This window comes from Mycobacteroides immunogenum (assembly GCF_001605725.1).
Lineage (GTDB): Bacteria > Actinomycetota > Actinomycetes > Mycobacteriales > Mycobacteriaceae > Mycobacterium > Mycobacterium immunogenum.
Genome location: NZ_CP011530.1, coordinates 2225059 through 2282729, shown reverse-complemented (window position 1 = coordinate 2282729; position 57671 = coordinate 2225059). Strand labels below are relative to the sequence as shown.

Sequence of the window (57671 nt, the reverse complement as noted above, 5' to 3'; positions counted from 1 at the left end):
ATCGGGGTAAGGATCGTGGACGTCACAGCGCTGTCCCCCCTGTCTCGTTCTGCACGTTCCGCTGTACATCCCGCGCCAGTCGCAGCCCAGCCAGCGTGGGATCGCCCGGGAGCGCCGCGGCGACCGCGTCCGGCCGCTCATCGGCGAACCCGGCCAAGATCCGGGCGGTCTCCTTGAAGGTGCACGGTGGTGCACCGCGCCGGGGCTCGGGTACCCGGCCACCACGCAAACCGTCGACCAGATCTACTGCCCCAGCCGGGGTTTGGTTGTCGAAGAACTCCCAGTTGACCATCAGGACAGGCGCGTAGTCACAGCCGGCATTGCACTCGACGTGTTCGAGGGTGACCTTGCCGTCTTCGGTGGTACCGCCGGGCCGGACACCAAGCTCGTCTGACAAGCGCGCCAGGATCGCGTCACCGCCGAGTACCGCACACAGCGTGTTGGTGCAGACGCCGACCAGGTAGTCGCCGGTGGGCTCGCGCCGGTACATCGAGTAGAAGCTCGCCACCGCGGTAACCTCCGCGGATGTCAATCCCACTTGTCCGGCACAGAATTCGATACCCGCCCTGGTCACATAGCCGTCTTCGGACTGCACCAGGTGCAGCAGCGGCAGCAACGCCGACCGGCGACTCGGATAACGGTCGAGGATCTCTTTGGCATCGATGGCCAGCCGCGAAACTACCTCCGCTGGATAGCTTTTCCGCCCAGTGAAGCTGCCCTCGTCCTCGGGCGGACGATGACCGAGCTCGACGAATATCTCCGTCACCTGTCCACCCCTCCCATTACCGGATCGATGCTCGCCACCGCGGCGATCAGATCGGCCACCATCCCGCCCTCGCACATCGCTGAGACTGACTGCAGGTTGGTGAACGAGGGATCGCGGAAATGAACCCGATAGGGCCGGGTTCCGCCGTCGCTCACCATATGAACACCCAGCTCGCCGCGGGGGGATTCGATCGCGGTGTACACCTGCCCGGCAGGCACCCGAATACCCTCGGTCACCAGTTTGAAGTGGTGAATCAGTCCCTCCATGGACGTGCCCATGATCTTGGCGATGTGCTTGGGCGAGTTGCCCAAACCGTCCGGACCCGAGGCCAGGTCGGCCGGCCAGGCGATCTTTTTGTCGTCCACCATGACCGGACCGGGACGCAACCGATCCAAGCATTGTTGAGCGATCTTGATGGACTCGTGCATCTCCTTGACCCGGATGAGATACCGGCCGTAGGAGTCGCAGTCCTGATGCGTGATGACATCGAAATCGTAGGAGTCATATCCACAATACGGTTGTGCGCGCCGCAGATCGTGGGCCAGACCGGTAGCGCGCAGAACCGGGCCGGTGATCCCCAGCGCCATGCACCCGGTCAGATCCAGATATCCGATGCCCTGGGTGCGTGCCTTCCAGATGTAGTTCTCGTTCAACAGGTTTTCCATGTCGCGCAACCTGCCGGGCAGGATCTTGAGTAGGTCCCGCAGTTCTTGTTCGGCGCCGTCGGGCAGGTCCTGCGCGAGTCCACCGGGCCGCACGTAGGCGTGGTTCATCCGCAGACCGGTGATGGCCTCGAAGACCTTCAGGATCATTTCGCGTTCGCGGAAACCGAGGAACATGGCGGTCATCGCCCCCAGCTCCATGCCGCCGGTGGCCAGCGCTACCAGATGCGAGGAGATGCGATTGAGCTCCATCATCAGAACCCGGATCACGGTGGCGCGTTCCGGAATTTCTTCAGTGACGCCGAGCAATCGCTCAACGCCAAGGCAATACGCGGTCTCGTTGAAGAACGGAGACAAATAGTCCATCCGGGTAACGAAAGTGACGCCCTGCGTCCAGGTGCGGTACTCCAGATTCTTCTCGATACCGGTGTGTAGATAGCCGATACCGCAGCGCACATCGGTGACCGTCTCACCCTCGATCTCCAGGATCAGTCGCAGCACACCGTGCGTGGACGGATGTTGCGGACCCATGTTGACGACGATTCGCTCATCGGTAGCTTGCGCTGCGGCGGCGACAATCTCGTCCCAATCCTGGCCACCCGCCATCAGAACGGTCTGAGGATGTGCTGGCTGCGTTGTCACTAGCTGTAAGACCTCCGCTGATCGGGCGGCGCGATGGTTGCGCCGTGATACTCGACCGGTACCCCACCAAGCGGGTAGTCCTTGCGTTGCGGATGCCCTTCCCAGTCGTCGGGCATCTCTATCCGAGTCAGCGCCGGATGATCATCGAAGATGATGCCGAAGAAGTCATAGGTCTCACGTTCATGCCAATCCGTGGTCGGATACACGGCATTCAGTGACGGTATGTGTGGATTACTCTCCGGCACAGCTACTTCGAGCATGATCCGGCGGTTCCAGGTAATGGACATGAGTGGGTACACGGCATGCAACTCCCGCGCGGCGTCATCGGGATAGTGCACACCGCTGACGCCCAGGCTGAGCTCGAAACGCAGCTGCGGATCGTCCCGCAGGGACTGCGCCACCTGGACCAGGTGCTCGGCCCGCACGTGAATGGTCAGTTGATCACGGTAGACGACCACCCCCTCGATGGCGTCCTCGTAGGTGACGTGTTCCTGCTCCGCGAGAACCGTTTCCAGCCGGTCGATGACCTGATCGAAGTATCCGCCGTACGGTCGGTTTGTACTCGTCGGCAACGAAATTGGCTGAACGAGCCCACCGTAGCCCGACGTGTCACCACTACCCCGGACCCCGAAAAGCCCGTGCCGCACCCCGATGACTTCACTGCGCTGCCGCTCATCACCGGTCATCGCAGCAACCCCTTCAATTCGATGGTGGGAGTGGCCGCAAGCGCCGCTGCCTCGGTCTCCCGGATGACTTCCTCACGGTTGGCCCCGAGCGGCATGTGCGCGATCTTCTCGTGCAGTTTCAAGATCGCGTGCAACAGCATCTCCGGCCTCGGCGGGCAACCGGGAAGGTAAATATCCACGGGGACAACGTGATCAACACCCTGCACGATGGCGTAGTTATTGAACATGCCGCCCGATGACGCACAGACTCCCATGGCCAACACCCATTTCGGCTCGGCCATCTGGTCATAGATCTGCCGCAGCACCGGAGCCATTTTTTGGCTGACCCGGCCCGCCACGATCATCAGGTCAGCTTGTCGGGGTGTCGCCGAAAAACGTTCCATGCCAAAGCGGGCGATATCGAATCGGGGACCGGCCGTAGACATCATCTCGATGGCGCAGCAGGCCAGCCCAAAGGTGGCGGGCCACAACGAACCTTTGCGCACATATCCCGCCAGCGTCTCCACGGTGCTCAGCAGGAATCCGCTAGGCAGTTTTTCCTCAAGACCCATGGCTTCTCCCGACAGGTGTGCTTATTCGTGATGTTGCAAGGACTTCCAGCTGCCCCACCAATCGCACGGGGCTAATCCCAGCTCAGGCCACCGCGCCTCCATTCGTACGCGTACGCCACCGACACATTGACGATGAACAGGGCCATTGCGAGCAGTCCGAACACTCCGAGGGCGTCGAAATGCACCGCCCACGGATACAGGAAGACGATCTCGATATCGAAGATGATGAACAACATCGCGGTGAGGTAGTACTTCACGGGCACCCGGTGTCCACCCGCGGCAGCACCGTGATGATCGCGCCCCATCGAGTGCTGGGTGGCCTCGATGCCACACTCATACGCCTCGAGCTTGGCCCGGTTGTATCGGCGCGGACCGACAAACGACGAAATCCCAACGGAGAAAACGGCAAAAGCCACCGCAATGGCGCCGAGTACCAAGATCGGTACATATGCATCCATGGCAGAACAGCCTCCCGAATAGATCCATCGGGTCCCTGTGCTGGATCGGCAACATTGCCGTGTCAGTGCTGTTTGTGGTCGAGGGCTGCCGACCAGTACAGATGTGACCTAACAAACACACTATCGGTTGGCGCCTGATCCATGCCACCGTTTGACGGTGTTTTGCACAATTATGTACCGAGCCGAAAGGTCCGTGAAAGCTGAAGTCAGCGGAATGTTGCGGCAGTGTCAGCGGCGGGTTGCGGCCGCCGAGCCGAGCAGATCGATCACCGTCGCGGTCAACCTCATCGGGTCGATCGGCCGCGGCACCACCGCCTCCGCGCGTGACCAGCTCGCCAGCCAGTTGTCCTGCGGCCGGCCGGTCAGAACCACGATCGGCGGCGGCGCGCCGACCTCGTCCTTGACCTGCTTGGCCACCCCCATGCCACCGAAGGGTGTCGCCTCGCCGTCAAGGATCGCCAGATCGATACCGCCGGCCGCGAGGCGTTCGATGACCATGGGGCCGGTGGCCACCTCGACGAACTCCAGCGGCGGCAGGGCGGAATCCGGCCGCGTGCCGATTCCCTGAATTACCTTGCGCCGGACCGTGATGTCATCGCTGTAGACGAGGACGTGCAGCGCCATACGGCCATGCTAGGCCATGGCGGGACTACGCGCGGAAGAACCGGACCTCGGAGGCAAGGATGGCCTTCGCACCGATGGCGGCCAGTGCGTCCATGGTGGTGTTGACACCCTTGCGTGGCGCCAGGGCACGCACCGCGACCCACGCCTCGTCGGCCAACGGAGCCAGCGTCGGGGATTCCAGACCCGGCGTCACCTTGAGCGCCTCGTCCAGCACCTCGCGCGGGCAGTCGTAGTCGAGCATCAGATACTGCTGGCCGAACACCACACCCTGGATGCGCGTGGTCAGTTGCGTACGCGCAGTTTCCGTTGCCGGATCGGCGTTCTCCCGCTCGATCAACACTGCCTCCGAATCGCACAGCGACTCACCGAAGGCAACGAGGCCGTGCTGGCGCAGAGTGCGGCCGGTGCCGACGATATCGGCGATCACATCGGCCACACCGAGCTGGATGGAAATCTCGACGGCACCGTCCAGGCGGATGACCTCGGCCTCGATCCCCTTGCTGGCCAGGTCCTTTCGAACCAAGTTGGGATAGGCGGTGGCGATTCTCTTACCTGCGATGTCGTAGATCGTCCAGTCGCGCCCGGCGGGTGCGGCGTACCGGAAGGTCGACCCGCCGAATCCCAATGCGAGCCGCTCGACGACGGGCGCGTCCGAATCCATCATCAAATCGCGGCCGGTGATACCGAGATCAAGCTCGCCCGAGCCGACATAGATCGCGATGTCCTTGGGCCTCAAGAAGAAGAACTCGACGTCATTCTGCGGGTCGAGCACGGTCAGATCCTTGGCGTCCCCACGCCGCCGATACCCGGCCTCCGAGAGAATCTCCGACGCGGCCTCGCTGAGGGCCCCTTTATTGGGGACAGCGACGCGCAGCGCCCCGTTCACACTGGTCATGTCAGAGCTTCCGGTAGACGTCGTCAAGAGTCAGGCCGCGGGCGATCAACAGCACCTGCGCCCAATAGAGCAGCTGGCTTACCTCTTCGGCAAGCGATTCGTCGCTCTCGTGTTCGGCGGCCAGCCACACCTCGCCCGCTTCTTCGAGCAGCTTCTTGCCCAGGGTGTGCACCCCCGCGTCGAGGGCAGCCACGGTCCCACTGCCCTCGGGCCGGGTCTTGGCGCGGTCACTGAGCTCGGCGAACAACTCGTCGAAGGTCTTCACGGGTGGCGATTCTGTCATGGCCTGGTACGGCGAGTCATATGGGTTTGCACGTGGTAGCCGTCAGTACATCCGCGTGGGCGCCCCGCAGGTCGGCCACAGACAGGCCCGACAACGTGCTGGCGTGCCGGCGGCGATCGCCCGCAGGCACCTCGACGTGGTTGGGCACGACCAGTACCGCGCACCCGGCCGCCTCGGCAGCGGCGGCGCCGGTCACCGAATCCTCGATGGCCAGGCAATCGCGCGGCTCGACCCCCAGCAGCGCGGCAGCGCGCAGATACGGGTCGGGTGCGGGCTTGCCCTCAGGCACCTCGTCGCCACAGACCGACTCGGTAAACCAGTGCGTACCAATGGTCTTGAGCGCCTGGTTGGTCAGCGACCTGATGGTGTTGGTGACCAGTGCCATGGGCACCTGCTCGGCGGAAAGTTGCGCAAGCATCTCCTGGGCGCCATCACACCAGATCAGGCCAGTCTCGAAGAGCTGGCCGGTGTATTCGTGCAGCCAATCGTTCTCACTGGCCATCCGCTCGGGGTCGGGATCCAGCTCCAGCGCGGTGAAGATCATCCGCATGGTGGCATCGGCGGCACCGCCGACCAGCGCGGTACGCAGCTCGGGCGTCATCTCACCGCCGAGCTTGCGGCACAGCTCCCCCATCGAGATGTCCCAGAGCTTTTCCGATTCGATGAGGGTGCCGTCCATATCCCACAGCACCGCTCGCATGCCACCAATTCTGTCAGAAGTCGCCTGCCGCCCATGACACTGGTGCTCAGTCCTCAGGGTTGTAACCAAGGTTCGGGCCGAGCCAACGCTCCGCTTCCTGCAGCGTCCAGCCCTTGCGCTTGGCGTAGTCGGCCACCTGGTCCTGGGCCAGCCTGCCGACCACGAAGTACTGCGACTGCGGGTGCGAGAAGTACCAGCCGCTGACCGCGGCACCGGGCCACATCGCCATGGATTCGGTCAGCTCGATGCCGGTCCGCCTCGTCACGTCCATCAGGTCGAACAGCGTGACCTTCTCGGTGTGCTCCGGGCAGGCCGGGTAACCGGGTGCCGGACGGATTCCCCGGTACTTCTCGCCGATGAGTGCCTCGTTGTCGAGCTGCTCGTCGGGCTGGAAACCCCAGAACTCCTTGCGCACCCGCTGGTGCATCCGTTCAGCGAAGGCCTCGGCCAGCCGGTCGGCGACCGATTCCAGCAGGATCGCGCTGTAGTCGTCCAGGTCCGCCTTGAACTCCATGATCTTGTCCTGGCTGCCGAGCCCCGAAGTGACGGCGAAGGCGCCGACATAGTCGGCCAGGCCGGTGTGCTTGGGCGCGATGTAGTCGCCCAGCGACCGGTTGGGAATGCCGTCACGGTGCTCGCCCTGCTGGCGCAGATTATGCAGCGTGGTCAGCACCTCGGTGCGGGTGTCGTCGGTGTAGACCTCGATGTCGTCACCGACCGCGTTGGCCGCGAAGAAACCGATCACCCCGTTGGCGGTCAGCCACTTCTCCTTGATCAGGGTGTCGAGCATCTGCTGGGCATCGTCGTACAGCTTGCGCGCGGCCTCACCGGTGGCCGGGTTGTTCAGGATGTCGGGGAACCGGCCCTTCATCTCCCAGGCGTTGAAGAACGGCTGCCAGTCGATGTACTCCCGCAACTCGGCGAGGTCGTAGTCCAGAAACTCCCGCACGCCGAGGCCCTGTGCGGGCACGGGCGGCGTGTACCCGTCCCACTCGATCGGCGTCCGGTTGGCACGCGCCTTCTCCAGCGTCAGCGTCGGCCGCTCGTTCTTCTGCGCGTGCCGTTCGCGAAGCGAGGCATAGTCCTTCTCGGTGGCCTCCAGCAGTCCCGGCCGCTGCTTGTCGTCGAGGAGTGCGGCGGCGACGGGTACGGAACGCGAGGCATCTTTGACCCAGACCACCGGGCCCTTACGACGCGGTGAGATCTTCACCGCGGTGTGTGCGCGCGAGGTGGTCGCCCCACCGATGAGCAGCGGGATCTCCAGGCCCTCGCGTTCCATCTCGACGGCGAAGTTGGCCATCTCGTCCAGCGATGGGGTGATCAGGCCGGACAGCCCGATGATGTCGGCGTCGTGCTCCTTCGCCGCGTCCAGAATCTTCTGAGCGGGCACCATCACGCCGAGGTCGATCACCTCGAAGTTGTTGCATTGCAAGACAACTCCGACGATGTTCTTGCCAATGTCGTGGACGTCACCCTTGACGGTCGCCATGATGATGGTGCCGTTGGTGTCCTTGGACGCCCGCCCATCTTGGCTGGCGCCGGACTCTTCCTTTTCCTTCTCGATGAACGGCAGCAGGTACGCCACAGCCTTCTTCATCACCCGGGCCGACTTCACCACCTGGGGTAGAAACATCTTTCCCGAGCCGAAGAGATCACCGACGACGTTCATGCCGTCCATCAGCGGACCCTCGATCACCTCGATCGGGCGCCCACCCGCTTCGGCGATCTCGGCACGCAGCTCCTCGGTGTCGTCGTCGACATGGGCATCGATTCCCTTGACCAGTGCGTGCGTAATCCGTTCGCGCACAGGAAGACTACGCCACTGCGCCGCGACCGGATCCGCTTCTTCGCCGCCCTTGCTGTTGAACCGTTCAGCGATCTCCAGCAACCGTTCGGCCGCGTCCGGGCGCCGGTTCAGCACGACGTCCTCGATGCGGTCCCGCAGCTCGGCATCGATCGAGTCGTAGGGCACCAGTGCGCCCGCGTTGACGATGCCCATGTCCAGGCCGGCCTTGATGGCGTGGAACAGGAATACCGCGTGGATGGCCTCGCGCACGGGGTTGTTGCCGCGGAACGAGAACGACACGTTCGAGATACCGCCGGAGATGTGCACCCCGGGCAGGTTCTCCTTGATCCAGGCGCAGGCCTCGATGAAGTCGATCCCGTACGTCGCGTGCTCCTCGATACCGGTCGCCAGCGCGAAGCAGTTCGGATCGAAGATGATGTCCTCGGCCGGAAAACTGACCTCTTCGGTCAGGATCCGGTAGGCGCGTCCGCAGATCTCCTTACGCCGCTCCAGGTTGTCGGCCTGGCCTGTTTCGTCGAAAGCCATCACCACGACGGCAGCACCGTATTTGCGGCACAGCCGCGCTTCGCGGATGAACTTCTCCTCGCCCTCCTTCATGGAGATCGAGTTGACGATCGGCTTGCCCTGCACGTTCTTCAGGCCCGCCTCGATGACCTCCCACTTGGAGGAGTCGATCATCACCGGGACGCGGCTGATATCGGGTTCAGCCGCGATCAGCTTGGTGAACCGGTCCATCGCGGCGACACCGTCGATCATGCCCTCGTCCATGTTGATGTCGATGACCTGCGCGCCGACCTCGACCTGTTGCAGCGCGACCGAAAGCGCGGTGTCGTAATCCTCGGCCTTGATCAGGTTGCGGAACCGGGCCGAACCGGTGATGTTGGTGCGCTCACCGATGTTCACGAACAGCGAATCGTCGGTGATGTTGAGCGGCTCCAGACCCGACAGCCGGGTCGCCACGGGGATGCCCGGCACTTCCCTGGGATTCACGCCTTCGACTACCTTGGCGATCTCCGCGATATGCGCGGGTGCGGTCCCACAGCACCCACCGACCAGGTTGACCAGGCCCGCCTCGGCGAACTCTGCAAGATATCCGGCCTGATGCTCGGGAGTCTCGTCGTATTCGCCGAAGGCGTTGGGCAGACCCGCGTTCGGATAGCAGGAGACGAAGGTGTCGGCAATGCGCGCCATCTCGGCAATGTAGGGGCGCATTTCCGGGGCGCCCAGAGCACAGTTCAGGCCCACCGCGATGGGCTTGGCATGCCGGATGGCATTCCAGAATGCCTCGGTGACCTGGCCGGACAATGTCCGCCCGGACGCGTCGGTGATGGTGCCCGAAATGATGATCGGCCAGCGGCGCCCACGCTGCTCGAACAGCGTCTCCACGGCGAACACCGCCGCCTTGGCGTTCAGCGAGTCGAAGATGGTCTCCACAAGGATGATGTCGGCACCACCGTCGACCAGTCCGTTGGCTGCCTCGAGATAGGCGGCGACCAGCTGGTCGTAGGAGACGTTGCGGGCTCCGGGATCGTTGACGTCCGGCGAAATCGAGGCGGTACGGGTCGTGGGTCCCAGCGCCCCGGCGACATAACGGGGCTTCGCGGGGGTGCTGTAGTCATCGGCAGCCATCCGTGCCAGCGCGGCACCGGCGTAGTTCAGCTCGTAGCTCAGCTCTTCCATGCCGTAGTCGGAGAGCGACACCGCGTTCGCGTTGAAGGTGTTGGTCTCGAGGATGTCCGCGCCTGCCTCGAGGTACTCACGGTGGATGCCCTCGATGATGTGCGGCTGCGTCAGGGTCAGCAGATCGTTGTTGCCGACAAGATCGCTCGGCCAGTCGGCGAACCGCTCGCCGCGGTACCCGGCCTCATCAGGCCTATCCCGCTGGATCGCGGTACCCATCGCGCCGTCGATCACCAGGATGCGCTGTTTGAGAGCAGCCGTCAGCGCGTCCGTGCAGTCGGGTCGGATATTGGGCTGCAGATTGGTCACGCGCATCCTTCCAGAGCGGAAGGCGTCCTTAACTCTGCCGAGCGTGGCGGTCACGGGCTGTGATCCCCGAGCCGTTGCAACGCCTCTCGACCAGATCGAGTCTACGTCGTCGCTCAACAATCGTGCGAACGCCTAGTTTGTCCTCCGGGTTGTCATCCCGGTTTTCATGAGCGGCGGTGATACCAACACTGTGATCCGGCTATCCCATCCATTCTCCGCCAGCCGCGGCTCGTCCCCGTCACGCAGGGCTTACGCTGACACCGTGACCCTGTCGGATAACGCCCAGAACGGCCTACCCGTACTGCGCGACCCGATTGTGGTTGCCGCCTTCGAGGGCTGGAATGACGCCGGCGATGCCGCCAGCGCGGCGCTGGAGCACCTGGACACCACCTGGCAGGCCACCCCGTTGATGACCATCGACGACGAGGATTACTACGACTACCAGGTCAATCGCCCGATCGTACGGCTGGTCAAGGGAGTCACCCGCGAGCTGGAGTGGCCCGGCATGCACATCTCGTACTGCTCACCTCCGGGCTCGCAGCGCGATGTGGTCCTGATGCACGGCGCCGAGCCGAACATGCGCTGGCGGACCTTCTGCAACCGTCTACTCGCCATCGCGGACCGTCTCAACGTGTCCACCGTGGTGATCCTGGGCGCGCTGCTGGCCGACACCCCGCACACGCGGCCGGTGCCCGTGAGCGGTACCGCCTACTCCCCTGACGCGGCCAAGTTCTTCGGCCTGGAAGAGACCCGATATGAGGGGCCCACCGGTATCGCCGGAGTGTTCCAGGACGCCTGCGTGAACGCCGGCATACCGGCCGTCGCGTTCTGGGCCGCGGTACCGCATTACGTATCGCAACCCCCCAATCCGAAGGCCACCGTCGCGCTGCTGCAGCGCGTCGAGGACGTGCTCGACGTGGAGGTCCCCCTGGGGGATCTGCCCGAGCAGGCCGAGGAATGGGAGCAGGCGGTCACCGAGATGACCACCGAGGACGAAGAGATTGCCGAGTACGTGCAGTCGCTCGAGGAGCGCGGCGACGCCGAGGTGGATACCACCGAGATTCTCAGCAAGATCGACGGCGACGCTCTTGCCGCCGAGTTCGAGCGGTACCTGCGCCGCCGCGGCCCACGCTTCGGGGGCTAGCGCGCACGGGCACCGCACCCAGGCCCGAATGAACCAGATGCCGCATAGGATCTTGATTCGTGGCGCTGCTGGCGAGCTCTGTGGAACTGCATTCGTTCGTGTCGATCAGCCACGTGATTCTCGACTACCTGGGCACTCTGGCGTTCGCGATGTCCGCAGCGCTGGTGGCGGTCGAGAAGAAGTTCGACATCGTCGGGCTTGCCGTGCTGGCGCTAGTGACCGCGATCGGTGGCGGCGTACTCCGGGACGTGATCATCGGACAACACCCGCCTGCGGCATTCACCGGCTTCTCTCATATCGGGATCGCCCTTGCGGCAGCGGGATTGGTCTTTCTCTGGCAGCCTCCCGCCAAGCTCACCGGTTGGCCACTGCAAGTCACCGACGCCCTGGGGCTGGCCGTATTCTGCGTGACCGGCACGGCCATCGCGGCCCATAGCGGACTGACCGCGCCATCGGCCGCGCTGCTCGGGGCGATGACCGCCATCGGCGGCGGCGTCATCCGCGACCTGCTCTCGGGAGAAACGCCGATACTGCTGCGGCCGGACAGTGAGCTCTATGCCATACCCGCCATGTTCGGGGCCAGCATCACCGCCTTCTTGATTCACTTCAACATCTATTCCGACCTCACCGGAATGGCTGCCGCACTAGGCGCATTCGGCCTGCGCATGCTCGCGCTGCATTTTCATTGGCACGCGCCACAGGCGCGTAGGCGCGCATAGAAAAACGCACCCAGGAAACGAGGAACAAGATGCCGGACATCATCCTGACCGCCGCCACCGTGATCACCATGGACGAGGACCGGCCCCGGGCCGAGGCCGTCGCGGTCTCGGAGGGACACATCGTGGCGGTCGGCTCACTGGCCGAGTGCACGGCAGCGCTGCCCGGCGCCGCGGTGATCGACACGGGTGCCGGCGCACTTCTACCCGGTTTTGTTGAGCCGCACGGGCATCCGTTCATGAGTGGTGTCATCACCGAGGCACCCGTCCGCTCGATCGCCCCCTGGAACGCGCCCAGCTGGGATGATGTCACCGCGGCGTTCCGCGCCGCGGTGACGGCGACAGATCCATCAGAACCCTTGATATTCAGCGGTTTCGACGCACTCCTGCATGAGCACCCCGCACCCGACGCCGATGAAATAGATCAACTCTTCGGCGACCGCGTCGCGGCCATCACCGACAACTCCGGGCATGGAATCTACTTCGGTACGGCGCTGATGAAGTTGCACGGCTGGGACAGCGCGCCACCCGCCGACCCGGCGGGCGGGCACTACCAGCGCCACCCCGACGGCACCCTCAACGGGCGCGGGTTCGAGGTTCCCGCGCTCACCGAGGTGCTCGCCCCGTTGATCGCCGGCATGGGGAACCCCCTGCACGCGGCCGCGCTGTTCTTCGCCGCGATGGCCCGCGCGGGCTACACCTCCACCTCGGACATGTCCTACGACCCACAGCTCAAGCCCGCGTATGAGGCACTCGCCGCGGCCCCGTCCTGTCCGCTGCGGGTCAGTCTGTGGGAGATGTCGACCACAGAAACCTATACCGAGCCAGAGGTATTCATCGCCGACGAGGACATGCTTCGCAAGGCCGGGGTGAAACTGTGGACCGACGGCGCGGTCTGGGTCGGCACGGGCGCGACATCCTTTCCCTACGTCGACTCGGAGGCGACCCGGCGGGCCGCCATCGACCCCGCGACGGCAGGCGGTGCACGTTCGTTGAACTACTCCCGCGCACAGCTCGATGCCATTCTCGACAACGCCGTGCCCGCCGGATGGCAGATGGCCTTCCACTCCAACGGTGATCTGGCCATTGATGTGGCCCTGGACGCGTACGAGTCGGCGCTGAGCCGCCACGGCCTCGTCGGCACCGATCATCGCTGGCGACTCGAACATGTAGGCGGGGCGACCCGGGCTCAGCTCGATCGCGCTGCCGCACTGGGGGTGCACGTCTCGATGTCGCCTTTCCAGTACTACTTCTGGGGAGACCTGTTGGACGGTCAGATCTTCGATCACGAACACGGCAGCCAGTGGCAGCCGTTCGCCGATGCGGTCGCCTCGGGGGCGTGCGTGTCCCTGCACAACGACGGGTCCGTGTCTCCGCCGTCGCCGCTGACAAACATTCAGACAGTGACGGCCCGGCGCACCCGGGCCGGCCATGTGCACGGCCCCGAACAAGCCATCACTCTCCACGAGGCGTTACGCGCCCAGACCATCAATGCCGCGCGCACGCTGCGACGCGAGCACCGTGTCGGTTCCATCGCCACGGGCAAGCTAGCCGACTTCGTGGAACTGTCGAAAGATCCGTACGACGTCGAACCGGCGCGCCTCATCGAAGAAATCAGCGTCTGCGGAACCTGGATCGGCGGGCGGCGCGTGGACCTCGACGTGTTCCTCAACGCCAGCGGCGACCACAGCACCGCCCCGGTCGCGCCGGTAAAACACTGCTGCTAAGACGAGCGCCTAGAGGTATTCGAGTTTGCCCGCCAGCCAGTGACCGTCAACCAACTGCATGGTCATCTTCATACGAGATTTGTCGATTCGTGGATCAGGGCGGGCTTTGTTGGAAATCGACTGGTCCACCATGAGCAGCACGACCACCTTCTGCTCGGATTCACCGATGGTGTCAGATTGCACTGCCGAGGCGACCACCTTGCCCACCGCAGTCGCCTGGTTGTCAATCAGCAACTGCCGCAATTGCACCGAGCTTTTTCCGAACTCGTCTTTGAACTCTCCGGTACTGCTCGCCAGAATTTTCGCGAAACTCTCGTCGATGTTTCCCGAATCTATCGACGTCATCGTGACGGCCGTCGCCTCAGCAGCCTCACGCGCCTGGTCGCGATATTCGCCAACACGCCGATCACGATCGAACTCGGCACGTTCTCGTCCGACCGTGTCGCGCTGCGCGGCCAGAATGGGACCGTCGTGAGCCAGTTTCCATCCGAGGAATCCGCAGGCACACAAGGCAATCACTGCTACGCCGATCATCACACTGGCGAAGACAATGCGCAGTTGCGCACCGTGCGGTGCCGGATAGCCGGTCATATCAGCTCGACATCGCTTGCGAGCCAACGCCCATCGACCTTCTCCATGGTGATCTTCACCCGCGATCTCTCGAGGCGTGGGTCCGGTGTCGCGACATTACTCACGCTCTGATCCACAAAGAACAACACCACGACCTTGTCGGCCGATTCGGATTGAACGGCGGAGCCCACCACTTGGCCCTCAACCCTCGATTTATTGGTGGCCAAGACCTCGGTCAGCTGAGCGCTTGATTTCTCATAGGCGGCCTTGAAGCGACCGGTGGATTTCTCGAGTACCTCGGACCGCTGTCTATCGAGATCTCGGTAGTCCACGTTCGTGAAGGCGAGAATGAAGCCGGTGGACGCGTCTTGCGCTTGTCTGCCGGACTCGTGCACCTCCCGATCCCGAAGCAGTTTGGTGCGCCATTGGCCCGACACGTCGGGCGCGGCCCGCCGATCCTCGGTCAACCTCCACCCCAGCAGTCCGCAACCAGCCAGTGCGAACGCTGTCACCACCGTGGCCACGATGATCGTGATCGTTGCCCACCGGCCCGGCCTGCGCGCCGGCGGTGGGTACTGCGGATACGGCGGGTACTGCGGATACGGAACGGGCTCTTGCGGCCACTGCGGAATCATCAGACCCCCCGACTGAAGTTATCGCGCGCTAGGAAAGCCGCTGCACCGCCAACTCGTTCAGCGAAAGGTAGCAGTTCACGGCCATCGTCAGGTCGGCTTCGGCGAGCAGCGATTGGATGACATGTTTGACGCCATTGGTTCCGTCCAGCGCGAGCCCATACACGTACGGACGGGCGATCCCCACCAGACTGGCGCCGAGTGCCACGGCCCGCAAGATATCGATGCCGTCGCGCACCCCGGAATCGAACGTCACGGGAACCGAACCGGCCGCCTCGACGGCAGCGGCGAGCCCGTCGATAGCCGGAACTCCCCCATTCGCCTGCCGCCCGCCATGATTGGAGTAGGCGATGGCATCGACGCCACGGTCTACCGCTTGTCGGACATCGTCGACGTCGCAGATCCCCTTGAGGATGATTGGAAGGGTGGTTATCGACCGGTAGTGGTCGATATCCGCCCAGGTAAGCCCCGGATGGCTGAACAACGAAGCCCACACCAGACCCGCGTGCATGGGCGTCAGTTCACCGGCCGAACGCACTCCCGCGATCTCGAGAAATCGGGGATCGGAGGTGTAATTCGCCAGACAGTGCCCATGCAGCATCGGCAGATATCCGTGCTTGAGGTCGCGCGGACGCCAGCCGAGCGTGCCGGTGTCGAGTGTTACGGCCAGGGCGTCGTATCCCGCCGCCTCGGCTCGCCGAATGAAGCTGTCGGTCAGCGCAGAATCCGATGACGGATACAGCTGGAATATCCCGTACGAATCGCCACGCTCGGCAGCAACATCTTCCAGGGTGGCCGCCGAGAGCGTCGAATACATGGCCGGCATATCGAGCTCCCGCGCGGCGGCCGCCGTCAGCAGATCACCACGGTCACGCACCGCACCCAGCACTCCCACCGGGCAGATAAAGGCAGGGCTGCTGAACTCGCGTCCCAGAAACGACGTCGACATGTCGCGAGTCGTACGGTCCCGCAGCATGCGGGGCACCAGCCCGTAACGGCGCAGCGCCGTGACATTGGAGTCCTGCGTGTGCTCGTCGCCGGCTCCGCCACGCACGTAGCCGAAGATCCCCTCGCCCAGCATCTGTTCGGCACGGCTCTCCAGTTCGGCGAAGCTGAACGGAAGGGTCGAGACCTTTCCGAGCGCACCCGCCGCATAGAACTGGAGCTGGAAATCGCCGAAGTTCATCGAGCACCCCTCACCGGTCAGATTTTCGCTGGACATTCAGCGTACTGGGCGCACGCTCGCCGGCTGCCGACCGATCAGCTGGTTCCGGCCAGGATCTCCTCGTCGGTCATCGCCGCGATCTCCAAATAGTGTCCCGCGACGACCTCAAGGCGATCCGGCGTGCCGTTTTCCGCTTCTCGTCTCAGCAGACGATCGGCCAGTCCCGCGATCGTGCGAGTCGCGAAGAAGTCTCCGACCAGCGCGTGATCCACCGACAGCCAGTCACGCACTCGTGCGATCACCGCTGTGGCCAACACCGAGTCTCCACCTTGAGCAAAGAAATCATCATGCACGCCAAGAGTTTTCACACCCAGCACACCTGCTGCCAGATCCACGAGTGCGGCGTCCAGGTCGTGTCGTGGCCCCGAGTCGGTGCTCGCGGTGCTCACCTTCTCCAGCACTGCGGTGACCGCGCGTCGATCCATCTTCCCGTTCGAAGTCAGCGGCATCTGCTCCAGCAGCTCGACGCGAGCTGGAATCATGTACACCGGAAGCAGATCGGCCAGCAGCGCCGGGTAGTCGGCGGCGGGATCCGGCGTACCCGACACCGCGGCAACAAGACTCGGCGCATCACCACCGACGATGGTCGCAACCGCATGGCGCACACCGGGAACGAGACGCAGTGCGCTCTCCACCTCGCCCAGTTCCACCCGGTATCCCCGGATCTTCACCTGATGATCCGCACGGCCCAAGAATTCGACGGTTCCGTCGGGCCAATACCTGGCCAGATCACCTGTGCGATACCACCGCAGTCCGTCGTGTTCGACGAAGCGCTCCGCGGTGCGCTCGGGGTCGTTGCGGTATCCGTCGGCGACGCTGGCACCGCCGATCCATAGTTCACCCGGCACCCAGTCGAGACAGTCGCGACCCGCATGCGACACCACCCGGCACCGCACATTGCGCAACGGAACACCGAAAGGAACCGTCGCCCAGTGCTCCGGCGGCTCGCCCACCACTTCACAAATCGTGCTGTGAATGGCGGCCTCGGTCGCCCCACCGAGTCCCGTGAAGCGGCAGCCCGGAACCTGTGCGGCAAGTCTGCGTGCCAGATCAGAGCTCACCCAGTCGCCACCCAGGATGACCGCCCGCAACGAATCGCCCAGCTCGCTGCCGCCGATCTCCAAAATCATGTCCAGTAGACCGGGCACGCAGTTGATGATCGACACCCGATGGCGCCGCAGTAGTTCCACCCAGATGGTGGCCTCGGCGCGCTGCGCGGCATCCACAGCGACGACAGCAGCACCTACCGAGAACATCCCGAAGATGTCGTACACAGATAGATCGAACTCGAGCGCCGACAATCCGAGTGCGCGATCCGACGAGACCACTTCGAACTCGTCGTTCAGGGCGTCGATCGTGTTCATCGCGGCCGCATGGGAGACGTCGACCCCCTTGGGGGTACCGGTCGAGCCCGAGGTGAACAAGACGTAGGCGACCTGCGACGCCTCGGGCAACACCGGCGCCGCGAGCGGCTCCGGGTAGCGACGGGCCACGTCGATCGGGAGGTGATCACAGGGCATATCAGAGCCGTCCGTGGTCAACGCCATGGTGATACCACCCGTTTCGAGGATGGTGGCGCGGCGTTGAGCCGGCTGGTCAAACCCGATGGGTACATAAACAGCGCCCGCGGCCAGCACCCCGAGCACCGCGAGAATCTGCTCGCGGCCCTTCGGCAGCTGGACGGCGACCGAATCGCCCTGTCGCACCCCATGCGCCCGCAGCGCACCGGCAACGGCCAGCGCGCCCGCGGCCAGATCTCCGTAGGTCCACACACCGTCGTCATCGCCGAAGCCCCACACCACTGCCGGCGCAGCGGGGTGGATTTTTGCGGTATCGAAGAAACCCTCGTGCAAACGGCGGCCGGTCACCGCACCATCGGTGGCGTTGACCGCCTGCCGCACTTGCGCCTGTGCGGCCGGAAGCCGCACTGCCGCATCGGCATTCCAGCCGCCGTCGCCGGTGCACAACGCGGACACAGCATCGGTGTATCGCTCGAACATGGCATCGACCATGCCCTGCGGAAATGCCGCTTCCCGCACATCCCAGTTCAGCAACAGCCCGCCGCGCACCTCGGTGACCTGCGCGTCCAGCAGCACCTGCGGCCCCTGCGAGATGATCCACACCGGCTCTCCGAAGGTCTGCATCACCGCATCGGCGAACAGCTCCCCCAGATTCAGCGCGCTGGTGTAGACGATCGGCGCCAGCACCGGCTCGCCCCGGTGCCTACCGAGATCGCGCAGCACATTCAATCCCGGATACGCCGAATGTGCGCCGCTCTCATACATGTTGTGCTGCAGCGCGCGGGCACGATCGGCCACCGACATGTCTTCTGTCAGGTCCACCTCGAGCATGATCGAGGACGTGAAATCGCCAATGATCTTGTCAACATCGGGGTGCAATGATTCGCGATGGAACAGCGGCACATTCAGCAGAAACCGGCTCTGCGCCGACCAGCCGCCGATGGTCTCGGCGAAGACTGCCGCCATCGCCATCGCCGGGGTGATCCCGCGCCGGTGAGCGGCCGCCAACAGCTGCTCCTTGGCCTGCGGTTCCAGCCAATAGTCATAGCGGACCGTGCGATGCTGATCCCTGCGTTCGGTCACCGGCACCACCGGCAATTCCGGAGCCCCCGGCAGATTCTCCAATCGTTCCTGCCACCACAGGCGATCGCTGTCGTACGCCGACGCGTCACCACGGTCCTCGACGCGATATCTCCGGTAGGTGTACTGCAACTCTGGTTGTGCGGCACCGTGATACAGCGCCGCCAAATCGGATACCAGAATCCGGTAGCTCATCGCGTCGCCGGCCAGCATGTCGACATCCAGATGTAGCCGACTGCTGTTCTCGTCGCGCAGGGTCAGGGTCACATCGAGCACCTGACCGTCCTCGATTGCCAAGCGCTGATGCGTCTTGTTCTCCCGAAGCTCCGCCAGCGCCGCGTCGATCTGCTCGGGTGCGTGCCCACGCAGGTCCACCACACTGAACACATCACGCCCCGGTTCGGGCAGGGTGTGCTGCGTGCCGTCCGGGAGAAACTTGGTGCGCAGCATCGGATGCCGCTTCACCAACTGCTCCACCGCCAGGCGTAGGCGTTCGGGATCGATTACCCCGCCATCGAATTCCACGTAGAGGTGGGCCGCGACCCCACCGAGCTCTTGATCCTCCGAGCGGCCGATCCAGTACGCGTGCTGCATGGTGGCCAGCGGGAACGGCGCATCCTCGTCCTGGGCGCCGGCTTCATCGATTCCCGGCGCGGGAGCGGGCGGTTCATCGGCATCGGCACCGCTGAGCAGCGCATACCACGATTCGACAGAGGGCGCGGCGGCCAGCTGCGCAAAGGTGATGCGGCTGCCGCGTTTACGCCAACCACCGGCCAATGTCATCATCCGGATGGAATCCAGCCCGAGAGCGATGAGGTCGTCCGCATCCGAGATCTCGCCCTGCGCGATGCCGACCAGATCGGCAACCGCGGCCTTGATCTCATCCCTGCTCAACACCACACCACCAGTGGACTGGGCTGCCGTTTCTGAATTCATTCCGCCGCTTCCTTCGTGTTCTACAAGTAGTGCGAGAAATGCCGCTAGCGGGCTGCCACCGCAGCGAGCGCAGCCACACTGCGCTGCCACAGTTCTGCCAACCGATCGGCGTCCGATGTACTGAAAAGCGCTGAACTCCACAGCCAATTCGCGACAAGTTGGGCACCATCCGCGGTACTGGTCACGGCTACCGAGATGTTGATACCGAACCGCAGCGGAAGATCGGGCTCCGAGTTGGTGGGTACCGCGAGATTTCGCGAATCCGTGATGACCGACCACGGCTGATCGGAGATCCCGCTCATGTCCATACGTCCCAAATAGTTGAACTGGATCTGCGGGTCTGCCGCCGAGCGCAGCTCCTCCCACCCTTCGACGTAGCGCAACAACCCGTAATCCAGGCCCTCGTAGGGGATTCCGGCCAGGTGATCGGCTACAGAGTCGAGAAGAGCGCGGACCGAATCCGGTTCCTGTTCAACCCTGTCGATATCCAGAGCGAGATCCCCGGAGCCGATACGCGCCGGGAAGATGTTGTTGAACCAACCCACGGTGCCGGTGGTGTCCGCGTCTGCCACATTGTCGATGCGACCATGTCCCTCCATCGACACCAGCGTGCCCGCGCCCGGGTCCTGCCCGCGCTCCATGCGCCAGCTAGCAACGGTAACCGCCAAGGCGGCCAACAAGAATCCGCGTACGCCGTCCTTGCTGCTCAACGACGACAGCAGCTGCCTGGTCACCTCCACCGGCGTGGCAACTCGGTTCGTCCGCAAAGTGTCCCAGGTATCGCGCGCCGGGTCGACACCGCGCGCCCCCAGAACCGGGTCCGGTCCGGAAACCTGCGCGGACCAATAAGAACGTTGGGCCCGCACCTCATCTGTGCTGGCCCGTTGCACCATCAGCTGACTCCAGTGCCGATAGGACGTGAACTCCGTCGAAGCCTTGGGAACGCCGCCAGACTCGACGGTCCGCCAGGACTCGGCCAGGTCGGCCAGTGCGATATGCCATGACACGACATCGATCGCGAGATGGTGTACCGACAGCAGCAGCATGTCCTCCTGGTCCGGGCTCGCCAACCACGCCGCCCGAACCATGGAGCCCGTTCGCGGGTCCAATTTATCGAATACCTCACGCGCGGTGGCAGTGACAACCGCACCGGCCTGCTCGGCCACGGGCAACTCCACCCGCTCCACGATGGTCTGCGCCCGCACCGTTCCCGGTTCCCGCGTCACCACACGGGGTCCATCGGGCGTATCCACCAGCGTCGAACGCAGCATGTCGTGACCATCGAGCAATGTCTGCAGCTGCACTTCGAGGTCCGCACGGGAGATTCCGTCCGGCAGCCTCAGCAACACCGAGAGCGCAAATCTCCGATAGCTCCCGCTCTCGAGCATCCACGACACGACCGGGAGCGGTGGCACCTCACCGTAATCAGCTTCTTCCACAAGGGAATCCATCTGGCCACGGCTTGCTCTGTCGTCGATCAAGGCGGCAAGCTGCCTGATCGTCGGTGCGGCCAGCACCATGCGCGGAGTAATCATCAGCTCTCGCTTGCGCGCCTTGTTGACCAATGAGATCGCGACGATGCTATCCACCCCGAGCGAGAAGAAATCGTCATCGATACCCGGAGCCGCACCGTCGAACAGCTCGGCGCAGCATTCACACAGCGCGCATTCGGTTGCGGTGGCCGGTTGGGTGGTCTCGCCTTCGGCGGCGCCCCCGGACAGCGCGTCGAGCGCGAGTCGCTCCAACGCCGTCCCATCCAGCTTCCCGTTGACGGTGACCGGCAGGCGCGGAAGCACGACCAGGCGCGAGGGCATCATGTACGACGGAAGCCTTTCGGCAAGCCTCATCTGGGTGCGCACCGGGTCGAAGCCGGAGACTTCCTGTTGGGGAACCACAAATCCCACCAGGGTCGCACCGCCCGCGCGCCGCACCACCGATACCGCCGCGGTCTGCACCCCCGGTTGAACCCGCAGTGCCGATTCGATCTCACCGACCTCGACTCGATAGCCACGAATCTTTACCTGCGAGTCGGCCCGGCCCAGATATGCGAAACCTCCGTGAGGAAGCCTGCGCACCAAATCCCCTGTGCGGTACATCCGTCTGCCCGGCCGCTGGGGATCCGCCACGAAAGCACCCGCCGTCACCGCGGGCTTACCCGCGTAGCCGCGCGCCAACTGTGCCCCGGCGAGATACAGCTCACCCACGGCACCGTCGGGCACCGGACGCAGGCGCGAATCCAACACGTACCCCGTCATGCCCTGGTTCGGCGTTCCGATAGTCGGTGCCGGATAGTCCTTCACCGCGGCCACTACCGCCTCGACCGTCGTTTCGGTGGGGCCGTAGCAGTTGTAGACGGCGGTACCGTGCAACGAACGCAGCCGATCCCACAGCGCCGTCTCGATGGCCTCACCGCCGAGAGCCAGCACCGCGAGTTCCCGATCGAGCAGCCCCACAGCGGACAACTGCGCCAGCATCGAGGGGGTGGTGTCGATCATGTCGACACCGTGCTCGGCCATGCCTCGCACGAGCCGGCTTGCGTCTCTCATCGCCTCGGCATCGAAGAGGTGCACGGTATGCCCGTCCAATAACCCGATCATCGGCTGCCAGGAGGCGTCGAAGCTCAGCGACCAAGCATGGGCGATGCGGAGTTTGCGGCCCAGCCGCGCCGTGGCGGGCCGATACACGCGCTCGCGGTGGTCGGCGAAGTAACTCATCAGGGCGCTGTGAGTACCGATCACACCCTTCGGCTCCCCCGTCGATCCGGAGGTGAAGATCAGGTACGCACTCTGATCGCGGTGCACCGCCACGGTCGGCAGCGTGCCGGGGCGCCCGGAGATGCGTTCGGACGTCGCCGGGTCATCCAGCCGCAGGATCTGGTATCCACCGTCGGCGATACCGCGATGCTCACCGACCGCGACGACAAGCTTTGGATCAGACTGCCGCAGAATCGATTCTATTCTTGCGGCAGGTAGCCCGATATCGACCGGCACATAGGCGGCACCCGCCGCAAGGACCGCCAGAATGGCGATAATCGAGTCAGCCGAACGTGGAAGTGCCAGCGCCACCGTTGTTTCCGGAGCGACCCCACGGTCCACAAGTTCCGCGCACAACCGTGCCGCCGCGGCATGCAGTTGCGCATACGTAAAACGCGTCTGGGCATCCACCACCAGCGCGAGCGACTCGGGGTGCGCCTGCACCTGCCGCTCGAACAGCTCCCACACCGATGTCGCCGACTGATCGGCCGCCGAGGCACTGACGGCGATCTCGGACCGCTCGTGCGCGGTCAGGACGTCGAGCACATCTGGTGTCCCGGTTCCGATCTGCGGCAGCTGGCGCAGTACCGAAACCAGTCGCTCGCCGATACTGGCACCCGAAATATGGGGCAGCGCATCAGGAATCGCCTCGATCAGTACCAACAGCGCCTCGCCATGCATATGCGAAACAACGGTCACCGGATAGTGGGCTAAACTCTCCATCTCGACCGGGCGAAAGCGTGTCCCATCGGCCATCTGCATCTCTTGGGCCGCATCTCCGATGGGCGCGTTCTCGAACACGAACAGCGTGTCGAACAGCGCGGCGCTGCCCTCCGCGCGTTGCAGAGCGGACAGGCTCAGGTACCCGATGTCACGCATCGCGGCTGCCTCACGTTGCATCTGCACGCACTGCTCGACCACCGGGGCCGAGTAGTCGATGTGATGCACCATGGGCACGGAGTTGATGAAAAGCCCCACCATGCGTTCGACGTCGGGCAGTTCCTTCGGACGGCCGGACACGATGGTTCCGAAAACGACATCGGTTCGATCGGTCAGTCTGCCGAGAATCAGTGCCCAGGCGAACGCCGTCACGGTGTTCAGGGTGAGACCGTTGCCGGCTGCCCACTGCCGAAGCCGCACGGTTTCCTCTGCTGTCAAAAGGAATTGCGACTTCTCGGGCACGCTGTCGTGTGCGGCGACGGTTCCATCGCCAAGCATGAGCGGTCCGGACACCGTACTCAGGTAGCGCGTCCAGCGGTCTGTCGCCGCGGTGGTGTCCTGCGCGTTAAGCCACGCGATGTAGTCGCGGTACGGACGTACCGCGGGCAGTCCGTCGATGGATCCGTCCGCCTGGTACGCGGCCAGCAACTCGGTGAAGAAGATGGCGATCGCCCAACCGTCCATCAGGATGTGATGGCTGGTGACGATCATTCGATGCCGGGATTCACCGGGCACCGTGAGCAGCACAATCCGGATCGCCGGACCCTTACCCAGATCAAATGGCCGAAGACGCTCGCTCAATGCGATCTCGTCGAACTGCGCGGGCTGCGCGGCACGTACCTCCCAGGGGATGTCCGCATGGGTGGGCACGATCTGCACCGGTTTGGGCAGCCCGCGATCCCAGAAGGCAGCACGCAGGTTCGGATGCCGTGTCAGCATCGCCTGTGCGCTGCGGTGCAACAGTTCAACATCCAGCCCTCCGTCGATATCAGCGACGAACTGCATGCTGTACAGATCGACACTCTCATCGGCGAGCTGGGAAAGCGCGAAGAACCCCTCCTGCAGCGGACTCAGCGCCAGCACGTCCTCAATCTGAGGCTGTTGCTCGGTACCCGTCATGACTGCGCCTGCCACGACGCGGTGAGTTCGGCCAGCGCGTCGGCACTAAGACCAGAAGCACTCATCGGCGCACTCGGCTCCGGCAGCGCCGGGGCTGCGGAACTCTCCTGTGCCACAACCTGATCAGCGGAATCCACGGCGCCCGCCAGCTGGGAAATGGTCGCGCATTCGAACACCATTTGCGGAGTCATCGCCAATCCACGTTCGGCGGCCCGGGTGGACCACTGGATGGAGATGACGCTATCGCCGCCGAGAGCGAAGAAATTGTCCTCGGAATCGACATCACTGATCTCCAGCAGCTCCTCGAGAATGGCGATCAGCGCCTGCGTGGTCTCCACCGAGCCGGCGGCCGCGGGCGCCACCACACGTTCGACGGCGGCAGCCGGCGGGGCCAACAGCCTTTCCATGGCATCGGCCGGAGCCAAGACGATATCGGAAACCCTCGCATCCTGTTCGTTGACGAACGCGTCGAGCGCTTTGTCCAGAGCCCGCCCGATCAACACCGTGGTCTGGGCGTCATACAGGTCGGCGTTGGTGACCACCGTGACATCGAGTCCTCCCGCCGGGGTGACGTTCAGCGCGAAGTTCAGATCCAGGTAGGAGACATCCACCTCCATGGGTAACGGGGCCAGCCAGGTCTCACCGCTTCCCGTCAGATCCCTTGTCTCAGCACCCCAATCCGCGCCACGGAAGTTGACCATGGTTTGAAACAGGGGGTTCCAGGACAGGGAGCGAGCGGGATTGATGGCCTCCACCAATTTCTCGATGGGCAATTCTTGGTGCGCATGCGCGTTGAGCGTGGCGTCACGGCTGCGACCCAAGACGGTGTGCAGCGTCGGATCGTCAGACAGGTCGGTCCGTAGCGCAACCATATTCGCGAACAGCCCAACAAGATTCGCGACATCCGGATGCACGCGGGCCGCCACCGGACTACCGATCACAATGTCGGTGCCACCGCCGAATCTGTGCAAGATCATGGCCAGCGCCGCCTGATAGACCATGAACTCGGTGACACCACGTCGCTCGGCCATCCGGGTCAAAGCCTGCCTGCGCTCCGGCGATACCGTGAACCTCTCGACTTCGCCACGCTTGCCGAGAATCTGCGGGCGGGCGCGGTCGTGCGCCACCGCGATGTGACCGGGGATTCCGGCCAGCGCCTCGCGCCAATACGCCACCTCGCCCCGCCCGAACTCGCTGTCCGGACCGAAGGCGTCGCGCTGCCACATGACGTAATCGGCGTATTGCACCGGTTGTGAATCCCACTGCGGGACTTCCCCTGCGACGCGCGCACGATAGGCGGTTACCAGGTCGTCGACCACCACCGTGAACGAGGCGTGATCCACGACGATGTGATGCGCCACCAGCGACAGCACATGCTCCTGCGGCCCCAGCTCAATGATGGCGGGACGGATGAGCGGCTCCGATTCCAACCCGAACACGTGATGCCGTAGCTCGGCGAGCGTGTCGCGTAGGTCCTCCGCCGTGGCACGAACGACCGGCACCTCCAGCGCACGTGCCGGCCGCACGAACTGATAGGGCGCTCCATTGTCGATCGCGAAGTTGGTGCGCAGCGACTCATGCCGGGCGACTACATCATTGATCGCCTCGGCCAGTTCCGATGTCCGCAACGGACCGTCGAACCGCAAGGCCAGCCACATGTTGGCAATGTCGGTGACCCCCTCCATCTGGCACTCGAACCAGACAGACAGCTGCGATGAGGACAACGGCAAACGCTGCGGGCGTTCCACCGCGACGAGTTCCGGCCGGCTGTCCCGGGATGTTTGTCCCGTGGCGAGCTGCTGGACCAGCCCCGCCGGGGTGGGGCTGTCGAACACCGCGCGCACCGTCAGACCGACGGCGAACTGTGCCTGGATCTGTGCCACCAGTTTGGCCGCAAGCAGCGAGTGTCCGCCCAATTCGAAGAACGAATCATCCAGACCGACTTCATCCCGACCGAACAAGTCCGCGTAGATCGCGCACACCCGATGCTCGGTAGGAGTCGACGGCGCGCGAAATACGCTTTCCGTCAATGGTTTAGGTGACGGCAATGCACGCTTATCCAACTTGCCGCTGGTAGTCAACGGGATCTCCGGGATGATCGCGTACGCGGTGGGCACCATGTATCCGGGTAGCGTTTCCTGGGCCCGGGCGCGCAGTTCATCCAGATCGAGCTCCGCGGACCCACCCGCCACCGGCACCACGTAAGCGGCCAGCATCGGGCCCACCTGTGGATCGTCGACGACGGTGACCACACAATGTCCGACGCGCGGGTCAGCACCGATCACCGCTTCTACTTCGCCGAGCTCGATCCGATAGCCACGGACCTTGACCTGCTCGTCGGCGCGACCGATGAATTCAAGCTGGCCCGAATCATTACGTCGCACTAAATCTCCGGTGCGGTACAACCTTCCACCGGGGATGAACGGGTCTGCGACAAATCGCTCAGCGGTGAGCGCGGGCCGACCGCGATAGCCACGCGCGAGCTGCGTGCCACCCAGATACAACTCGCCGACAACGCCGGACGGCACCAGCGCGAGCGCCTGGTCCAGCACGTATGCGTACACATTTCGGTTGGGAATACCGATCGGCACAATCGAATTGCCTTGCGGTCCTTCGACAGGCATGTGCGTCGAACAGACGACGGCTTCGGTGGGACCGTAGTGGTTGCGCAGTTCGGCGTCGAACACGGTCGCGAACTTGTCAGCCACCTCGCCCGGCAGAGCCTCACCACCGACGGGAACGTGCCGAAGCCCACGCAGCTCACGCGCCTCAGGGAGCAACAGCACCGAGCCGAGTAGCGCGGGCACCATGTGTAACACGGTCACACCGCGGCGCCGCACCAGATCGATCACGTATCCGATATCCGAGAACGGGTTCGCCTTGGGTATGACGAGCTGCGCGCCCAAGGACAGCGGGCACAGGATGTCTGCCAGCGAAGCATCGAAACTGACGGAGGTCGACTGCAGCATCCGGTCCTGCGCCGTCATGCTCCACTCGGCCGTGAAGGAAATGACATGCTCGGCGATCGCCGCATGCGCCACGGCAACGCCTTTGGGCCGGCCGGTGGATCCCGAGGTGTAGATCACGTACGCCAGACTCTCGGGCAGCAACGGTCGCAACCGGTCGGTATCCGTGATCGGAGCATCGTCAAGGTCCGCCGCGCGCTCTTCAGCGGCCTGGAACTCCTTCGGGCCCAATACCAGCCGCGGACCGGCATCGGCGATCAAATACTCGATGCGCTCCTGTGGCAACGCGGGATCGATGGGCATGTAGGCCGCACCCGATGCGAGAACACCGAGCATCGCGACGATGAAGTCGACAGACGTCGACATCGGCAGCGCCACGACATCCTCCGTGCCGACGCCCTCGCCGATGAGCCAACGAGCGAAGCGATTCGCACGCCGGTGCAGCATCGCGTACGTGAGTTCCGCGTCATCGGACACCACCGCCAACGCGTCCGGGGTCGCCTTTGCCGCCAGTTCCAGAACAGCTACCAAGGTGGTGTCGGCAACCCCGGCCAACACTCCGTGCGAATGCGCGAGTACATTCGCGCGTTCCTCAGCACCGAAGGGATCCAACAGCGCAAGGGCTGTCGTGGGGCGATTCAATCCATCCTCGAGCAGCCGCCGATAGTGCGTGAGCAGCTGGTCGACAAGCCATTCCGGCAGAGCATCGGTTTGGTACTCGATTTCGATGATGGTGCCATCGGATTCGGTGGCAATCGCGAGCGACAATGGTAGTTGCGCACTGACGGCGGCTAGGTCGAGCTGCGTGACACTGACGCCCTCCAGCCGATATCCGTTGGCGTCTTTGCGCATGCTGAAGCCCAGCCGGACCAGCTCGTCCATGCCGTCACGGCCAATCGAGCGGCTCGGATTGACCTCGCGCACCACCTCATCGATACCGGCGGCCTGGTGGCCGAACGCATCCAGGCAGACCTGGCGCACCGCAGCCAGATGGGAGGCAAATCCGGCACCGGGGTCTACCGAAAGACGCAGCAGCAGCGTGTTACCGAAATAGCCAATTGCCTTTTCCGCATGGGCTTTCCGCTCGGCGACGGGGATTGCGACGACAAAGTCGGATGCCGAGGTATAACGATGCACAAGCGTCCCGAACGCCGCCAACAGCACCATGAACGGTGTCGCCGAATGCTCGCGAGCGAATTCCTCGATCCGGGCCGCAGTCTCGGCCGGCATCGGCACCGTCCGGCGCCGGGCGGCCCGCGAGGTGTACGTGGTGGCGGGCCCGGGCAGCTCCAGCGGATCGGGAAGCGGAGTCAGCGACTCGCGCCAGTACTCAAGGTCAGCTCCGGACGCCGGATCGCCCGCCGCGCCGACCACCATGAACTGCGGCGCTTCGCCCTGCGTCGGGCGACCGTTGTAATGCTCGCTCAGTTCGGCGAAGAACACTTCCCAGGAGTTGTCGTCCCAGCAGATGTGGTGCACCACCAACAACACCACGAATTCCTCGGCACCCAGCCGCAGCAGCGTGATCCGCAGTGGCCGGTCCAGAGCCAGATCGAACGGCCTACCGAATTCACGGTCGGCCACCGACCTAATCTCCCGATCCTGAGCGTCGCCCGCAAGATCCGTTAAATCCACAGTGCCCCAAGACACATCTACATCGCCGGTGAATACCTGATAGGGCTCGCCGGCGTCATCGACGCCATAGGTGGTCCGCAGGACATCATGACGACGGATAAGTGCTGCCAAGGCGTCACGCAGCCGCTCCTCGTCGAGCGCACCGCACATCTTGTGCGCGACACAGATATTGAGTGAGGTATCCGCGGGATCCTTGGTTTGCATGAACCACAGACGCCGCTGGCCGGGCGCCAGCGGACGCCGCTCGCCCTCCAGGACTCGAGGTGCCGCCTCCACCGGATGGGCCGCGACGCCGCTTTCGGCGAGCCGTCTGCGTAACAGCTCACGCCTACGATCCATCGCAGACAACTGGTCGCCGGTCACCGAGCGTCTCCGCTCGTGACAAAGACCTGGAATCCGAACGACTCCGCGCGCATGAAATGAACCACCTCAATCTAGGAACTATGCCTAGCCTTACCTTAATATCTGCGGGATGCGCCGCGTGACACCCCATGGGTGCTGTGCATCACCCCGCTCGGAGCACAGCGGCGAGCCCTATCGCGGGTTACGTTAGGCTAATCTAACTACCTGCAAGTTGGAAGGAAGCTCAACGTGGATCGCAAACTCGGATGGATCAGGCAATTCCACAAGCCGGAGTCACCCGATGCACCGTTGCTACTGATCTTTCCCCATGCAGGTGCCGGCGCCTCGGCATACCGAACGCTCTCCAAAGCGTCCGCAGCGAATTTCAATGTCCTCATCTTTCAATACCCGGGACGACAAGATCGCGCGGGAGAACCGGCACTACCGACCCTCGCCGATATCGCCGCGGGAGCCTTCGCCGAGTTCCAGTCATCCGAGCACAATCGCCGCGTTCCCATCCACACCTTCGGGCACAGCATGGGCGCAGTGGTGTCGTTCGAGTTGGCCCGGCTGGCCGAGGCCGCCGGCCTGGACGTGCACCAGCTGACCGTTTCCTCGGCGGTGGCGCCGTGCGACATCTCCGACAAGCCGGAGCTACCCACCGATGACGACGCGGTTTTGGCACATATGGGTGCCCTGGAAGGCACCAATTCCACCGTCATGGGCAATCTTGATGTGATGCGGATGGCGCTGCCCGTCATGAAGGGCGACTACCAGGCCTTCAACGCATACGAATGCGGCGAGGACGTCAAGGTCGCGGCGCGTATCCATGCGATCGGTGGCGACCAGGACCCCATGATCACGATGCGTGATTTGTACGGCTGGGGCAAGCACACCGACGAACTGGAGGTGACGTTGTTCGACGGCGGACACTTTTTCTTGAACGCGCAGACCGAGGCGTTGGCCGAGCTACTCGCCGCTAATACCGCTCGCGCGGCCTCGCCTCAACGATGAGCACCGCCGACGCCGACCCTGTCGTCATCTCCGGAATGGCGATCGAGGCTCCCGGCGGAATCGACACTCCCGCAGCCTTCTGGAACGCACTGGCCGATGGCCGCGAGCTCATCTCCCCCTTCCCCCGGAACCGGGACTGGCCCATCGACGAGCTACTGTCGCTATCCAATCTGGACGGCTGGGGCCGCGTTTCCGATGCCGGTGGATTCCTCACCGACGCAAGCACTTTTGACCCCGGCTTTTATGGCTTCACCCATCGTGAAGCCATCGCCGTAGATCCACAGCAACGCGTCGGGATGCGCGTTGCCTGGAGGGCGCTGGAAAACGCCGGAGTCAATCCCGGTGCACTCGACGGATCCGAGGCCGGCTGTTTCATCGGCGCCTCTCCCAACGAGTACGGACCGCGCGTGGGCGCAATGAATGCCTATAACGGCCACCGAGCGGTCGGCGGCGGACAGCTCGGAGTGGCCGGCCGAATCTCACACGGTCTGGGACTCGTCGGACCATCGATGTGCGTTGACTCAGCCTGCGCGTCCTCCTTGGCCGCAATGCATCTCGCCGTTTCGGCGGTTAGCGCTGATGAATGTGAATGGGCACTGGCCGGAGGCGTCTGCGTCATGGGTTCGCCTGGCGCCTTCTACGAATTCTCCCGGCTCCACGCACTCGACCCCGACGGACACTGTCGCTCATACTCCGATGAGGCCAATGGCACCCTCTGGGGCGAAGCGGTGGGAATGGTTGTATTGGAACGTGAATCACGCGCACGCGCCCTGGGACACCGGGTGTATGGACGCGTCATGGCAATCCGCACAAACCATAACGGCGGCGGTAAGCCCATCCTGGTGCCGCGCGGTCGGGCCCAAGCCAAACTGGTCGCCGCGACAATCGCCGCCTCGGGTGTCGATCCCGCCGATATCGGGATGCTCGAAGGGCACGGCACCGGTACGCGCGCCGGTGACCCGCTGGAGATCATGGCGCTGCAGAGCACGTACGGCGCGGGTGGCTCGAACGCACTTCTCGGATCGGCGAAATCCAATGCCGGGCACGCACAATCCGCCGCGGGAATGGTAGGCCTGATCAAGCTCCTGTTGTCCGGCCAGCACGGGCACATCCCGCCAACGCTCTTCGCGGACAACCCCACCACCAAGATCGACTGGTCCATGACCGGCATCCGCTTGGCCACGAAACTGCACCCCTGGGAGCCCAAGAACGGCATCCGATACGGCGCCGTGTCATCCTTCGGAGCCGGGGGCGCCAATGCGCACGCCATCATCGCGATGCCCGCCATGGACGGAGAGGACGGCGACGATTTCTAGCCACCGGTTACCCAACGGGACCATTCCCGTCCTGCTTTCCGCGGACACCCCCGAGGTGCTTCGCCGGGAGGCGTCGGCGCTTCTCGCGTATGTTGTCGATCGCCCGCGAATCGCGCCAGATCGCATCGCGGGCATGCTCTTTCGGACCCGCGTCGCGCGCCGGTACCGGGCACTGGCCACCGTCGTGGACCACGATCAACTCGTCGCCGCGCTACGCGCCGTGGTCACCGACGCCGAGCATCCGCTCGTGGTCCGCAACACCGAGGCCGCGACCGCGCGACGTCACGGGCTCGTGTTTCCCGGGCAGGGCGGACAACGCCCCGGAATGGGACGACTCTTCTACGACGTGTTCCCCGACTTCCGCGCCGAGGCAGACCGCTGCGCAGAACTGTTCGAGAAGCAGTTCGGCCGTTCGCCGTTGAGCTATCTTCTCGACGAAGAGATGCCCGCCGCCGACAGCGCGAGCGTGGTCCAGCCCGCCCTGTTCACCCAGATGGCGGGCCTAGCCGCGCTATGGCGCTCGGTGGGCGTCGCCCCGGATGCGGCCGTCGGGCACAGTCAGGGCGAGATCGCGGCGGCCTACGTCGCGGGCATCACGCCTCTAGCCGACGCGGTCACCGTCGTGGGCACCCGCGCCCGAATCGCCGACGAGTTCCCCGCCGACGACTACGCGATGGCAGTCATCGCGGCCGACCGCGATACCTGCGAATCTCTTCTTGCCCGACAATCAGGTTGGGCTGAGCTCTCGGTGATCAACTCCCCCTCAATGGTCGGAATCTCCGGCCAACACACGACCGTGCACCAGATCGTGGAGCGTCTGACCGAGGACGGCGTCTTCGCGCGAGTGATTCCCGTGCGCTACCCCGCCCACACCAGCATGATCGCCTCGCTCGGCACCGAGATTCGCAAAGCACTTGTCGAGAGCCTCGGCACCGGCGAGTTCACCGGATCTGAAATCGATTGCATCGGATCGACGCTCGGCACCGCGATCAACCCGGACATGCCTGTCGACCAGTATTGGTTCTGGAATCTGCGCAATGTGGTGCGGTTCGACCGCGCCATCGCGACCGCGTCGGCGGCTCGCATCGACACCTTCGTGGAATTGGCCGAACACCCCACGCTGCAGCTCGCGATTCGGGAGAACCTTGCGGCGCTAGGCGCCGAGCGCACCGCCTGCGTGGTGGGTACGTCCAACCGGAACGCCACAGATCTGTCCGAGTTCACCGCCAACCTTGCCAACCTCGCCGTGCACGATCTGAACTATCAGTGGGATGTGCTGCGCGGTAAGGCATCCGAACCCGTCGCGTTGCCGCTGCACGATTTCCCGAACGTCCAGAACAACGACATTCCGCTATGGCTGTCATATCGCTCGGCCGAGGGCGGTGTTTCGGAACCGAAGCAACCCATTTCCGCGCCCGAGCCGGAGCATGCGGCGGACGATGTCGACTCCCCGGTCTACCCGCGCCTCCTGCGCGAGGCGTGGACCAAGGTGACCCGGCGTTCGATGCTGCCCCCCAGGTCCTACGCGTTCATCGACGGCACCGGCGAGGCCGGTGCCCTTGTCGAAGCGCTCTGCGATAGCGCGCCCAACTTCGGCTCCTCTGCTCACATCATCACTGAGGCAAGTAAATCCGGCATCGGCGAGGGCGACACCGTGGTCGTTGTGCTGCCCGCGCCGACTCAGCTCGGTGACCGCGAAGCTGCCGATGCCGTAGCGCAATTCTTCGGTAACCGCACGTGGTGGCCCGAACCGTCAAGCGCAGTCACCGGATGCTGGCTTATCACCGTGGGCGGTGAACAGGCCAACGCCGACGACGTGCCTTCGCATCCGGTACATGCCGCGATCGCCGCCGGGTTCCGCTGCATGGGCACCGAGCATCCCGGAATAGCCTTCCGGCACCTGGATCTCGACCCCGATATCGCGCAGCCGGACAACGCCGACGCCATCCTCGCCGCACTGCAGTCAGCGGGGGAATCGGAACTGGCATTGCGCGCTGACGGCGTATACGCCAAGCGCATCGTGGATCTCGACGAGGACGGTGACGCAGAATCGAGCGCCGGAGTACCCGGCCATGTGGTGATCACCGGTGGCACCGGAAAGCTCGGCCAGGAGTTCTGCGAGCACTATGCCCGGCTGGGTACCCACCAGATCACGCTGATCAGCCGTTCCGGCGAAACCGACGCTGTCGCTGGACGGCTCGACGCCATCCGGCGTAGCACTGGCGCTACCGTGCGTGCCGTCGCGTGCGATATCACCGATGGCACCGCCGTGGCTGAGCTCGCCGAGCAGTTACGTGATACCCCGGCGAACCTCATCATCCATGCCGCGGTGGACTATTCGGATGTTCCGCTGGCCGAGGTGACCGCTGAGAGCTTTCAGCAGGCATTGCGCGCCAAGATCGGCGGCATCGTGAGTGTTCTGGACGCTGTCCCCCGTACCGATTCCTGCCGCGTCATGTTGTGTTCCTCCCTAGCGGCGACGATCGGCGGCAAGGGCCAGCTGATGTACGCGGCGGGCAACAGGATGCTGGACGTACTGGCGGCCCGCCAGCGCGCCGCCGGAATCGATTGTGTGTCCGTGCAGTGGGGCCAATGGACCGTGCACCTCGAACTCGATGACACCGGTATCGCGAAGCTGGCCGCCGCGGGAGTACACCCCATGCGCCCCGCTGACGCACTGGCCGTCGGCACGGGGAATCACCGGGGCAACACTCTGGTCGGATCCTTTGACCTGGTGCAGGCCCGCGCGATGCTGGGCGTGTTCGGGTATGGACCGCTGCTCTCGGAGCTCAAAGACACCGGCACGGTGGTAACGCCCGCCAAGACCGCACCGCCCGCCGTGGCAGTTCCCGAGGATCGACCTGGGCATCTGGTGCAATTGCTGGCCGAGGTGATCGGCGCCGACCACGCCGACTCCATCGACACCGCCATGCCGATGGTGGCGATGGGCCTGGATTCATTGCAGGCATTGGAATTCCGGCGGCGAGTGCAGGCCGAGCTGAACTTCGAGCTGCCGGTGCAGGACCTACTCGGCGGCGCCTCGGTAGATCATGTGATCGACGCGCTCGCCGCTCAGACCCGCTGATCCGGACGCCCGCCGTCAACATCGCACGTCGACATCCACGGTGCGATAGATCAGTTGGGTCCCCACCCCATTGGCGCGTTTCCTGGGATTGGGATCTGCGGTCCGGGGCGATGTCCACCAATACGCGGACTTGCCTTCGCGCACCGAGGTCACCACGCACAACTGCAACGGATTGTCCCCGGTCCGATGGACGACGACCCTGGCGCCCTGACGCTGCAGCTGCGCAATCACCTGCAGTGCGTCGGGGCCCGCCGGACCCGCCGAGGCTGCCGGGGACGCCATCACGAACAACGGTGAGACAAGAACTGCCGCCACTAACGCGCGAAGACATGGAAACTGTTTCCGGCACATGATGATCCCTAGCACTGCACCGCGACGTACATGACGTGTGAGTCCAGCGAACGAGTGGGCGGGCCCTTGCGCTGTGGCACTTGTTTGTAGATGTGCCGGCCGACGCGTATGGACGTCGCAACACATTGCGACAGCGGTTTGGCGGGCCCACTGCGGTTGATGATGATCTGGTCCCCGCGCGCCTTCAGTTCGGAGACCATGACCTGGGCATTGCCCGGACCCCGCGGCCCGGGCTGGGCCGGTCCCGCAGTGGCCGGAGCGGAGAACAGCACAGCGGCGAACCCCGCTGCCAGGGCCAGGCCGGTGGCCTGAACGCACAACAGTAATGACGTCACGATGATCGTGTCCTTGCGTGGAAGATGTTGAAGCCATGAGTGATTGGCACCCGGCCGGGTACGTTTCATCGACGGGGCCGGTCAGGTCAGACGGCACGGCTGCCGCGTGACGCGATAGCAGCGACTGCTACAAGGACTCCGATCAGCGCCGCATCACGCACAAACGCAGCAGATGGTCACGTCCGCTTCTCAACACTCCATGCGGATTCCGCTGGGGCGGGCCGCGCCTGCGCGGGCACCAGAGCACCCAGAAGACAAGCGCAACAACCGATATCATCGCCAATGCGGCAGCGCACCCGTGCACAGCGCCGGCGGCGGCAATCGCCGCAGTCACGGGTGGCGTATTGCACTCGTGATGATGTCCAGCATCTACCGCGACCGCGAGCAAATGGGGAATCTCGGCGAGATGCGCCGATACCGCTGCCCTACCCGACTCGGCAATGCCGATGGTGGCACCCGGAGGGCATTTCATCACTGGCACCAGCAGGACAGCGGCGATCAGCAGCGCCCTCAGCAGGCCCGGCACGGCAACGAGGAGCCCACGCCGCCTCGCGCAATCACCACTGAGTGCCATGCGGCCACCATACACTTGCACCCCATACCCGTAGCGGGTATTACTGCGGTCAGCTATCGGACGAGAAGGATCGTCACACTCGATCGGCGTCGTCGCGAGCGGCACGCTGCAATGCCGACACCTCCGCGTCGATACGCGGCAGTATCTCGGGAATCATTCCGCGCAAAGGGATCTCGCCAATCGGTGTCGAAAGCACCGGCTTCAGCCACCGCGTCACACCGACCCAGTTCGGACAGTTGATGCGCCGACGCCGTTTCTCGATGCCCTTGACGAACGCCTTTCCGCACGCTTCCACCGATGTCACGGTGCCCAGCGGGGGCGGCAGCCGCCTCAGCATCTCCGAGAAGGCCGACAGATTGGCCTTCTGGTCGTTCACCATCGAGGTATCGATCCACGACATATGCGCCGAGCCGACATCCACGCCGCGATGCGCCACCTCCAACCGCAGGGCGTTCGCGAAATGCTCAACGGCCGCCTTGGACGCGTTGTACGCGGTGACCGCGGGCGCCGCCGCGTATGCGGCGAGCGACGACACGATAAGCACATACCCTTGGCGTTCGATGACCGACGGCAGGGCGGCGCGCACCGTGTGAAACACCCCGAGCACGTTGACGTCGATCAACTTCTTGAAGGTGGCCGGATCGATCTGCAGCACCGAACCGAATGTCAGCAGGCCTGCGTTGGCGAGCACCACATCGATCCCGCCGAACCGCTCAACGGCCTGCGCCACGGCGTTCTCCATGGCCGCCAGATCACATACATCGGCAACCGCCACCAGCACCCGATCGCGGCCCAGTTCATCCGCCACCGCGGCAAGCTTTTTCTCATCCAGATCGGTGAGCACCAGGTTCGCGCCCAACGCCGACAACCGGTGTGCGACTTCGATGCCTATCCCGCCGGCACCACCGGTGATCATGACGGTCTTGCCTGCGATGCTGTTCGCCGTTGAACCCATGCGACGACGCTACAGCCGCACACCCAGCAGGGCATCCACCGCGTCACGCACCTGGGCCCCGGCCCCGGTGTCATGACCGCCATACGCCAGCGCATCTGTCACCCAGTTATCCAAGGCAGCAAGGGCTTTCGGTGTGTCAAGGTCATCGGCCAGATAGCGCCGAACCCGGGCAATCACATCGCGAGCACTCGGCGCGGTGGCCAGTGCCGCCGCGTGACGCCAGCGGGCCAACCGGCCCTGCGCATCGGCCAGCACGGCATCGCTCCAGGAGCGATCAGCGCGGTAATGGCCGGCCAGCAGCCCGAGCCTGATCGCGGCGGGATCCACACCCTGAGCTGTCAGCCCGGAGACCTTCACCAGATTGCCCCGGCTCTTGGACATCTTGTGGCCATCCCACCCGATCATCCCGGCATGCACGTAGTGCCGCGCGAAGCGCCGCTGCGCGGTGGCGGCCTCGGCGTGCGCGGCACTGTATTCATGGTGCGGGAAGATCAGGTCGCTGCCGCCGCCCTGGATGTCGATACCGGCACCCAGCTCGCGCAGCACAATCGCCGAACATTCGACATGCCACCCAGGACGGCCGGGCCCGAACGACGCCTCCCAGCTCGGTTCCCCCGGTCGTGCGGCCCGCCACAGCAGGGCATCAAGCTCATTGGCCTTACCCGGGCGGTCGGGGTCACCTCCACGTTCGGCAAAAAGCCGCGACATGGTCTCGATGTCGTACCCGGACTCGTAGCCGAACTGCTCAGTGGCGTCGACACGGAAGTAGACGTCCGGATACTCGGGATCATCCACCACATAGGCGGCGCCGGAGGCGAGCATCTTCTCGACAAGCTCGATGATGCAGGCAATCGATTCGGTGGCGCGTACGTACTCCCGCGGCGGCAACACGCGCAATGCGGTCATATCGCCGCGGAACAGGTCGGTCTCCCGATCGCCCAGCTCACGCCAATCGATGCCGTCCCGATCGGCCCGTTCGAAGAGCGGGTCGTCGATATCGGTGACGTTCTGCACGTAGTGCACATCCAGACCGGCGTCGAGCCACTGCCGATAGATCACGTCGAACGTGAGATACGTTGCGGCATGGCCCAGATGGGTGGCGTCGTAGGGGGTGATGCCACACACGTACATGGTTGCCGTCGGCCCGGTCGTTACCGGACGTACCTGACGGTCGGCGGTGTCGTACAGCCGCAGCTGCGGACCACGACCGTCGAGTTCAGGGACCGGCGCCGACGCCCACGACTGCATACCCACACCTTATGGGGTGGTCAGGCGCGCCCGGCGACCGCGTCCAGCAGCAACGGAGCCAGATCGGGCCTGCACATGATCAGGTCGGGCAGGTACGGATGGGGCTCGTTGTACCGGAGTGGAGATCCGTCGAGCCGCGAGGCGTGCAGCCCGGCCGCCAGCACCACACCGGCGGGCGCCGCCGAATCCCACTCCCATTGCCCACCGCCGTGCAGATAGGCATCTGCCTCACCGCGCACCACGGCCATGGCCTTGGCTCCCGCCGACCCCATCGGTATGAGTTCGATGTTGAGCCGCTCGGCCATATCGGTCAGGAATTTGGGCGCCCGGCTGGCACTGGCCACGATCCGGATCGGGTCGGACTCAGCGCGCGCCGAAGGCGTCACCCGGGTCTCGTCGGTACGAAATACGGTGTCCGATCCGGGCAACGCCACGGCGGCGTCGGTGATCGAACCGCCGCCGTCCCGTCCGTCCGGATCCGCCTGCCACAGGGCGACATGCACCGCCCAGTCATTTCTGCCTTCCATCCCGAACTCACGGGTGCCATCGAGCGGATCGATGATCCACACGCGCCGCGCCCCGAGACGCGTCTTGTCATCGACAGCCTCCTCCGAGAGCACCGCGTCCGCCGGACGCTCGGCTGCCAGCCGCTCCAGCAGCAGCGTGTTGGAGCGCTTATCACCCGCCGCACCGAGACCCTTGGGGTCGTCGAACCCGAGCTCGGCACGCACCTGCAGCAGCAGTTGTCCGGCTTCATGGGCGAGGTCCGCGGCGAGCGCGGCATCGGAAACAGTCACCCGGTCAGTATTACCCGATCCGGATTTGTCGCACCCCGTCGGCATACTCACGCGCATGGCGCCCATGCGATACGGAATTGTTCTCACGACAGGAGACGCGGCCGACGTCGCCGAGCTGGCAACCCTGGCCGAGGAAGCCGGCTGGGACGCGATCTTCGGCTGGGAGCCGGTATGGGGTGTCGACGCCTGGGTGGCCTTGACCGCAGCCGCGATGCGAACCAGCCGGATCAAGCTCGGCACCATGCTCACTCCCCTCTCGCGCCGCAAACCATGGGACCTGGCCTCCACCACGGCAACACTCGACCGGCTCTCCGGTGGGCGAGTCATCCTGTCGGTGGGAATGGGTGCGCTGCACGACAATTGGCTGGCCTTCGAGCGTGACCAGGGCCGCAAGACCCGTGCCGAGTTACTGGACGAGGGTCTCGACGTGCTGTTCGGCCTCTGGGCAGGTCAACCCTTCGGCTACGAGGGCAAGCACTATCGGGTGCTGCCGACAACGCATCTGGTACCCGATCCACCGGTCCAGAGGCCGCGCATCACCACCTGGAGCGTGGGCCTGCTCGGGGCGGCGAAATCCATGGCCCGCGCGGCCCGCTGCGATGGACTACTACCGAACATGACCACCACCGACGGACAGTTCGATTTCGATCCGCCGTTGCGGCGCTGGGTCGACGCCGCACACGAGGTGCGGGCGCTACGAAGCGAATTGGGCTACCACGACACATATGACGTGGTGTACGAGGCGACCACCGATTGGAAGGATCTCGACGCCACCCGCGAGAAGATCGCGACCCTTCAGGACAGCGGTTACACCTGGTATCTGGACTCGGATTGGCATACCGACCACAAAGATCCGCTGGGCGCGCTGCGTGCCCGCATCGAGAACGGGCCGCCGCGCTAGACGTCAGTGTTTGACGTCAGTGCACAAGGTCTTCGGAGCGATGTCCACGATCGAAGCCACCTCCCACCGGGCCTGAATCCCGGGAAATACCGTGGCAGCGGCAATCGCATCCTCTTTGGAGGCCCCAGAACGCAACGCATCGCACGCGCGATAGCCGCTGGCGAGGTACCGGGCGGAGGCTCCACCGAAGATCGCGGTACCCGGGGTGGTGTCATTCAACATCTGCAAGAACTCCCCCTCCCCGTCCGCGTGCGCGGGCGAGGCCAAGCCGATGCCCCCGGCCCCGAGCGACGCGGCAAGAATTGCGGCAGCCGAAATCCGGCGGAAATGTGTGATCATGATGTCCCCTCTGATGAGGAGATGATCTTATGAGGCTGTCCGCACTGGTGGAAAGCAATTTCCCGAGAATCGACTGATCCCAGTTTTCAAGATCACGGAGCGAATTCGCTCGTGCAAATCGCCATCGGCGGGTCAGGGAACGCGAAGGAGTGCACCACACCTGGCTTCCCCTTGCACTGCGCCGCCTCTTTCGTCCCGGGAATCACGAACAGCACGACGAAGGACTTCGGTGCCTGGCACGAGTCCGCGGCGACGAAAACCGTGCTGCCCATCACCACCGCCGTCTGATAGCACGAGCCGATCCGCAGTTGCGGCGCGATGCAGTAGGAGAAATCGCCGGCGGTGAAACCCGTGTATGTCTGCCGGCACTTGCCGCCCGGAACCACTTCGATCACGCGCCACGCCGCCTTGGGGTCGGTGCACGCCACCGTCTTGTAGTCGGATGGAGCCGCCAAGGCGATGCAATCACCGACGGAGGCCACCTGCCCCGGCGCCCGCGGCGCACCGGTCGGTGCCGGCGGCACGGGCAACTGCGGACTGGGGGCCTGCGCCGTGGGTGTCTGATACGTAGGCGTCTGGTACGTGGGCGCGCCAGTGGCCGTCGGCATTTCAGGGTTCGCGTACGAGACCGTGGTGGTGGTCGGCGAACTGGCCGCCTGCCGCGGATCGCTGTCCCGGGTCAGAATAAGCACCAGCACCAACGCCAGTACGACGACGACGGCACCCGCGATCGACGCGATCAGAACCCATGGCTTGGACTTTTTCTGCGGCCCATAGGGGTCCTGCCCGGGGAGCCCCGGATACATCGGCGGGACCGCATAGCCTTGCGGGACCCCGTCGTACAGACGGCCCACCGAATCGTCCGGATAGTCCGGATACTCCGCGGGCCGCTGCCCGAAATGCTCCTGTGTGTACCCGTACTGATCCTGCGGCGGCGGTGCGCCCTGCCAGTGGTCCTGAGTCGGCCCCTCCGGCGCACCCCACTGACCGGCTCCCCCGTACTGATACGGCTGATACGGGTCGTTAGGCCCTGTCACGTTCGCACCCCCTCTACCCCGGTCCGCACCGAATCAGCGCGCGCTTTGCCGACCAGGCTAGACGATCGGCAATCAAAAGGCGGGCCACGGTATGGGCCTGTTGCTGTCGGGCGCCGGCATCACCGGCGCATCCAGCATCATCGCAGCACGCTGACGCAAAGCGGCCACTTCATCGGCGGTTATGTGAGCCGCCAGGGTGGCGCCGAATTCTCCGCCTAACGACTGCTCCAGGCGAACCACGTCGTCGAGTAATGCGGATTCGACCGGCTTACCCGCCCAACCCCACAGGACGGTCCGCAGCTTGTCATGCGTGTGCAAACAGATCCCATGATCGACGCCAAAGACACCGCCGTCGGCGTCCCGCAAAATATGGCCACCCTTGCGGTCGGCGTTGTTGACCAAGGTGTCGAACACCGCCATGCGGCGCAACAGGGGGTTGTCGGCATGCACCAGCACAATTTCCGCACCGTCGGCATCCAGCGCCCGCAGAATCGGCAGATACCCCGGTGGAAGGGCCTCGGGCAAGCAGATATCAACCAGGTCCGGTATCCCCTCAGCCAGCTCCGGCTCATGGATCCATTGCTGCACCATGCCGAACCCTGCCGGGCCATCGCGAAAGACTGTGTACGGCACCACGTTCCAGCCCAATTCGGCCGATATCAGGTACGTCGCCACCTCACGGCCGGCCAAGGTGCCGTCGGGAAAGTCCCACAGCGGCTGTTCGCCTCTGACCGGCTTGTAGACACAGTGCACGCCGTCCCCCGAAGCACTCTGGGCCTCACACAGAAACGTGGCATTACTCGCCGACCGGATGCGGCCGATAACGGTGAGCTCACTGTCACGAATCGCGGCGCGCGCTTCCTGGCATCCGCTGGAACCCAAATCGTCAGGACTCGTCGTCATCTGTCGCCCCCGGCACCGTCCCGCGGCGGTAGCCGTTGGTGCGGACGCAGATATGGCCTGCCGGATCGAGCGGCTCCTCGCACAGCGGGCACGGGGGCCGGCCTGCCGATACCACCCTGGTGGAGCGGGTGGCGAACTGTCGCGCCGCCTCCAGGGACAGAAACACCCGCACGGCATCCGGGCCGTCCTCGGAGTCATCCAGCACCACCGAGGCATCGAATTCCTGCTCGCTCACCGCGAGTAGTTCGACAACCACCGAATTGGCCTCGGCGTCCCAGCCCAGCCCCATCGTGCCGACGCGAAACTCCGCGTCCACGGGCATCACCAGCGGGTTGAGATCGTCGACCACATCGGGCTCCGGCGGAATCGGGGTGCCAAAGCGACGATGGACCTCCGAGAGCAGTGTTCCGATGCGTTCGGCAAGCACCGATACCTGCTGCTTTTCCAGCATCACACTGACGATCCGGGTTTCGTGGACCGCCTGCAGGTAGAAAGTGCGGTTCCCGGGCTCCCCGACAGTTCCGGCGACGAAACGGTCCGGGCTGCGGAATACGTGAATCGATCGCGGCATGGTGCCTCCAAAAATACCGCTAGTCGGTGCTGCCGCCGACTGTCGCGTCGGATGCATGCCCGGCGGGCTTCTCGGGCGGCCGGGCACTCAGCGCGCTCGACAGGTCTGGGCCGGTGTGGTTCACGTGCAGAACAAAGGGGCGCAGCTCGGTATAGCGGACCACACTCATCGACGCCGGATCAGCCACGATGCGCTGGAAGGCATCCAAATGAGTGCCGAGCGCGTCGGCCAGTACCGACTTGATGACATCGCCGTGAGTACAAGCCACCCAGACACAGTCGCCGCCGTGCTCCTCGGACAGCCGCCTGTCGTGCTCGCGCACCGCGGCCACTGCGCGGGCCTGCACTTGCGCAAGCCCCTCCCCATCGGGGAACCGCGCGGCGCTGGGCTGCTGCTGGACGACCTTCCAGAGGGGCTCGGCCAGCAACTCGGTGATCTCGCGGCCCGTCCACTGGCCGTAGTCCACCTCGACGAGTCGATCCTCGACGATCGGGACGAGGTTCAGCCTCGCTGCCAGCGGTGCCACGGTCTGATCACAGCGCAGCAGTGGCGAGGTGACGATTGCCCGCACCTGGACGGCGCTGAGACGGTCAACGACACCCTGCGCCTGGTCTTGCCCCTTCTCATCGAGCTCAACACCTGGGCTGCGACCGGCAAGGGTATGGGCGACGTTCGAGGTGGAACGTCCGTGACGCAACAGGATGACCGTCATGACGCACTGACCACGCCGGCCGCCAGCAGACCCGTGACGGTAAGACCCAGGATCACCCGATAGCCCACGAACCAGTACATGCTGTGGTTACTGATGAACCTCAGCAACCAGGCGACGGCCGCATAGCCGATGACGAAGGCGATCAGGGTGGCCACCAGCAGCTGCGGGCCGGTCGCGCTCATCCCCTCGGTAACCGGATGGAACGCGTCGGGCAGCGAGAACAGCCCGGAGGCCAGCACCGCGGGGATCGCCAGCAGAAATCCAAATCGGGCGGAAGCGGCGCGATCCAGCCCCAGAAAAAGACCGGCGCTAATGGTGGCGCCCGATCGGGAAACGCCCGGTATAAGCGCCAAAGCCTGTGCGCTGCCAACGATTACAGCATCTTTCATGGTCAGCTGTTCGGTGTGCCGCACCTGGCGCCCGTAGTACTCCGCGGCGGCGATGACCAGCGCGAAGATGATGAGAGAGGCCGAGATGAGCCATAAATTCCTTGCACCGGAACGAATTTGATCTTTGAAGGCCAATCCCAAGATGCCGATAGGCATGGTGCCGACAATGACGTACCAACCCATCCAGTAGTCAAAGTTTCTGTGCGCCTTGACAAAAAGGCCGTCAAACCATGCGCGCAGGATCCGCCAGATATCTTTGGCGAAATAGAGCAGCACCGCCGCCTCGGTGCCCAGCTGGGTGACCGCGGTAAAGGACGCGCCGGCATCTTCGTGGAAGAACACCCGGGAGACGATCGCCAGGTGACCCGACGATGAGACGGGCAAAAACTCGGTCAGTCCTTGGACCACCGCCAGCACGATCACTTGCAACCAGGACATTGCCGCTACTGCCGAATCCACGACAGCGACCGTACTGGAAGCGCCGGCGGATCGCCCTAGCCGGCCAGTAGCCGGGCGAGCCGGCTGGTACTCACCGGCTGTGCATCGGCAACAAGATCACGCACCGCGGCAACGATGCTGCGCTCGTCGGTGACGTCGATGTCGGTGATGGGCCGGGTTCGACCGGCCACCACATCACTGTCGTCGGGTACCAGCTCGGTAAGGAAGGCCCGGTAAATCTCGACACGCAGCAACGAATCCTCGATGCGGAAAGCGAAGCTACGACCATCGCCTACCTCACCAAATCCATTCGCGTGCACGCCCGTCACAAGGACCTCGACGGTGAAGACCGGACTGTCGGCAAGCGTCATGGTCCTTACGATAGCCCTCAGCTACCGACTGCTAGCACCGAACGCGCCGAGAAAGTCATCTCCTGCCCGGCAATCCCAGGTCGATTGCGATGATGGACACGATGAATCGTTTACCTAGCCGCGATGTGCGCGGTATAAGGGGCCCCGTCGCCGCGCTAGCAGCCGTCATCGCGCTGGCCTCGGGCACCATATCGGGCTGCTCATCGGGCGGCGACAGCGAAAATTCCAACGATCCGCGCGTGATCGCGCCGGCGTCCGCGGCACAGTCCCCACCGGTGGCGACGGCGCCGGCGGGGACCGTGCACCGGTTCGCCGGCTCTGCCGGGGCGGTGTTGTTCGACACCTCGAGCAAGTCGGTGTCGATTCTGTCCAACGACGGCCGCACTGTGACGTTGTTCACGCGCGAGAATCTCGACGCACCGCGTCACACCGTCACGCTGCCATCCCCGGCCACCGCGGCCGTCGGCGACGGCCGCGGCACGCTGTATCTGGCCACCAAAGGCGGCTACTTCACCCTCGATCTGGCCGCGGGCCGGGCCGACAAGGTCAACATCTCCGGCCATGAAGACATCGATTTCTCGGCGATCACCCGTCGCCCGGACGGTCGAATCGTGTTGGGAGGCGGCGACGGCACCGTGTTCTCGCTCGACGCCCAGAATCAGGTCATCGCCCACGCAACAGGGTTCGCACACGTCGATTCCCTTGCCTACCAAGGCAATACCGTGGCCGCTTTGGATCGCGCGCAGAGCTCGGTGACCACACTGACGGATGCCGGGGACGGCACCGCCCACGCCCTACGGGCGGGCGAGGGCGCCACCACGATGCTCGCCGACGACAAGGGACGCCTGCTGGTGGCCGACACTCGCGGCGGGGCTCTGCTGGTGTTCGGCCTTACGGACTCGCTCATCCTGCGCCAGCGCTACCCCGTACCGAGCGCTCCCTACGGGATCGCGTACTCGGCCAAGCTGATCTGGGTGTCGCAGACGGCGACAAACACGGTTATTGGCTACGATCTGTCCACCGGTATCCCCGAGGAGAGGGCTCGATTCGCGACTGTGCGGCAACCCAATTCACTGGTCAGCGACGGATCCACCCTGTACGTGGCATCCGGGGCGGGCGACGGGATACAAGCGATCGACATCAGGAGTGTCGGATGAGCCGCGCCGCGCGCAGTAGCTTCCCCACCAGCTGGGAAAGTGAACCAGACGATGATTACGACTACTACCCCCTGCGGTTGCCGCCGGAGATCACCAGGATCACAGCCTCGCTGCGGCTCTCAATTCAAGCGGAGTTCGGAGGTTGGGAACTCACCCGCGTCCGGCTCTACACCGACGGAAGCCGTCGAGTCCTGTTGCGCCGCAAGAGATCACGTGGCGACCTGGCTGGCGGCATGTTGACCGCCCCGGTGCTGTAGTGCTGTACACCATCCTGCTGCGGCTGTTCTTCCTGGTGCCGCCCGAACGAGTGCACACCCTGGTGTTCGGGGCGCTGCGCGCCACGGCCGCCTTCGCGCCGACCCGGTGGCTGATGAATCGCTGCTGCGCTCCGACCGATCCCATCCTGGCCAGTGAGGTGTTCGGGGTGCACTTCCCTGCCCCGTTGGGTCTGGCCGCCGGATTCGACAAGAACGGCGAGGGCCTGAAGGTGTGGGGTCCGCTGGGCTTCGGCTATGCCGAGGTAGGTACCGTGACCGCGATCGCCCAGCCCGGCAACCCGAAACCGCGGCTGTTCCGGCTCCCTGCCGACCGCGGCCTGCTCAACCGGATGGGCTTCAACAACCACGGTGCGGCGGCGCTGGCACCCCGGCTGGTGAGACGCAAGACCACGGTGCCCATCGGCGCCAACATCGGTAAATCGAAGATCGTGGAGGCCGCTGTCGCCTCGTCTGACTACCGCGTGAGCGCCCGCCTGGTGGGGCCCGCCGCCGATTTCTTGGTAGTCAACGTGAGCTCGCCCAACACTCCCGGACTGCGTGATCTGCAGGCGATCGGCGAACTACGCAAGATCCTCTCCGCGGTTTTGGAGGAGACCACCGCGCCGGTGCTCGTGAAGATTGCCCCGGATCTCTCCGACGCCGATATCGACGAGATCGCGGACTTGGCAGCAGAACTGGGACTGGCGGGCATCGTGGCCACCAACACCACCATCAGCCGCGCGGGGTTGAGCACTCCGGATGCCGAGGACCTCGGCGCCGGCGGTGTGTCCGGACCGCCGGTGGCCACACGCTCGCTGGAGGTGCTGCGGCGGTTGTACCGGCGGGTCGGAGATCGCCTGGTGCTCATCAGCGTCGGCGGCATCGAAGATGCCGACGACGCTTGGACGCGCATCACCGCCGGGGCATCGCTGCTACAGGGCTACACCGGCTTCATCTACCGCGGCGGCTTCTACGCCAAGCGGATTCACGACGGCATCGCCCAGCATCTACGCGACGGTGGCTTCACCAGCCTGAGCGACGCCGTCGGCTCCGGTTCTTAAAAAGGGCTAGTGCTGCTCGTAGGTGCCGACGATGACGGCGCGGGCGATCGCGTGCCCGAGCAGGTTGAAGTTCAGGAATGCCGGCGTCGCGTCTTCCGGAATCTCGAGCTTCGGCACGTTCACCGCATGTACTGCGATGTAGTACCGGTGCGGGCCGTGTCCGGCGGGCGGCGCAGCACCGAGGAAGCGCTTCAGGCTCGCGTCGTTGGCCAAAGTGATTGCATCACCCGGCAATCCGCTGCCGTCGCCCACTCCGGCGGGCAGCTGAGTCACCGTCGCGGGCAAGTTCACCACCGCCCAGTGCCAGAAGCCCGAGACCGTCGGGGCATCCGGGTCATACACCGTGACGGCGAAACTCTGTGTCTCCTCAGGAAATCCGGACCAGCTGAGCTCGGGCGAGACATCCTGACCGCCCGCGCCGAAGATTCCGCTCACCTGAGCATTGGCGAGGGGCTGTCCATCGGTGACATCGGTAGAGGTCAGGGTGAAGGTCGGCAGCTGCGGCAGAGCATCGTACGGGGAAGCCATGTGGTGTCCTTTCGAAACAGTGCGGTCAGTGATTGAGCAGGAAATGCTGGAGAACCTTGGTGCCGAATGTCAACGCGTCAACCGGCACCCGCTCGTCCACGCCATGGAACAGCGAGGCGAAATCGAGCTCCGGGGGCAACTTCAGCGGCGCGAAACCGAAGCAGCGAATACCCAGGCGGGCAAATGCTTTGGCATCGGTACCGCCGGACAGCATGTATGGCACGGTGCGTGCCTCGGGGTCGAATTCGAGCACAGCGGCATTCATCGCATCGACCAAATCACCGTCGAATGTTGTCTCGTAGGCCGGGAGTAACTGCACCCACTCCCGTTCCACGTCGGGCCCGATGATCTCGTCGACCTCGCGCTCGAAGGCCTCCAGCCGCCCGGGCAGCACCCGGCAGTCGATAACGGCCTCCGCGGTCGCCGGGATGACGTTGGCCTTGTAGCCCGCTTTGAGCATGGTGGGGTTGGCGGTGTCACGCAGCGTGGCACCGACAATCTTGCCGATCGAACCCAGCTTGGCCACCGTGCCTTCCAAATCCGGTGAGTCCGCGTCGAAGTCGTAGCCGGTCTCCTCGGCCACCGCGGTCAGGAACTGGGTGACCGCTTCGGTCAATACCAGCGGGAACTTATGCCGACCCAGTTTGGCGACGGCCTCTGCGACAGCAGTGACTGCGTTGTCCTCATGCACCATCGAGCCATGACCGGCCCGCGCCTTGGCGGTCAGCCTCATCCACGCGATGCCCTTCTCCGCCGTTTCCAGCAGATACAGGCGCCGCTCACCGCCCTCCTTGCGGGGCACCGTGAGCGAGAATCCGCCCACCTCTCCGACGGCCTCGGTGACACCCTCGAACAAGTCGGGACGGTTGTCCACGAGCCACTGAGAGCCCCACTTGCCGCCGTTCTCCTCGTCCGAGACGAACGCCCAGACGAGATCGCGCGGCGGGACGATCCCGGCGCGTTTGAAGTACCGGGCGATGGCGACCATCATCCCGACCATGTCCTTCATATCGACGGCGCCGCGACCCCACACGTAGCCGTCGTTGACCGCCCCCGAGAAGGGGTGCACGCTCCAGTCGGCGGCCTCTGCGGGGACGACATCAAGATGACCGTGGATAAGCAGGGCGCCCCGATCCGAGCTCGCGCCGGGCAGCCGCGCGAACAGGTTCCCGCGCCCGGGGGCACCGGCTTCGACGTACTCACAGGTGTATCCGACATCCTCCAGCTGCTGCTGGATCCACCGCGCGCATTCGGCTTCGCCCTTGGTGGTCTCCAGCTCTCCGGTGTTGGAGGTGTCGAAGCGGATCAGCGTACTGACCAGATCGACGACCTCATCCTCGGGCGCCGGGTTCACAGAAGTCACAACTACCTTTCCTACCATCGTCGGTCGCGACGCACCGGGCACCGATGACCGGTTTGGGCTCCGCGCAGGGTTTCCGCTAGCCTATGACGGCAACCACGGGCCATAGTGCCCGCACTCGTCCGAGTGGCGGAATGGCAGACGCGCTAGCTTGAGGTGCTAGTGCCCTATTAACGGGCGTGGGGGTTCAAGTCCCCCCTCGGACACATCCGGCGACACGACTCAGGTCGGCAGTCGCCGTGACTCGCCGAAGATGCGGGTCGTAGTCGAGACGCAGGCCCAAGCTTGCGTACACCTCGGCGCGCTCAGCTCCGGTTGCCGCGCCGAGGATGACCGACAGTCCGCCTAACTCCTTAACTAACTCACTGATCTCGGCGGCACACATGGCGCGGGGCCGCTCCACTCGCTCAACGCGTGCCCTCAGCTCGTCGCGCTCGGCGGTACGTTGACGCAACGCAGCAGTTAGATCCTCAACGGCCACGCCAGACTCCACGGCGGTGATCAAGGCAGCCACTTTGGCATTCGCCTCGCTCAGCTGGCGCTGCAAGGCGGCGTAGCCAGGTCCGGCCGCCGGGTCCACGTCTTGCCCGCGTGCGAGGTCTTCTGGATCGGCCAGAGTGGCGATCCATTCGTCGAGTCGCGCTGTCACTGCGTCTTCGCGGAGATAGACGGTGCGCGGATGATCACTCAGGTCCACAGGTACAGAACGTGACTTGCCGAACTCACAACGGTAGAGGATCCGCGTTGTTTGCTTCCCCGGCCGGGCGGCGCCCTGCATTCGCCGTCCACATGCGGCGCAGAACAGCAGCCCACGCAGCGCATACGGCACTGTCGATTCTCTGCTGCACACGCGACCGGGACCACGCCGCGCCTGCATCCGGAGACGAACAGCCTGCGCCAGCTCATCAGGGATCAGCTCTTCGTGCGTGCGTCGATCGGGTGCGATCCAGTCGGCCCGATCGCGCCACCGCATGCGAGTCTCATATCCCGCGGCGACATCATCGGGGTTCAAAAGGACCTCATACTTCTCCTGCTTGCCCCAGACACGGATACCGCGGTACGCAGGGTTGTCGAGAATGGCGCGGATCGCCGAATGGGACCATCCACGTGGGTCACGATGCCGGTTCCGTGCCGGGTCGTATTGGCTCGGTGATGGCACTCCATCGTCGGTGAGCTGCTGTGCGATGAAGCGCAAGCCAGCACCATCGGCATACATGCGATAGATCCGCTCGACGGTCGGGGCGGTCTCGGGGTCAGGCTCCAGGCGGTGAAGACGCTGCCCAAGACTTGCCTTGGCGGGGTTTGGGTGCGGGCCGGCATCGACGAGTTGATAACCGTACGGTGGGCGACCGCCGAGGTATCTGGTTGTGTCCTGCGCGAGTGCCGACATCGCGGTACGCACGCGCATCTGGATTCGCGCACGTTCTCCCTTGCTCATTCCGCCAAAGAGCGTCATCACGAGGTCGTGTGCCTCGGATCCGGGATCAACCGCTCCGCCAACTTCAGGCACCCATAGGCCGACCCCGTAGTGCGTGAGCACCGGGAAGGTGAGCGCAAATTGCGGTCCGTAGAACGCGCGAGCAGGTTCCCCGATCACGACGGCATCGAAGCCACGGCCACGAGAAGTGACATCTGCGAGCAGACGTGAAGCCTCCGGCCTGCGTTTCCAGGGAAGCGACCGGCTCTGGCCTATATCGAAGTAGTCGGCGGCGAGGACGCCGCCATGCGGACTGATCAGATCGATGGCACGACGTTTCTGCCAGCTGCGGCTCGCCTCCGGATCTTGGGCGTCCTCGGTACTCACTCGGCCATAGAAGGCGAACCTGAGGCTCATGCCACTCCCCTCCCTGATCTAGGCGTCCGGTCCCGCATAGCCAGTATGACGTTTACCAGCGCGCGGTTGGCCTCGCGCGGGAGCCGATACCGGTTCGGCAGGTCAATTTCAACACCTCCCTCTGACATGTTCGGAGCATCGACTCGAACGTCACACTCGGAGCGAGCATGTGTCGTAGTCGGGCATCTTTCAGCCATCGCTTGCCCCTAGCGGATCCCATTGTTCGTTGTGGGCTTGGCGACGTGCTTCTACCAGTCCGATGAGGCGGGAGTGGATGCGTTGGAGGGCCGCGGAATAGACGAGACTGCGATCGCCGAGGCTGCCGAGGCCGGCACGTTCGAACTCCCACGCCACCAGATCATCGCGACCGGCGAAGTCACAGTTGGGATCGTATTGGTATGCAGTGCTTTTCAAGCGTTCTTCACGCGTCCAAATGGCGCGCTGTTCGCGCAGCACGGTCATGGTAGTGGAATAACGGCGGGATTTGCTGGTGATGTGGCCGCGGAATCCGAGGGTGTGCAACCACCGCCCGATGCCGGACAGTCCTTTGTCCGCGAGATCGCTGATGGTGGTCAGGATGGTCCGCACATGCTCTGACACGTCCAGGTCGGGTATGGCTTCCGTAGATAGGCGGCGCGCGCTGATTCCGAGGTCTACCAAGGATTTGGTGACATACTTGGCGAGATAGCGTGCCACCAGCCGGCCAGACATGGACCGTCCTGAGCCTGACCCTGGTTCTGGTTCTGGTTCTGGTGGAGCACTTTTCACTGGTTTTGCGGATGCGGCGAGGGGTTGGGTGTCGATCTGTGTGCCGAAACGCATCGTCCGCGCATCGGTATCAGCGGTCGGATCGTCGATGGTGAGCGTGACGGTGCGGGCGGCGTGTTGGATGATGGTGGCGAGTTCGACTGCACCGATGGGTGATTCCCAATCGGTCTGATCGGGGTCGTCTTGGGGGTCCAGGCGGATCAGGGCGTGGATGTGTGGGATGGCGCGGGCTTGCAGTTCGACGATTTTGATGAAGCTCACCCGCACCGCATCCGGATCCACACCGGTGGCTTTCAGTTCTTTGCGGAGGGTGCGCCGCATGGTGATGGTGAAGCGTCGCCACAGTTCGGGAAGATGCCAGGCGAACAGGACATGCCCGGCATAGTCGTAGCACTCCGGACAGAGCGGCTGACCGACCCGCTCGTCGCCATGATCATGGGACATGCTGCACCACAATTGTTTTCCATGCGGGCAGCGGCGGTAGCCGCCGATCCGGTGCTGGTCTCGGCATACCTGCGCTTTCTTGTCCCCCGACGTCGTGGCGGTGTGGACGGCCCCGAAGCTGGGGGCAGTCAGGGTGAGGAAAACTTGCGGATGATCGCCCACCGCGGTGGGCATGCCGTGGTGGCCTCCCGCAGCGCCGGCGTGCACGAGTTGCCAGGTGTCGCGGGCGTAGAGATCTGAACACGACGGGCAAATGTGGGCGCGACGGTTGTTGCACCGCGTCCACACCACCCGCTGACGCCCGTACTCATCGGTACCGATCAGCTGGATGGGGTGAGCGCAGAATCCGACGGATTCTGCTCGTCGCCACCAGGATTGGTATCCCATCGACGCGGCCCGGCGCACCATCTGCTCGACCACTCGGGTGGTATCAACTGTATCCGGAACACCCGGCAGGGCAAGCTGCGCCGATGTCATGGAGCTATTCACCGCTGCCCTCACCCACGGTGTGCCCGGTATCGGTGTTGTGTGGCTGGTGGGTCTTGTTCGGTCGGCTCGGGGGTCGGCGGAACCGAGTGGCCAGCGCGGTGATGTCGTGGTCGGTGACGTGGAAGGCCCGCACCCGCTGGGCGTAGGCGGTGCCGTCAACCATCATGTAGCCAACACCCGGTGTCGCGTCGGGGATGCGGTCACATTCGGCGCCGGCATCGCGTGCTCCCTGTCCCAGGACCATAGTGGTTTGGGTGGCTTCAGTCAGGCGCAACCCGATCCGCACCGTGAACAGCTGCCTTAACGGCAGGGTGTCTTTGGCGGGGTCTTGCACCGCGGCGACGACGCTGATGCCGACTGCGCGGCCTTGCGAGAGCAGGAGGCCCAGGAGTTGTTCGATTTCGGTGCGGACCTTGCGGTCGGTCACATACGCACTCAGTGCTGCGATTTCATCGATCACTACCACGAACAACGGCTCCGACGTCGTGGGAGTGTGTAGTCGGGTGTGGCCGCGCAGACGATTCGCCCGGGCGTGCATCACCGTGACGAGCTGGCGTAGCAGCTCCAGGGTGGTGTCGGTGGCGTCGTGGGTGAACACGGTGAACAGGGGTGCTCCGGCACCGAGTTCCATGCCACCTTTGGGGTCGATGACACATAACCGCACCAGTCCGGTCTTCACCGCGGGGGCGATGCCGGCGATCAACGACCACAGCACTGAGCCTTTACCTGCGCCGGTTGCCCCGGCGATCAGCACATGGTGACCGAGCAGCGGCACTTGCCACCAATGCCGCGTTTCGGTGATCCCGACCCGCACCAGCGCCAGGTCCACCGGGGTTGCCGGGGCGGGCATGGGCAGGACGATCGGTTCAGCGAGCACGTCTGCCCGCATTAAAGTGATGCGCAGTTCGCCAGGCGAGGTGGCGGTGATGCTGATGCGGTCGGCGCGCCACGCGGCGGCCAGCGCGTCGGACTGTTTATGCCAATCTGCCACGGACTGGCCGGTGACGATGCGCACCGCCAGCACATCGGTGGTTTTACCGATTGTCACCGTGCGCAGGGTGGGAGTGAGGGTGCGGCCGCCGAGTGTGGCCGTCAGGCCGTGCAAGGTGCAGGTCGATTCCCAGGTGCGGGTGTAGCGCGACCACGTGAGCCAGCGCCGCCGTACCGGTTCGGTCACCCAGGCGCGAAATGACCCCGGTTGGAGCCAGGCCCAGCCCGCATACCCGGCACTGCACACGATCGCGCAGATCAGGCCCACGCGTGGGCCGTGGCTGATGGCAAGCACGAGGCTGGCGATGATGGGCACGTTGATCGCCGGGAACAGCACCGCCCACCAGAGCACATACCCGGCTGCGGTGAACAGCGACATGACCAGTTCTCCGAACCAGTCGTCATCGCCTGATCCACTGTTGGTGGTGTTCTTATTGTTCGATGTCATGAGAGATGCCCTCCGTGAGCGTGTGGTCAACAGCAATGCCCGGGGTGGCGGGGTGCGGTGATCGGTTCACCGCACCCCACACCCGCTTGGGGTTACTTCTGCGGGCGTGTCTGCTCACTCGGCGCAGCACCACTGGCGGTGGCGGGGGTGAGGGCATCAGCGCGGAACGCCACCCCGCTGCGATCACCTTGGGCCCACGGGATGGCCACCAGACCAACCACCGAAATAGACTGCGTGACTGTAACTTTGGGGTCTCCTGCCACGGTGACATTGAGTACTTCGCCGCCGGAGTCATCCAGCGCGAGGACCTGGGTGGCGTACATCGGCATCCCGGTGGCGGTGTCGACTTTCGGGGCGCCGGTTTCGAAGTTCAGCCGTGGCTCCGGAGCGCGGGTGACGATAAAACGAGTTCCAGACGTATCGATTCTCAAACGCATTGTCCTACTAGTCCTTTCGTGAGATGTTGACGCCGGTCCGGCGCTGGATTCAGTTCACGTGGACATCACGGACGTTGCGAGAGACATGTGCCGACATTTCCGACACATCCACGGGCATTTCGGACACGGCCGGACATACCCACGGACATCACACCGACACTATCGCCGCAGGGTGGCGGCAATCGCATGGCAAACTAGACACCACGCGCTGAAGGATGGATACGGACGACACGGGAAGATGTGCGCTGACACGATGGACGAGCAGGACGGCACCGAGGCCGCCATCACTCCCAACGATCGCCTCGCGCAGCGGCTACAGGCCAAAGGTCTGTCCTCGCAGCGGTTCGCCACCGCGGTGGGTGTCGATATCAAGTCGGTGCGACGCTGGCTGGCCGATAGCGACTACAGAATTCGCGAACACAACGCCCGCAGCGCCAGCGAGGTGCTCGACTGCACTCCGCATGACCTGTGGCCCAAGCAGTACCCGGCCGCTACCCCCCGTGCAGTGACAACAGCGTCTGCGGGTGGGCCATTCACCGCGACCCTGTATGCCAGCCGTACTCAGCTGCCGATCACGACGTGGCAGCAGCATTTCGCCGACGCCACCACCGGCATCGACATCCTCGTGCTCGCGGCCACGTTCCTGTTCGACACCCTCGACGGATTCCTCGACACCCTGCTCGCCGCCGCCGCCCGCGGTGTGTCGGTGCGGTTTCTCGTCGGGGATCCCGACACTGCGACCACGATCTTGCGCGGTGAGGAGGAAGGGATCGGCGAGGCTGTCATCGCCCGCTGCCGCACGTCGGTGGAGTTGCTCGCCCCTCACGCTTGTACCCCGGGGCTGGACATTCGCACCCACGACACCGCGCTCTACACGTCGATCTTTCGGGTCGATGACGCCATGATTGTCAACTTCCACATCTACGGCTCACCCGGGCGCAACAACCCTGTGCTGGTTCTGTCACGTCACCATGAGCCAAGGCTCTGGACCACCCTCGAAGACGCTTTCACCCAGGTCTGGAACCGCGCCAGACCGCTGACCGCGAAAGGCTGACCCCCGATGCGCACCGACTACTACAATGACCCCAACGCCCCGGCGCCCAACAGTGTCGTTCCGTCCGCCTCGGCCATCGTCACCGACGAACAAGGTCGTATTCTGCTGATCAAACGCCGCGACAACACCCTGTGGGCGTTACCCGGCGGCGGACACGACATCGGCGAAACCATCGCCGACACCGCCGTGCGGGAAGTCAAAGAAGAAACCGGGCTCGACGTCGAAGTCACGGGTCTGGTCGGTGTCTACACCAACCCCCACCACGTGGTCGCGTTCACCGATGGCGAAGTGCGCCAACAATTCTCGCTACTGTTCGCCACCACGGTGCTCGGCGGGACCCTCGCCATCGACCACGAAAGCACCGACATCGCCTGGACTGCCCCCGACGACATCGCTGGCCTGGATATGCATCCGTCGATGCGACTGCGCGTCGAGCACTACCTGCAACGCCGCGACAGCCCCTACCTCGGCTGACCGCTGGGCTACAGCCAGTCGCGTACTCGCCGGACCGCCGCCAACAATTCGTCGCGGCCCGCGTCGACCGCCCGGTGCACCGGGTCCTCGGATCCATAACGCGCCAACACGTCGCGTAGTCGATCTCGCGGTGATATCGGCGCCCCGTCAGGTCCAGTCGTCAGATCGCAAAAAGTCAACGCATCAAGGACATTGCTGGGCGGATCGCTGAACGCGGACAAACCCGACAAGCCCCGCTCGGCAGCCTCCGCGTGCGCTCCGGTATGAAAGGCCACCAAGGAAGCGACCAGCTCCCCGAAACCCGCCGATCGCACGAACTCCGCTCCATCAAGGGGATGAAAACCGGTCCGGCGCACCGACGGTGCGTAACCGATATCGTGCAACCACCCCGCCGCGACCAGACAGTCCGCCGTTTGAGCATCGAAACGCCGGCTCAACCGCTCGGCAGTCGTCGCGACCCCCCGGACATGCGCCAACCGCCGCGGCTGCTCAGCCAGCCGCGCCTCGGCCTCGCGCCGTGCACGCTGCGCCAAAACTACGCTCACAACCGCCAGCCTACGAGCCCCAGCACCATGCCGCAGCCCCGTCGCGGCTGATGGCGCAGATCCTGGACACCCGCGACCCGCAGGAACCGGCGGCCACCAGCAGGCTTCGCTACGCTCGCTCTGCTCCCGTCCGCTGGCGCTCCCGTCCGCGCCGCTCCCTGCGCTCCGCCCTCCGTCCGCCGCCACGCATGCATGCACCCACGACCGGCGCCGGAACTAAGTCGCAGGCCACAGCGCTGGCATCACGACGAGGCGCAGCTGCCCTCGCTGCTCGCCGCATCGAGACGCCGCGAGCGGCAGGCCGGACCAATAGCCTGACCGTCGCTGACCTGCGATGTGAGAACTTTCTTTACTGGTATCGAGACACCTGCTCGATACAGCGGCGAAGGCGTACCGCCGCTAACAGGAAGAAGTGCAGGTCACGTTCAAGAGTTTGGAGTTCCACGTGGTCGGCGTGCCGCTTGTTGAAGCGTCGGTCGATGCGTCCTGATTGGAGCGCCACGGCGTTGATCCAGTTGGTTGCCTCGGTGCGAAGACGCTCGACAATGACGCCCTCTGATGGGGCATTGCGTTGACGTTCCGTTGCCCTCATTCTGTCCCTGCTGTGTGATCCATGGGGTGCGTTACACCGGGGAGGAAGTGGTGTCGGGGGCCGCTGGCCGCGTGCGGCAGAGCGATGAGGTGTGTGCCCGAAACCGCGGAGTCCGGTTGTTGGAGGTGGCTTCCGATCAGGTTGACGAGTGTGGCTGCGACCGCTACGAGGTCGGCTGCCGAGCCGTGGAATGTGGGGACCGAGCAGCCCCTGGTTGGTATAAGTTCGTCATCGCTGGGTTCTTGCCACAGCGTGTGGTAGAGCTCAAGTCCGCTGTCGCCCTGGATTGTTCGGCCAGCGTCTTGATCGATGCTGGAAACTGTCGCTGTTGCGCTTGCGGCGCACAGCACGGCTAGGCCGAGCGTGCCAGAGCGAGCGTCTGTGGCGACCTGAGCGATCAATGCCTTTCGCGTCGGCGCAGTTGCCAACGCATCGAGACAGCTCGTGATGCCGTTGTTCACTGTGGCGTCGATGATGAGATCCGCTGCCAGGCATGACGTGTGGTCTTCTGGGAGGTGCCCTTCTGCGACGGTGACCGTCAGGTCATCACGGATCGCGCGGAGCCGTCCAGCGAGTGCCTCGGCTTTGGAACGGCCAATGTCGTCTTCGACGTAGTTTTGTCGGACGAGCAAGCCGCCGGTGACGATGCCAGGGTCGCACACGGTGATCTCCGATGCTCCTGCGCGAGCGATGAATTCGGCGATCCATGATCCGAGCCCGCCGCAGCCCCAGATGTGGACAGTCTTTCG

The 57671-nt window shown here is 64.5% G+C and carries 51 protein-coding genes and 1 tRNA gene (2 of these 52 only partly in view); 13 read left to right on the top strand and 39 right to left on the bottom strand.

Features of this window, described 5'->3' with window-relative positions:
* The 11 genes from nuoF to metH all read right to left on the bottom strand — a co-directional run.
* On the bottom strand, positions 1-26 hold the beginning of the coding sequence (nuoF, locus tag ABG82_RS11340; protein ID WP_043077528.1) for an NADH-quinone oxidoreductase subunit NuoF. It extends 1288 nt beyond the left edge of the window; the window shows 26 of its 1314 coding nt (coding positions 1-26); it begins with the start codon at positions 24-26; the stop codon falls past the left edge of the window.
* Positions 23-766 carry an NADH-quinone oxidoreductase subunit NuoE gene (gene nuoE, locus ABG82_RS11335; protein WP_043077529.1) on the bottom strand — a complete coding sequence of 248 codons (744 nt, stop codon included), beginning with the start codon at positions 764-766 and terminating at the stop codon, positions 23-25. The genes nuoF and nuoE overlap by 4 nt, the downstream gene beginning before the upstream one ends.
* Positions 763-2034, bottom strand: coding sequence for an NADH dehydrogenase (quinone) subunit D (nuoD, locus tag ABG82_RS11330; protein ID WP_043077530.1), 1272 nt, complete (start codon positions 2032-2034; stop codon positions 763-765). Before nuoD ends, nuoE begins: the two co-directional genes overlap by 4 nt.
* Before the next feature lie 35 nt (positions 2035-2069).
* Positions 2070-2717 carry an NADH-quinone oxidoreductase subunit C gene (locus ABG82_RS11325; RefSeq protein WP_407661880.1) on the bottom strand — a complete coding sequence of 216 codons (648 nt, stop codon included), beginning with the start codon at positions 2715-2717 and terminating at the stop codon, positions 2070-2072.
* A gap of 35 nt (positions 2718-2752) precedes the next feature.
* Positions 2753-3307: a NuoB/complex I 20 kDa subunit family protein gene (locus ABG82_RS11320; RefSeq protein WP_043077532.1), complete on the bottom strand. Its 555-nt coding sequence runs from the start codon at positions 3305-3307 to the stop codon at positions 2753-2755.
* Positions 3308-3378: 71 nt separating this feature from the next.
* A complete protein-coding gene (locus tag ABG82_RS11315) occupies positions 3379-3765 on the bottom strand; it encodes an NADH-quinone oxidoreductase subunit A (RefSeq protein WP_043077533.1) in 387 nt (128 codons plus the stop codon).
* Positions 3766-3993: 228 nt separating this feature from the next.
* Entirely contained in the window at positions 3994-4389 is a 396-nt protein-coding gene (locus tag ABG82_RS11310) for a response regulator (protein ID WP_043077534.1), read from the bottom strand.
* Between the two features lie 25 nt (positions 4390-4414).
* Positions 4415-5284, bottom strand: a complete 870-nt coding sequence (hisG, locus tag ABG82_RS11305; protein ID WP_043077535.1) for an ATP phosphoribosyltransferase — start codon at positions 5282-5284, stop codon at positions 4415-4417.
* 1 nt (position 5285) lies between these two features.
* Positions 5286-5567 (bottom strand): phosphoribosyl-ATP diphosphatase, encoded by a 282-nt coding sequence (locus tag ABG82_RS11300; protein WP_005061184.1) that lies wholly within the window; start codon positions 5565-5567, stop codon positions 5286-5288.
* 16 nt (positions 5568-5583) lie between these two features.
* Positions 5584-6267 (bottom strand): HAD family hydrolase, encoded by a 684-nt coding sequence (locus tag ABG82_RS11295; RefSeq protein ID WP_043077536.1) that lies wholly within the window; start codon positions 6265-6267, stop codon positions 5584-5586.
* A gap of 46 nt (positions 6268-6313) precedes the next feature.
* Positions 6314-10063 carry a methionine synthase gene (metH, locus tag ABG82_RS11290; RefSeq protein ID WP_078343493.1) on the bottom strand — a complete coding sequence of 1250 codons (3750 nt, stop codon included), beginning with the start codon at positions 10061-10063 and terminating at the stop codon, positions 6314-6316.
* Between the two features lie 262 nt (positions 10064-10325).
* Between metH and ABG82_RS11285 the strand changes: the two genes are divergently transcribed.
* The 3 genes from ABG82_RS11285 (at position 10326) to ABG82_RS11275 (ending at position 13650) form a co-directional block, all read left to right on the top strand.
* Positions 10326-11207, top strand: a complete 882-nt coding sequence (locus ABG82_RS11285) for a PAC2 family protein (protein WP_043077605.1) — start codon at positions 10326-10328, stop codon at positions 11205-11207.
* An 80-nt stretch (positions 11208-11287) separates the two neighbouring features.
* Positions 11288-11926, top strand: a complete 639-nt coding sequence (locus ABG82_RS11280; protein WP_043077606.1) for a trimeric intracellular cation channel family protein — start codon at positions 11288-11290, stop codon at positions 11924-11926.
* Between the two features lie 29 nt (positions 11927-11955).
* Entirely contained in the window at positions 11956-13650 is a 1695-nt protein-coding gene (locus tag ABG82_RS11275; RefSeq protein WP_043077538.1) for an amidohydrolase, read from the top strand.
* Between the two features lie 9 nt (positions 13651-13659).
* Here the strand turns inward: ABG82_RS11275 and ABG82_RS11270 are convergent, their stop codons facing one another.
* From ABG82_RS11270 to ABG82_RS11245, 6 genes are all read right to left on the bottom strand, one after another.
* A complete protein-coding gene (locus tag ABG82_RS11270; RefSeq protein WP_052510977.1) occupies positions 13660-14241 on the bottom strand; it encodes a hypothetical protein in 582 nt (193 codons plus the stop codon).
* Positions 14238-14855, bottom strand: a complete 618-nt coding sequence (locus tag ABG82_RS11265; protein ID WP_052510978.1) for a hypothetical protein — start codon at positions 14853-14855, stop codon at positions 14238-14240. The genes ABG82_RS11270 and ABG82_RS11265 overlap by 4 nt, the downstream gene beginning before the upstream one ends.
* A gap of 28 nt (positions 14856-14883) precedes the next feature.
* Entirely contained in the window at positions 14884-16038 is a 1155-nt protein-coding gene (locus tag ABG82_RS11260; protein WP_043077609.1) for an alpha-hydroxy-acid oxidizing protein, read from the bottom strand.
* 74 nt (positions 16039-16112) lie between these two features.
* Positions 16113-19613 carry a non-ribosomal peptide synthetase gene (locus ABG82_RS11255; protein WP_043077539.1) on the bottom strand — a complete coding sequence of 1167 codons (3501 nt, stop codon included), beginning with the start codon at positions 19611-19613 and terminating at the stop codon, positions 16113-16115.
* Between the two features lie 44 nt (positions 19614-19657).
* The gene (locus ABG82_RS11250; RefSeq protein ID WP_043077540.1) at positions 19658-24205 is read right to left on the bottom strand and encodes a non-ribosomal peptide synthetase; all 4548 of its coding nucleotides are present in this window, start codon (positions 24203-24205) and stop codon (positions 19658-19660) included.
* A complete protein-coding gene (locus tag ABG82_RS11245; RefSeq protein WP_043077541.1) occupies positions 24202-29169 on the bottom strand; it encodes a non-ribosomal peptide synthetase in 4968 nt (1655 codons plus the stop codon). The genes ABG82_RS11250 and ABG82_RS11245 overlap by 4 nt, the downstream gene beginning before the upstream one ends.
* A 228-nt stretch (positions 29170-29397) precedes the next feature.
* Here ABG82_RS11245 and ABG82_RS11240 point away from each other — a divergent pair, with 228 nt between their 5' ends.
* From ABG82_RS11240 to nbtC, 3 genes are read left to right on the top strand one after another with little or no spacing between them, the layout of a single operon-like run.
* The gene (locus ABG82_RS11240) at positions 29398-30162 is read left to right on the top strand and encodes a thioesterase II family protein (protein ID WP_043077542.1); all 765 of its coding nucleotides are present in this window, start codon (positions 29398-29400) and stop codon (positions 30160-30162) included.
* Positions 30159-31478: a beta-ketoacyl [acyl carrier protein] synthase domain-containing protein gene (locus ABG82_RS11235; RefSeq protein ID WP_043077543.1), complete on the top strand. Its 1320-nt coding sequence runs from the start codon at positions 30159-30161 to the stop codon at positions 31476-31478. The genes ABG82_RS11240 and ABG82_RS11235 overlap by 4 nt, the downstream gene beginning before the upstream one ends.
* A gap of 55 nt (positions 31479-31533) precedes the next feature.
* Positions 31534-34563 (top strand): nocobactin polyketide synthase NbtC, encoded by a 3030-nt coding sequence (gene nbtC, locus ABG82_RS11230; RefSeq protein ID WP_043077544.1) that lies wholly within the window; start codon positions 31534-31536, stop codon positions 34561-34563.
* 15 nt (positions 34564-34578) lie between these two features.
* Here the strand turns inward: nbtC and ABG82_RS11225 are convergent, their stop codons facing one another.
* The 6 genes from ABG82_RS11225 to ABG82_RS11200 all read right to left on the bottom strand — a co-directional run bounded on the left by ABG82_RS11225 (position 34579) and on the right by ABG82_RS11200 (position 38823).
* Positions 34579-34845 carry a hypothetical protein gene (locus ABG82_RS11225; protein ID WP_234708010.1) on the bottom strand — a complete coding sequence of 89 codons (267 nt, stop codon included), beginning with the start codon at positions 34843-34845 and terminating at the stop codon, positions 34579-34581.
* Between the two features lie 77 nt (positions 34846-34922).
* Positions 34923-35318 carry a hypothetical protein gene (locus ABG82_RS11220; protein ID WP_052510979.1) on the bottom strand — a complete coding sequence of 132 codons (396 nt, stop codon included), beginning with the start codon at positions 35316-35318 and terminating at the stop codon, positions 34923-34925.
* Between the two features lie 73 nt (positions 35319-35391).
* Positions 35392-35823, bottom strand: coding sequence for a hypothetical protein (locus tag ABG82_RS11215; RefSeq protein ID WP_054416793.1), 432 nt, complete (start codon positions 35821-35823; stop codon positions 35392-35394).
* A gap of 73 nt (positions 35824-35896) precedes the next feature.
* Entirely contained in the window at positions 35897-36778 is an 882-nt protein-coding gene (locus tag ABG82_RS11210) for an SDR family oxidoreductase (protein WP_043077545.1), read from the bottom strand.
* 9 nt (positions 36779-36787) lie between these two features.
* Complete coding sequence (gene mshC / locus ABG82_RS11205; protein WP_043077546.1) at positions 36788-38026, bottom strand: cysteine--1-D-myo-inosityl 2-amino-2-deoxy-alpha-D-glucopyranoside ligase; 1239 nt, start codon at positions 38024-38026, stop codon at positions 36788-36790.
* A gap of 20 nt (positions 38027-38046) precedes the next feature.
* A complete protein-coding gene (locus ABG82_RS11200; protein WP_043077613.1) occupies positions 38047-38823 on the bottom strand; it encodes a 3'(2'),5'-bisphosphate nucleotidase CysQ in 777 nt (258 codons plus the stop codon).
* A 55-nt stretch (positions 38824-38878) separates the two neighbouring features.
* Between ABG82_RS11200 and ABG82_RS11195 the strand changes: the two genes are divergently transcribed.
* Complete coding sequence (locus ABG82_RS11195) at positions 38879-39724, top strand: LLM class flavin-dependent oxidoreductase (protein WP_043077547.1); 846 nt, start codon at positions 38879-38881, stop codon at positions 39722-39724.
* 3 nt (positions 39725-39727) lie between these two features.
* Here the strand turns inward: ABG82_RS11195 and ABG82_RS11190 are convergent, their stop codons facing one another.
* The 7 genes from ABG82_RS11190 to ABG82_RS11160 form a co-directional block, all read right to left on the bottom strand.
* Positions 39728-40063 (bottom strand): DUF732 domain-containing protein, encoded by a 336-nt coding sequence (locus tag ABG82_RS11190; RefSeq protein WP_043077548.1) that lies wholly within the window; start codon positions 40061-40063, stop codon positions 39728-39730.
* A 92-nt stretch (positions 40064-40155) separates the two neighbouring features.
* Positions 40156-41100, bottom strand: a complete 945-nt coding sequence (locus ABG82_RS11185) for an LppU/SCO3897 family protein (protein WP_043077549.1) — start codon at positions 41098-41100, stop codon at positions 40156-40158.
* Between the two features lie 72 nt (positions 41101-41172).
* The gene (locus ABG82_RS11180) at positions 41173-42003 is read right to left on the bottom strand and encodes an SCO1664 family protein (protein WP_043077550.1); all 831 of its coding nucleotides are present in this window, start codon (positions 42001-42003) and stop codon (positions 41173-41175) included.
* Positions 41987-42574 carry a DUF3090 domain-containing protein gene (locus ABG82_RS11175; protein WP_043077551.1) on the bottom strand — a complete coding sequence of 196 codons (588 nt, stop codon included), beginning with the start codon at positions 42572-42574 and terminating at the stop codon, positions 41987-41989. The genes ABG82_RS11180 and ABG82_RS11175 overlap by 17 nt, the downstream gene beginning before the upstream one ends.
* Positions 42575-42593: 19 nt before the next feature.
* The gene (locus tag ABG82_RS11170) at positions 42594-43286 is read right to left on the bottom strand and encodes a histidine phosphatase family protein (protein ID WP_043077552.1); all 693 of its coding nucleotides are present in this window, start codon (positions 43284-43286) and stop codon (positions 42594-42596) included.
* A complete protein-coding gene (locus tag ABG82_RS11165) occupies positions 43283-44113 on the bottom strand; it encodes an undecaprenyl-diphosphate phosphatase (protein WP_043077553.1) in 831 nt (276 codons plus the stop codon). Before ABG82_RS11165 ends, ABG82_RS11170 begins: the two co-directional genes overlap by 4 nt.
* A 56-nt stretch (positions 44114-44169) precedes the next feature.
* Positions 44170-44484, bottom strand: coding sequence for a hypothetical protein (locus ABG82_RS11160; protein ID WP_043077554.1), 315 nt, complete (start codon positions 44482-44484; stop codon positions 44170-44172).
* Positions 44485-44573: 89 nt separating this feature from the next.
* On the opposite strand from ABG82_RS11160, the gene ABG82_RS11155 reads away from it, so the two are divergent.
* From ABG82_RS11155 to ABG82_RS11145, 3 genes are read left to right on the top strand one after another with little or no spacing between them, the layout of a single operon-like run.
* Complete coding sequence (locus ABG82_RS11155) at positions 44574-45641, top strand: hypothetical protein (protein WP_043077555.1); 1068 nt, start codon at positions 44574-44576, stop codon at positions 45639-45641.
* Positions 45638-45898 (top strand): DUF5703 family protein, encoded by a 261-nt coding sequence (locus ABG82_RS11150; RefSeq protein ID WP_043077556.1) that lies wholly within the window; start codon positions 45638-45640, stop codon positions 45896-45898. The genes ABG82_RS11155 and ABG82_RS11150 overlap by 4 nt, the downstream gene beginning before the upstream one ends.
* Positions 45898-46959: a quinone-dependent dihydroorotate dehydrogenase gene (locus ABG82_RS11145; protein WP_043077557.1), complete on the top strand. Its 1062-nt coding sequence runs from the start codon at positions 45898-45900 to the stop codon at positions 46957-46959. Before ABG82_RS11150 ends, ABG82_RS11145 begins: the two co-directional genes overlap by 1 nt.
* A gap of 6 nt (positions 46960-46965) precedes the next feature.
* On the opposite strand, the gene ABG82_RS11140 is transcribed toward ABG82_RS11145, so the two are convergent.
* Both ABG82_RS11140 and ABG82_RS11135 read right to left on the bottom strand, forming a co-directional pair.
* Positions 46966-47487 carry a YbhB/YbcL family Raf kinase inhibitor-like protein gene (locus ABG82_RS11140; RefSeq protein ID WP_043077558.1) on the bottom strand — a complete coding sequence of 174 codons (522 nt, stop codon included), beginning with the start codon at positions 47485-47487 and terminating at the stop codon, positions 46966-46968.
* 25 nt (positions 47488-47512) lie between these two features.
* Positions 47513-48841 carry a M20/M25/M40 family metallo-hydrolase gene (locus tag ABG82_RS11135; RefSeq protein WP_174544357.1) on the bottom strand — a complete coding sequence of 443 codons (1329 nt, stop codon included), beginning with the start codon at positions 48839-48841 and terminating at the stop codon, positions 47513-47515.
* A 126-nt stretch (positions 48842-48967) separates the two neighbouring features.
* Between ABG82_RS11135 and ABG82_RS11130 the strand changes: the two genes are divergently transcribed.
* Positions 48968-49053 (top strand) — tRNA-Leu (locus ABG82_RS11130).
* Here the strand turns inward: ABG82_RS11130 and ABG82_RS27690 are convergent.
* The 4 genes from ABG82_RS27690 to ABG82_RS11115 form a co-directional block, all read right to left on the bottom strand.
* Positions 49035-50681 (bottom strand): recombinase family protein, encoded by a 1647-nt coding sequence (locus tag ABG82_RS27690; protein WP_011560558.1) that lies wholly within the window; start codon positions 50679-50681, stop codon positions 49035-49037. The two genes, ABG82_RS11130 and ABG82_RS27690, sit on opposite strands and share 19 nt — an antisense overlap.
* A 189-nt stretch (positions 50682-50870) precedes the next feature.
* Positions 50871-52370 carry a replication initiator gene (locus tag ABG82_RS11125; RefSeq protein WP_011560559.1) on the bottom strand — a complete coding sequence of 500 codons (1500 nt, stop codon included), beginning with the start codon at positions 52368-52370 and terminating at the stop codon, positions 50871-50873.
* Positions 52371-52374: 4 nt separating this feature from the next.
* The gene (locus ABG82_RS11120; RefSeq protein WP_017205322.1) at positions 52375-53820 is read right to left on the bottom strand and encodes an FtsK/SpoIIIE domain-containing protein; all 1446 of its coding nucleotides are present in this window, start codon (positions 53818-53820) and stop codon (positions 52375-52377) included.
* A gap of 92 nt (positions 53821-53912) precedes the next feature.
* Positions 53913-54257 carry an SCO3933 family regulatory protein gene (locus ABG82_RS11115; protein ID WP_011560561.1) on the bottom strand — a complete coding sequence of 115 codons (345 nt, stop codon included), beginning with the start codon at positions 54255-54257 and terminating at the stop codon, positions 53913-53915.
* Positions 54258-54510: 253 nt separating this feature from the next.
* Between ABG82_RS11115 and ABG82_RS11110 the strand changes: the two genes are divergently transcribed.
* Together ABG82_RS11110 and ABG82_RS11105 are read left to right on the top strand one after the other, a co-directional pair.
* The gene (locus ABG82_RS11110) at positions 54511-55311 is read left to right on the top strand and encodes a hypothetical protein (RefSeq protein WP_011560562.1); all 801 of its coding nucleotides are present in this window, start codon (positions 54511-54513) and stop codon (positions 55309-55311) included.
* Between the two features lie 6 nt (positions 55312-55317).
* Positions 55318-55785, top strand: a complete 468-nt coding sequence (locus tag ABG82_RS11105) for an NUDIX hydrolase (protein WP_005110618.1) — start codon at positions 55318-55320, stop codon at positions 55783-55785.
* 8 nt (positions 55786-55793) lie between these two features.
* Here ABG82_RS11105 and ABG82_RS11100 read toward each other — a convergent pair whose 3' ends face one another.
* The 3 genes from ABG82_RS11100 to ABG82_RS11090 all read right to left on the bottom strand — a co-directional run.
* The gene (locus ABG82_RS11100) at positions 55794-56330 is read right to left on the bottom strand and encodes an HD domain-containing protein (protein WP_005110615.1); all 537 of its coding nucleotides are present in this window, start codon (positions 56328-56330) and stop codon (positions 55794-55796) included.
* A gap of 349 nt (positions 56331-56679) precedes the next feature.
* Entirely contained in the window at positions 56680-56922 is a 243-nt protein-coding gene (locus tag ABG82_RS11095) for a hypothetical protein (RefSeq protein WP_005110614.1), read from the bottom strand.
* Positions 56919-57671: the 3' portion of a ThiF family adenylyltransferase gene (locus tag ABG82_RS11090; RefSeq protein ID WP_011768281.1), read on the bottom strand. Its footprint extends 1023 nt past the window's final position; only the last 753 of its 1776 coding nucleotides appear in the window; the start codon falls outside the window, past its right edge; the stop codon is at positions 56919-56921. Before ABG82_RS11090 ends, ABG82_RS11095 begins: the two co-directional genes overlap by 4 nt.

What these genes read in the sequence shown, in the direction of transcription:
- ABG82_RS11125 (WP_011560559.1), bottom strand. Translation starts at nt 52,370, where the DNA reads ATGACATCGGCGCAGCTTGCCCTGCCGGGTGTTCCGGATACAGTTGAT.
- ABG82_RS11315 (WP_043077533.1), bottom strand. Translation starts at nt 3,765, where the DNA reads ATGGATGCATATGTACCGATCTTGGTACTCGGCGCCATTGCGGTGGCT.
- ABG82_RS11255 (WP_043077539.1), bottom strand. Translation starts at nt 19,613, where the DNA reads ATGAATTCAGAAACGGCAGCCCAGTCCACTGGTGGTGTGGTGTTGAGC.
- ABG82_RS11165 (WP_043077553.1), bottom strand. Translation starts at nt 44,113, where the DNA reads ATGTCCTGGTTGCAAGTGATCGTGCTGGCGGTGGTCCAAGGACTGACC.
- ABG82_RS11110 (WP_011560562.1), top strand. Translation starts at nt 54,511, where the DNA reads ATGGACGAGCAGGACGGCACCGAGGCCGCCATCACTCCCAACGATCGC.
- mshC (WP_043077546.1), bottom strand. Translation starts at nt 38,026, where the DNA reads ATGCAGTCGTGGGCGTCGGCGCCGGTCCCTGAACTCGACGGTCGTGGT.
- ABG82_RS11275 (WP_043077538.1), top strand. Translation starts at nt 11,956, where the DNA reads ATGCCGGACATCATCCTGACCGCCGCCACCGTGATCACCATGGACGAG.
- ABG82_RS11170 (WP_043077552.1), bottom strand. Translation starts at nt 43,286, where the DNA reads ATGACGGTCATCCTGTTGCGTCACGGACGTTCCACCTCGAACGTCGCC.
- ABG82_RS11160 (WP_043077554.1), bottom strand. Translation starts at nt 44,484, where the DNA reads ATGACGCTTGCCGACAGTCCGGTCTTCACCGTCGAGGTCCTTGTGACG.
- ABG82_RS11180 (WP_043077550.1), bottom strand. Translation starts at nt 42,003, where the DNA reads ATGACGACGAGTCCTGACGATTTGGGTTCCAGCGGATGCCAGGAAGCG.
- ABG82_RS11175 (WP_043077551.1), bottom strand. Translation starts at nt 42,574, where the DNA reads ATGCCGCGATCGATTCACGTATTCCGCAGCCCGGACCGTTTCGTCGCC.
- ABG82_RS11295 (WP_043077536.1), bottom strand. Translation starts at nt 6,267, where the DNA reads ATGCGAGCGGTGCTGTGGGATATGGACGGCACCCTCATCGAATCGGAA.
- ABG82_RS11115 (WP_011560561.1), bottom strand. Translation starts at nt 54,257, where the DNA reads ATGCGTTTGAGAATCGATACGTCTGGAACTCGTTTTATCGTCACCCGC.
- ABG82_RS11095 (WP_005110614.1), bottom strand. Translation starts at nt 56,922, where the DNA reads ATGAGGGCAACGGAACGTCAACGCAATGCCCCATCAGAGGGCGTCATT.
- ABG82_RS11260 (WP_043077609.1), bottom strand. Translation starts at nt 16,038, where the DNA reads ATGAACTTCGGCGATTTCCAGCTCCAGTTCTATGCGGCGGGTGCGCTC.
- ABG82_RS11140 (WP_043077558.1), bottom strand. Translation starts at nt 47,487, where the DNA reads ATGGCTTCCCCGTACGATGCTCTGCCGCAGCTGCCGACCTTCACCCTG.
- ABG82_RS27690 (WP_011560558.1), bottom strand. Translation starts at nt 50,681, where the DNA reads ATGAGCCTCAGGTTCGCCTTCTATGGCCGAGTGAGTACCGAGGACGCC.
- ABG82_RS11310 (WP_043077534.1), bottom strand. Translation starts at nt 4,389, where the DNA reads ATGGCGCTGCACGTCCTCGTCTACAGCGATGACATCACGGTCCGGCGC.
- ABG82_RS11195 (WP_043077547.1), top strand. Translation starts at nt 38,879, where the DNA reads ATGGCGCCCATGCGATACGGAATTGTTCTCACGACAGGAGACGCGGCC.
- ABG82_RS11270 (WP_052510977.1), bottom strand. Translation starts at nt 14,241, where the DNA reads ATGACCGGCTATCCGGCACCGCACGGTGCGCAACTGCGCATTGTCTTC.
- ABG82_RS11225 (WP_234708010.1), bottom strand. Translation starts at nt 34,845, where the DNA reads ATGGCGTCCCCGGCAGCCTCGGCGGGTCCGGCGGGCCCCGACGCACTG.
- ABG82_RS11320 (WP_043077532.1), bottom strand. Translation starts at nt 3,307, where the DNA reads ATGGGTCTTGAGGAAAAACTGCCTAGCGGATTCCTGCTGAGCACCGTG.
- ABG82_RS11235 (WP_043077543.1), top strand. Translation starts at nt 30,159, where the DNA reads ATGAGCACCGCCGACGCCGACCCTGTCGTCATCTCCGGAATGGCGATC.
- ABG82_RS11265 (WP_052510978.1), bottom strand. Translation starts at nt 14,855, where the DNA reads ATGATTCCGCAGTGGCCGCAAGAGCCCGTTCCGTATCCGCAGTACCCG.
- ABG82_RS11120 (WP_017205322.1), bottom strand. Translation starts at nt 53,820, where the DNA reads ATGACATCGAACAATAAGAACACCACCAACAGTGGATCAGGCGATGAC.
- ABG82_RS11300 (WP_005061184.1), bottom strand. Translation starts at nt 5,567, where the DNA reads ATGACAGAATCGCCACCCGTGAAGACCTTCGACGAGTTGTTCGCCGAG.
- hisG (WP_043077535.1), bottom strand. Translation starts at nt 5,284, where the DNA reads ATGACCAGTGTGAACGGGGCGCTGCGCGTCGCTGTCCCCAATAAAGGG.
- ABG82_RS11250 (WP_043077540.1), bottom strand. Translation starts at nt 24,205, where the DNA reads ATGACGGGTACCGAGCAACAGCCTCAGATTGAGGACGTGCTGGCGCTG.
- ABG82_RS11150 (WP_043077556.1), top strand. Translation starts at nt 45,638, where the DNA reads ATGAGCCGCGCCGCGCGCAGTAGCTTCCCCACCAGCTGGGAAAGTGAA.
- ABG82_RS11215 (WP_054416793.1), bottom strand. Translation starts at nt 35,823, where the DNA reads ATGGCACTCAGTGGTGATTGCGCGAGGCGGCGTGGGCTCCTCGTTGCC.
- ABG82_RS11220 (WP_052510979.1), bottom strand. Translation starts at nt 35,318, where the DNA reads ATGAAACGTACCCGGCCGGGTGCCAATCACTCATGGCTTCAACATCTT.
- ABG82_RS11155 (WP_043077555.1), top strand. Translation starts at nt 44,574, where the DNA reads ATGATGGACACGATGAATCGTTTACCTAGCCGCGATGTGCGCGGTATA.
- ABG82_RS11190 (WP_043077548.1), bottom strand. Translation starts at nt 40,063, where the DNA reads ATGATCACACATTTCCGCCGGATTTCGGCTGCCGCAATTCTTGCCGCG.
- nuoD (WP_043077530.1), bottom strand. Translation starts at nt 2,034, where the DNA reads ATGGCGGGTGGCCAGGATTGGGACGAGATTGTCGCCGCCGCAGCGCAA.
- ABG82_RS11105 (WP_005110618.1), top strand. Translation starts at nt 55,318, where the DNA reads ATGCGCACCGACTACTACAATGACCCCAACGCCCCGGCGCCCAACAGT.
- ABG82_RS11210 (WP_043077545.1), bottom strand. Translation starts at nt 36,778, where the DNA reads ATGGGTTCAACGGCGAACAGCATCGCAGGCAAGACCGTCATGATCACC.